General features: G+C 72.6%; 55 protein-coding genes (2 of these 55 running past the window's edge). 23 read left to right on the forward strand and 32 right to left on the reverse strand.

Translation table 11 applies throughout. The annotated features are described in order from the left end of the window. On the reverse strand, window positions 1-7 hold the beginning of the coding sequence (locus DVR05_RS17680) for a hypothetical protein (protein WP_116246984.1). The gene continues 554 nt to the left of window position 1, outside the view; 7 of the gene's 561 nt are visible here — the first part of the coding sequence; the start codon lies at window positions 5-7; its stop codon lies beyond the left edge, outside the window. Window positions 8-332: 325 nt separating this feature from the next. Between DVR05_RS17680 and DVR05_RS17685 the strand changes: the two genes are divergently transcribed. Then, complete coding sequence (locus DVR05_RS17685; RefSeq protein WP_116246985.1) at window positions 333-1,118, forward strand: hypothetical protein; 786 nt, start codon at window positions 333-335, stop codon at window positions 1,116-1,118. A gap of 99 nt (window positions 1,119-1,217) precedes the next feature. Here the strand turns inward: DVR05_RS17685 and DVR05_RS17690 are convergent, their stop codons facing one another. Both DVR05_RS17690 and DVR05_RS17695 read right to left on the reverse strand, forming a co-directional pair. Next, the gene (locus tag DVR05_RS17690) at window positions 1,218-1,823 is read right to left on the reverse strand and encodes a Uma2 family endonuclease (RefSeq protein WP_116246986.1); all 606 of its coding nucleotides are present in this window, start codon (window positions 1,821-1,823) and stop codon (window positions 1,218-1,220) included. Between the two features lie 199 nt (window positions 1,824-2,022). Continuing rightward, entirely contained in the window at window positions 2,023-2,499 is a 477-nt protein-coding gene (locus tag DVR05_RS17695) for a peroxiredoxin (protein ID WP_116246987.1), read from the reverse strand. A 167-nt stretch (window positions 2,500-2,666) separates the two neighbouring features. Between DVR05_RS17695 and DVR05_RS17700 the strand changes: the two genes are divergently transcribed. Beyond that, window positions 2,667-3,476, forward strand: a complete 810-nt coding sequence (locus tag DVR05_RS17700; protein WP_116246988.1) for an NAD(P)H-binding protein — start codon at window positions 2,667-2,669, stop codon at window positions 3,474-3,476. Between the two features lie 46 nt (window positions 3,477-3,522). Here the strand turns inward: DVR05_RS17700 and DVR05_RS17705 are convergent, their stop codons facing one another. Further along, entirely contained in the window at window positions 3,523-4,284 is a 762-nt protein-coding gene (locus DVR05_RS17705; protein ID WP_116246989.1) for a MerR family transcriptional regulator, read from the reverse strand. A gap of 138 nt (window positions 4,285-4,422) precedes the next feature. Between DVR05_RS17705 and DVR05_RS17710 the strand changes: the two genes are divergently transcribed. Further along, a complete protein-coding gene (locus DVR05_RS17710; protein WP_116246990.1) occupies window positions 4,423-5,232 on the forward strand; it encodes a thioesterase family protein in 810 nt (269 codons plus the stop codon). Window positions 5,233-5,255: 23 nt separating this feature from the next. Here the strand turns inward: DVR05_RS17710 and DVR05_RS17715 are convergent, their stop codons facing one another. The 4 genes from DVR05_RS17715 to DVR05_RS17730 all read right to left on the reverse strand — a co-directional run bounded on the left by DVR05_RS17715 (window position 5,256) and on the right by DVR05_RS17730 (window position 8,667). Then, on the reverse strand, window positions 5,256-6,002 hold the full coding sequence (locus DVR05_RS17715; RefSeq protein ID WP_232832196.1) for an SDR family oxidoreductase: 747 nt from the start codon (window positions 6,000-6,002) through the stop codon (window positions 5,256-5,258). A gap of 93 nt (window positions 6,003-6,095) precedes the next feature. Then, window positions 6,096-6,941: a metal ABC transporter permease gene (locus DVR05_RS17720; RefSeq protein WP_369974552.1), complete on the reverse strand. Its 846-nt coding sequence runs from the start codon at window positions 6,939-6,941 to the stop codon at window positions 6,096-6,098. Between the two features lie 20 nt (window positions 6,942-6,961). Continuing rightward, window positions 6,962-7,708, reverse strand: coding sequence for a metal ABC transporter ATP-binding protein (locus DVR05_RS17725; protein WP_116246993.1), 747 nt, complete (start codon window positions 7,706-7,708; stop codon window positions 6,962-6,964). Window positions 7,709-7,716: 8 nt separating this feature from the next. Beyond that, window positions 7,717-8,667, reverse strand: coding sequence for a metal ABC transporter substrate-binding protein (locus DVR05_RS17730; protein ID WP_116246994.1), 951 nt, complete (start codon window positions 8,665-8,667; stop codon window positions 7,717-7,719). Window positions 8,668-8,819: 152 nt separating this feature from the next. Here DVR05_RS17730 and DVR05_RS17735 point away from each other — a divergent pair, with 152 nt between their 5' ends. After that, a complete protein-coding gene (locus DVR05_RS17735) occupies window positions 8,820-9,782 on the forward strand; it encodes an exonuclease domain-containing protein (RefSeq protein WP_116246995.1) in 963 nt (320 codons plus the stop codon). 15 nt (window positions 9,783-9,797) lie between these two features. Here DVR05_RS17735 and DVR05_RS17740 read toward each other — a convergent pair whose 3' ends face one another. Beyond that, window positions 9,798-10,454: a TetR/AcrR family transcriptional regulator gene (locus DVR05_RS17740; RefSeq protein ID WP_232832197.1), complete on the reverse strand. Its 657-nt coding sequence runs from the start codon at window positions 10,452-10,454 to the stop codon at window positions 9,798-9,800. Window positions 10,455-10,565: 111 nt separating this feature from the next. On the opposite strand from DVR05_RS17740, the gene DVR05_RS17745 reads away from it, so the two are divergent. After that, on the forward strand, window positions 10,566-11,516 hold the full coding sequence (locus DVR05_RS17745) for a saccharopine dehydrogenase (protein ID WP_116246997.1): 951 nt from the start codon (window positions 10,566-10,568) through the stop codon (window positions 11,514-11,516). A gap of 45 nt (window positions 11,517-11,561) precedes the next feature. Here the strand turns inward: DVR05_RS17745 and DVR05_RS17750 are convergent, their stop codons facing one another. Further along, window positions 11,562-12,518, reverse strand: coding sequence for an NAD(P)/FAD-dependent oxidoreductase (locus tag DVR05_RS17750; protein ID WP_116246998.1), 957 nt, complete (start codon window positions 12,516-12,518; stop codon window positions 11,562-11,564). A gap of 221 nt (window positions 12,519-12,739) precedes the next feature. Then, window positions 12,740-13,876, reverse strand: coding sequence for a hypothetical protein (locus DVR05_RS17755; RefSeq protein WP_116246999.1), 1,137 nt, complete (start codon window positions 13,874-13,876; stop codon window positions 12,740-12,742). A gap of 272 nt (window positions 13,877-14,148) precedes the next feature. Here DVR05_RS17755 and DVR05_RS17760 point away from each other — a divergent pair, with 272 nt between their 5' ends. After that, window positions 14,149-15,021, forward strand: a complete 873-nt coding sequence (locus tag DVR05_RS17760) for an AraC family transcriptional regulator (protein WP_116247000.1) — start codon at window positions 14,149-14,151, stop codon at window positions 15,019-15,021. A 58-nt stretch (window positions 15,022-15,079) separates the two neighbouring features. Here the strand turns inward: DVR05_RS17760 and DVR05_RS17765 are convergent, their stop codons facing one another. Then, the gene (locus DVR05_RS17765) at window positions 15,080-16,381 is read right to left on the reverse strand and encodes an MFS transporter (RefSeq protein ID WP_116247001.1); all 1,302 of its coding nucleotides are present in this window, start codon (window positions 16,379-16,381) and stop codon (window positions 15,080-15,082) included. A 199-nt stretch (window positions 16,382-16,580) separates the two neighbouring features. On the opposite strand from DVR05_RS17765, the gene DVR05_RS17770 reads away from it, so the two are divergent. After that, a complete protein-coding gene (locus DVR05_RS17770) occupies window positions 16,581-17,939 on the forward strand; it encodes a dicarboxylate/amino acid:cation symporter (protein ID WP_116247002.1) in 1,359 nt (452 codons plus the stop codon). Between the two features lie 48 nt (window positions 17,940-17,987). On the opposite strand, the gene DVR05_RS17775 is transcribed toward DVR05_RS17770, so the two are convergent. Together DVR05_RS17775 and DVR05_RS17780 are read right to left on the reverse strand one after the other, a co-directional pair. Continuing rightward, complete coding sequence (locus tag DVR05_RS17775) at window positions 17,988-18,827, reverse strand: alpha/beta fold hydrolase (RefSeq protein ID WP_198659226.1); 840 nt, start codon at window positions 18,825-18,827, stop codon at window positions 17,988-17,990. Between the two features lie 22 nt (window positions 18,828-18,849). After that, entirely contained in the window at window positions 18,850-20,130 is a 1,281-nt protein-coding gene (locus DVR05_RS17780) for an MFS transporter (protein ID WP_116247004.1), read from the reverse strand. Between the two features lie 225 nt (window positions 20,131-20,355). On the opposite strand from DVR05_RS17780, the gene DVR05_RS17785 reads away from it, so the two are divergent. The 3 genes from DVR05_RS17785 (at window position 20,356) to DVR05_RS17795 (ending at window position 24,480) form a co-directional block, all read left to right on the forward strand. Continuing rightward, window positions 20,356-21,117 (forward strand): DUF998 domain-containing protein, encoded by a 762-nt coding sequence (locus DVR05_RS17785; protein WP_116247005.1) that lies wholly within the window; start codon window positions 20,356-20,358, stop codon window positions 21,115-21,117. 384 nt (window positions 21,118-21,501) lie between these two features. After that, window positions 21,502-23,124 carry an alkaline phosphatase gene (locus tag DVR05_RS17790; protein WP_198659227.1) on the forward strand — a complete coding sequence of 541 codons (1,623 nt, stop codon included), beginning with the start codon at window positions 21,502-21,504 and terminating at the stop codon, window positions 23,122-23,124. 180 nt (window positions 23,125-23,304) lie between these two features. Next, complete coding sequence (locus DVR05_RS17795; protein WP_116247006.1) at window positions 23,305-24,480, forward strand: NAD(P)/FAD-dependent oxidoreductase; 1,176 nt, start codon at window positions 23,305-23,307, stop codon at window positions 24,478-24,480. 287 nt (window positions 24,481-24,767) lie between these two features. Here the strand turns inward: DVR05_RS17795 and DVR05_RS17805 are convergent, their stop codons facing one another. Continuing rightward, window positions 24,768-24,950 (reverse strand): DUF397 domain-containing protein, encoded by a 183-nt coding sequence (locus DVR05_RS17805; protein WP_116247007.1) that lies wholly within the window; start codon window positions 24,948-24,950, stop codon window positions 24,768-24,770. Further along, window positions 24,947-25,756, reverse strand: a complete 810-nt coding sequence (locus DVR05_RS17810) for a helix-turn-helix transcriptional regulator (protein WP_116247008.1) — start codon at window positions 25,754-25,756, stop codon at window positions 24,947-24,949. Before DVR05_RS17810 ends, DVR05_RS17805 begins: the two co-directional genes overlap by 4 nt. A gap of 362 nt (window positions 25,757-26,118) precedes the next feature. Here DVR05_RS17810 and DVR05_RS17815 point away from each other — a divergent pair, with 362 nt between their 5' ends. Continuing rightward, window positions 26,119-26,580: an ATP-binding protein gene (locus tag DVR05_RS17815; protein ID WP_116247009.1), complete on the forward strand. Its 462-nt coding sequence runs from the start codon at window positions 26,119-26,121 to the stop codon at window positions 26,578-26,580. A gap of 41 nt (window positions 26,581-26,621) precedes the next feature. Here the strand turns inward: DVR05_RS17815 and DVR05_RS17820 are convergent, their stop codons facing one another. From DVR05_RS17820 to DVR05_RS17830, 3 genes are all read right to left on the reverse strand, one after another. Beyond that, entirely contained in the window at window positions 26,622-27,320 is a 699-nt protein-coding gene (locus DVR05_RS17820; protein WP_116247010.1) for a metal-dependent transcriptional regulator, read from the reverse strand. A 168-nt stretch (window positions 27,321-27,488) separates the two neighbouring features. Continuing rightward, a complete protein-coding gene (locus tag DVR05_RS17825) occupies window positions 27,489-28,910 on the reverse strand; it encodes a selenium-binding protein SBP56-related protein (RefSeq protein ID WP_116247011.1) in 1,422 nt (473 codons plus the stop codon). Between the two features lie 237 nt (window positions 28,911-29,147). Further along, complete coding sequence (locus DVR05_RS17830; RefSeq protein WP_116247012.1) at window positions 29,148-29,360, reverse strand: hypothetical protein; 213 nt, start codon at window positions 29,358-29,360, stop codon at window positions 29,148-29,150. A gap of 115 nt (window positions 29,361-29,475) precedes the next feature. On the opposite strand from DVR05_RS17830, the gene DVR05_RS17835 reads away from it, so the two are divergent. Further along, a complete protein-coding gene (locus DVR05_RS17835) occupies window positions 29,476-30,387 on the forward strand; it encodes a LysR family transcriptional regulator (protein ID WP_116247013.1) in 912 nt (303 codons plus the stop codon). 144 nt (window positions 30,388-30,531) lie between these two features. After that, a complete protein-coding gene (locus DVR05_RS17840) occupies window positions 30,532-32,331 on the forward strand; it encodes a bifunctional UDP-sugar hydrolase/5'-nucleotidase (protein WP_116247080.1) in 1,800 nt (599 codons plus the stop codon). A gap of 53 nt (window positions 32,332-32,384) precedes the next feature. On the opposite strand, the gene DVR05_RS17845 is transcribed toward DVR05_RS17840, so the two are convergent. After that, on the reverse strand, window positions 32,385-32,996 hold the full coding sequence (locus DVR05_RS17845) for a DUF4291 domain-containing protein (protein ID WP_116247014.1): 612 nt from the start codon (window positions 32,994-32,996) through the stop codon (window positions 32,385-32,387). 181 nt (window positions 32,997-33,177) lie between these two features. Between DVR05_RS17845 and DVR05_RS17850 the strand changes: the two genes are divergently transcribed. The 3 genes from DVR05_RS17850 (at window position 33,178) to DVR05_RS17860 (ending at window position 35,751) form a co-directional block, all read left to right on the forward strand. Next, on the forward strand, window positions 33,178-34,221 hold the full coding sequence (locus tag DVR05_RS17850; protein WP_198659228.1) for a hypothetical protein: 1,044 nt from the start codon (window positions 33,178-33,180) through the stop codon (window positions 34,219-34,221). A 35-nt stretch (window positions 34,222-34,256) separates the two neighbouring features. After that, on the forward strand, window positions 34,257-34,766 hold the full coding sequence (locus DVR05_RS17855) for a hypothetical protein (protein WP_116247015.1): 510 nt from the start codon (window positions 34,257-34,259) through the stop codon (window positions 34,764-34,766). 244 nt (window positions 34,767-35,010) lie between these two features. Beyond that, window positions 35,011-35,751 (forward strand): class I SAM-dependent methyltransferase, encoded by a 741-nt coding sequence (locus DVR05_RS17860; RefSeq protein ID WP_116247016.1) that lies wholly within the window; start codon window positions 35,011-35,013, stop codon window positions 35,749-35,751. Between the two features lie 24 nt (window positions 35,752-35,775). Here DVR05_RS17860 and pabB read toward each other — a convergent pair whose 3' ends face one another. From pabB to DVR05_RS17875, 3 genes are all read right to left on the reverse strand, one after another. Next, complete coding sequence (gene pabB / locus DVR05_RS17865; protein WP_116247017.1) at window positions 35,776-37,836, reverse strand: aminodeoxychorismate synthase component I; 2,061 nt, start codon at window positions 37,834-37,836, stop codon at window positions 35,776-35,778. Window positions 37,837-38,057: 221 nt separating this feature from the next. After that, window positions 38,058-38,558 (reverse strand): hypothetical protein, encoded by a 501-nt coding sequence (locus tag DVR05_RS17870; RefSeq protein ID WP_116247018.1) that lies wholly within the window; start codon window positions 38,556-38,558, stop codon window positions 38,058-38,060. Between the two features lie 74 nt (window positions 38,559-38,632). After that, window positions 38,633-39,364, reverse strand: coding sequence for a class I SAM-dependent methyltransferase (locus DVR05_RS17875; protein WP_116247019.1), 732 nt, complete (start codon window positions 39,362-39,364; stop codon window positions 38,633-38,635). A gap of 248 nt (window positions 39,365-39,612) precedes the next feature. Here DVR05_RS17875 and bioB point away from each other — a divergent pair, with 248 nt between their 5' ends. Further along, complete coding sequence (gene bioB, locus DVR05_RS17880) at window positions 39,613-40,674, forward strand: biotin synthase BioB (RefSeq protein ID WP_116247020.1); 1,062 nt, start codon at window positions 39,613-39,615, stop codon at window positions 40,672-40,674. 53 nt (window positions 40,675-40,727) lie between these two features. Here bioB and DVR05_RS17885 read toward each other — a convergent pair whose 3' ends face one another. Together DVR05_RS17885 and DVR05_RS17890 are read right to left on the reverse strand one after the other, a co-directional pair. Further along, window positions 40,728-41,897 carry a thiolase family protein gene (locus DVR05_RS17885; protein WP_116247021.1) on the reverse strand — a complete coding sequence of 390 codons (1,170 nt, stop codon included), beginning with the start codon at window positions 41,895-41,897 and terminating at the stop codon, window positions 40,728-40,730. 33 nt (window positions 41,898-41,930) lie between these two features. After that, complete coding sequence (locus DVR05_RS17890; protein ID WP_116247022.1) at window positions 41,931-42,704, reverse strand: acyl-CoA thioesterase II; 774 nt, start codon at window positions 42,702-42,704, stop codon at window positions 41,931-41,933. A 65-nt stretch (window positions 42,705-42,769) separates the two neighbouring features. Between DVR05_RS17890 and DVR05_RS17895 the strand changes: the two genes are divergently transcribed. Beyond that, entirely contained in the window at window positions 42,770-43,252 is a 483-nt protein-coding gene (locus DVR05_RS17895; RefSeq protein ID WP_116247023.1) for a helix-turn-helix domain-containing protein, read from the forward strand. Window positions 43,253-43,393: 141 nt separating this feature from the next. On the opposite strand, the gene DVR05_RS17900 is transcribed toward DVR05_RS17895, so the two are convergent. The 3 genes from DVR05_RS17900 to DVR05_RS17910 form a co-directional block, all read right to left on the reverse strand. Further along, window positions 43,394-43,684 carry a YiaA/YiaB family inner membrane protein gene (locus DVR05_RS17900; protein ID WP_116247024.1) on the reverse strand — a complete coding sequence of 97 codons (291 nt, stop codon included), beginning with the start codon at window positions 43,682-43,684 and terminating at the stop codon, window positions 43,394-43,396. An 84-nt stretch (window positions 43,685-43,768) separates the two neighbouring features. Further along, window positions 43,769-44,989 (reverse strand): cation:proton antiporter, encoded by a 1,221-nt coding sequence (locus DVR05_RS17905; protein ID WP_116247025.1) that lies wholly within the window; start codon window positions 44,987-44,989, stop codon window positions 43,769-43,771. Then, on the reverse strand, window positions 44,971-45,297 hold the full coding sequence (locus tag DVR05_RS17910; protein ID WP_116247026.1) for a zinc-binding dehydrogenase: 327 nt from the start codon (window positions 45,295-45,297) through the stop codon (window positions 44,971-44,973). The genes DVR05_RS17905 and DVR05_RS17910 overlap by 19 nt, the downstream gene beginning before the upstream one ends. Before the next feature lie 330 nt (window positions 45,298-45,627). Between DVR05_RS17910 and DVR05_RS17915 the strand changes: the two genes are divergently transcribed. After that, the gene (locus DVR05_RS17915) at window positions 45,628-46,323 is read left to right on the forward strand and encodes a type 1 glutamine amidotransferase domain-containing protein (RefSeq protein ID WP_116247027.1); all 696 of its coding nucleotides are present in this window, start codon (window positions 45,628-45,630) and stop codon (window positions 46,321-46,323) included. 306 nt (window positions 46,324-46,629) lie between these two features. Here DVR05_RS17915 and DVR05_RS17920 read toward each other — a convergent pair whose 3' ends face one another. Together DVR05_RS17920 and DVR05_RS17925 are read right to left on the reverse strand one after the other, a co-directional pair. Next, the gene (locus DVR05_RS17920) at window positions 46,630-47,484 is read right to left on the reverse strand and encodes a siderophore-interacting protein (RefSeq protein ID WP_232832199.1); all 855 of its coding nucleotides are present in this window, start codon (window positions 47,482-47,484) and stop codon (window positions 46,630-46,632) included. Between the two features lie 116 nt (window positions 47,485-47,600). Further along, entirely contained in the window at window positions 47,601-48,716 is a 1,116-nt protein-coding gene (locus DVR05_RS17925; protein WP_116247029.1) for an FAD-binding oxidoreductase, read from the reverse strand. A 133-nt stretch (window positions 48,717-48,849) separates the two neighbouring features. On the opposite strand from DVR05_RS17925, the gene ddaH reads away from it, so the two are divergent. After that, window positions 48,850-49,647, forward strand: coding sequence for a dimethylargininase (ddaH, locus tag DVR05_RS17930; RefSeq protein WP_116247081.1), 798 nt, complete (start codon window positions 48,850-48,852; stop codon window positions 49,645-49,647). Window positions 49,648-49,707: 60 nt separating this feature from the next. On the opposite strand, the gene DVR05_RS17935 is transcribed toward ddaH, so the two are convergent. Both DVR05_RS17935 and DVR05_RS17940 read right to left on the reverse strand, forming a co-directional pair. Next, window positions 49,708-50,553 (reverse strand): ABC transporter permease, encoded by an 846-nt coding sequence (locus DVR05_RS17935; RefSeq protein ID WP_116247030.1) that lies wholly within the window; start codon window positions 50,551-50,553, stop codon window positions 49,708-49,710. Next, window positions 50,550-51,554, reverse strand: coding sequence for an ATP-binding cassette domain-containing protein (locus DVR05_RS17940; RefSeq protein ID WP_369974550.1), 1,005 nt, complete (start codon window positions 51,552-51,554; stop codon window positions 50,550-50,552). The genes DVR05_RS17935 and DVR05_RS17940 overlap by 4 nt, the downstream gene beginning before the upstream one ends. 181 nt (window positions 51,555-51,735) lie before the next feature. Between DVR05_RS17940 and DVR05_RS26650 the strand changes: the two genes are divergently transcribed. The 3 genes from DVR05_RS26650 to DVR05_RS17950 form a co-directional block, all read left to right on the forward strand. After that, entirely contained in the window at window positions 51,736-51,897 is a 162-nt protein-coding gene (locus DVR05_RS26650) for a cinnamycin family lantibiotic (RefSeq protein ID WP_157982470.1), read from the forward strand. Between the two features lie 150 nt (window positions 51,898-52,047). After that, window positions 52,048-54,636 (forward strand): class IV lanthionine synthetase LanL, encoded by a 2,589-nt coding sequence (gene lanL, locus DVR05_RS17945; protein WP_116247031.1) that lies wholly within the window; start codon window positions 52,048-52,050, stop codon window positions 54,634-54,636. A 95-nt stretch (window positions 54,637-54,731) separates the two neighbouring features. Further along, a protein-coding gene (locus tag DVR05_RS17950; RefSeq protein ID WP_116247032.1) for a RidA family protein crosses the window boundary here: on the forward strand, window positions 54,732-54,885 show its beginning. The gene runs 248 nt beyond the window's last position; 154 of the gene's 402 nt are visible here — the first part of the coding sequence; its start codon is at window positions 54,732-54,734; the stop codon falls past the right edge of the window.

Below are 54,885 nucleotides of genomic sequence, written 5' to 3' on the forward strand. Positions count from 1 at the left end.
TGTCCATGCTCCGCACGGTAGTCACCCGCCGGGGTGCGGGCCAGGGGTTTTCCGAGGTGGCGCGAGCGGCCCCACGCCGCGGTGCGGTTCCCTCCGACGGAGGCGGGGCCGGATTGTCGTGGCGCGGACACGCGCCGGTCGTCGAACTGCCCGCATCCGGCCACGCTCGGGCCGAACTTGGGGGCGCGATCGGGGAACTGAGTATGAGGGGGCGTGTGCCCGGCCGAGGAGGGAGGATCCGCGTCCCGCGGACGGATCCGCTCGTGCGGTCGCCCGCGCCGGCCCCCGCCAGGCGAGACCGAACCGCGTCACGCGTGAGAAAGGAACCAGCCATGCCCTCCCCCCGCCCCCGGCCCTTCCTCGTCGCCCGGCCCGGAGTCGACCCGGACCAGGTGGCACAGGACCTCGCCAGCAGGGGGACACTCACCCCCGTGGTGGTGGGACTCGTCAGCGTCGTCCTGGCCGTGACCGGGATCCTCCTCTCCCGCTTCGACCAAGGCGCGATCAGTATGGTGCCGACCGTCGCCGCGCTCGCTCTTTCCACCGGCCTGGTCGTGCACAGACGCCGGACCCGCCGCGGATCCGGTCGGGATCATTCGACCGAGGGTGAGGACTACATCACTCCGGAGATGGTCGCGCCCGACGACGCTCCCCTGCTCAGGCGCCTGGCCATCGCCCTGTCGGTGACCGCGTCCCCGGACCACGACGACCCGATCGACGGGACCCGGGTCAGCGTGGTCACCCGGGAGACCGGGTGGCGGCTCGCGCAGGTGATCGAACGGATCGGCCGTGTCGAGGAGGAGTTGTCCGAGTTGGAGAGCCAGGGCGACCGCGCCCGTGCCCTGCGCGAACGTGGCAGGCAGCGGCTCCGGGAGCGCCGTGCCCAGGTGCGGGCGGGGGTCGCCGAGATCGAGGCGCTGGCCAGCGCCCTCGTCGAGGCCCGTGAGGAGCCACGGATCGCGCACGTCGGCCGTCTTCTCGACGAACTGGACATCGACACGGCCCGCGACGTCCAGACGCGGGAATCGATGGATTCGCTGGCGCAGGTCCGGTCGGCCGTGGCGGCCGTGGTGGAGCGGCACACCCAGATGGCCAAGGAGGCCGAGGAGATCGTGTGAGCGTCCTCGGCCCGGCGGATGGATCCGCCGGGTCCGTTCGGGCTCCGGCCGGGTCGGACACCGGTGGTCGGTTCGCCCCGGCCGGGAGGGCTCCCGGTGTCAGCGGGCGAACCGCTTGAGCGCGTCGGTGTCCAGGGCGATCCCGAGCCCCGGGATCCGTACCGTCTCGCCGAAGGGGTGTTCTGACCGGTCCATGTACCGGCCGTTCACGGGACGCGAGTGCACCACGACGGCGTTGGTGTCACGGTCCACCAACAGGTAGACGCCGATACCGGTCGCGGCGTAGGCGGCGGGCTTCTCCACGCGGTCGCGGGCGTGGGTGTCGGCGTCCCACGAGGTGACCTCGACGACGGCGAGGACCCCGTCGGGGTCGGCCCATTCACCTGCCTGTTCGAAATGGCCGATCGGAGCGAGAATCCCGTCCGGACGCGCGCGCCCGTTGCGGTAGGCGTCGACTTCGAGTCCCTGACTGGCAATGTTGAGGTCCAGGTCAGGGCGGTGGGCCATGAACTGGCGCAGCAGCCACATGAGAATCGACCCGTGTGCTCCGTCGGTCACCTTGTGGGCCCAGACCTTTCCGTTCAGGTATTCGAGAACGGTCCTTTCGTCGTCCTCATAGGCGATCTCCGCGAGCTGTTCGAACAACTCAAGACTCATCGGAAGCGACGGGGCCTCGGGCGGTGGAGGGTGTTCGGTAACGGTCATACGACCCCCTGGACGGCGTTTCCGCTGCGGTCCCGGGCAGTCTTGCACGTCCCGACGACGATCCGCGGGCGTTTGACGGACCGGCTGGTCTTCCGGGGCGGGGTCGGGCATGGGCGGGTTCCTCAACTGTCCGGGCGGCTCTGGTTCAAGGGTAGGTCCGATCCCTGTCCCGGGCCGGGACCCGCCCGGTTCGAGGTGGTCAGTCGGTCTGTTCGTCCCGCAGCCCCCGGACCACCTCCAGCGCCTCCTCGACGTGCTTGTCGATGACGGTCATCGAGTTGAAGACGTGGCGGACCGTGCCCTGACGGTCGATCACGTAGGTGACCCGGCCGGGGAGCAGACCGAGCACGCTCGGCACGCCGTAGCTCTTGCGGACCCGGCCGTCCTCGTCGCTGACCAGGGTGAACGGCAGTCGGTGCCGGTCGGCGAAGGCGGCGTGCCGCTCCGCGGAGTCGGAGCTGACCCCGATCACCTCGGCGCCCGCGTCGGTGAACACCTCGTGGCTGTCGCGGAAGGCGCACGCCTGGGCCGTGCACCCCGGAGTGTCGTCCTTGGGGTAGAAGTACAGCACCACCGTCCGCTCGCCGAGCCGGTCGTAGAGCCGCACCGGGTCACCGGACTGCGACGGAAGGGTGAAGTCGGGCGCCTTGTCTCCGACCTGGATGCGGTGTGCCATGGCGTGCGTCCTCGTCTCGCGTCGTGGGGGCGGGGCGTTCTCCGCTCCCCCTCCCCCAGGGTCGCACCACCGGCTCGCGGGGGAGCCGCCGGTCTCCAGTCCGGGGCGGATCCGTGTCCGGCGGCGCGTCGCCGGGGATTGTCGCCGCCCGGTGTTTGGGTGTCGGTATGAGTCACAGACCGATTCTGGTGTTGGGGGCCACGGGTTCCACCGGCCGTCGGGTGTCCGCTCTGCTGGGCGCGCGCGGCTACCCCGTGCGGGCGGCGTCGCGGCGCGGGCGGGTCCGGTTCGACTGGACCGATCCGGCCACGTGGGAGGGCGCGGTCGACGGGGCGGAGGCGGTGTATCTGATGGCGCCCGACGGGGTGCCGGTCGATCCGGGGTTCGTGGAGTTGGCCGTGCGCCGTGGTGTGCGTCGGGTGGTGCTGCTGTCGAGCCAGGCGATCGAGGAGATGGGCGACACACGGCTGCTGGACGCCGAACGCGCCGTGCGCGGGTGCGGCGCCGACTGGACGGTGCTGCGGTGCGACTGGTTCGACCAGAACTTCGACGAGGGGTTCCTGGTGGAGTCGGTGCGCGCCGGGCGGATCGTCCTGCCGCTGGGCGGGGTGCGGCAGGCGTTCGTGGACGCCGACGACATCGCGGCGGTGGCGGTGGCCGCGCTGACCGAGGAGGGCCACGCGGGGCGGGTGTACGAGGTAACCGGCCCCGAGGCGCTGTCCTTCGGCGAGGCGGCCGAGGTGATCGGCCGTGTGGCGGGCTACCCGGTGCGCTACGACTCCGACCCCGAGGCGTTCGTGCGCGACCAGGTGGCCGGGGGCCTTCCCCGGGAGGCCGCCGAGGCCGCCGTGGGGGCCTTCGCGGCTCTGGCGGCCCGGGGGGACGGTGTTCCCAGCGACGACGTGCTCCGGGTGACCGGCCGGGCGCCCACGCCCTTCTCCGACTACGCCGTGCGCGCGGCGCCCGCCTGGATGTGACCTCCCCCTGGGCGGTGGCCGGGCCACCGCCCAGGGTCCGCCCGGCTCAGGACTCCAGGCGGTCGGCGTTGGCGGCGAAGGCGTCGCGAAGGTAGGTCGACAGCCCGTCGGCGTGGGCGTCGATGGTGGCGGTGAAGCGGGTGTCGGTCACGTACAGCTCCCCCAGGCCCCGATGGATCTGCGGGGTGCAGTCGTAGAACCAGCGGGTGATGTGCCGGCGGTGCCGTTCGGCCAGATCCATGGCGGTGGCGCTGTCGGCGGGCACGCCCTCGGACATGGCCCGGGCCAGGGCGCGGTAGATTTTCTCGGCCTCGGCGTTGTGCCGCTCCCAGTCCTGTCTGGTGTAGCGGCCGACCCGGCGCTGGGACCGGGCCCAGGCGTCGGTGTGGCCCCAGCGCCGTTCGGCTTCGGCGGTGTGGGCGTCCACGTCGAAGTCGCCGAAGAGTTCGAGGCGTTCCTCGGCGGTCAGGTCCAGTCCCATGCTGTCTGCCTCCATCAGGCGTTCCAGCGCCCGGGCCACGGTGCGCAGGCGGTCGATGCGTTCGGTCACCAGTCGGTGTTGACGGGCCAGGTGGGCGCGGGTGTCGGTCGAGGGGTCGTCGAGCAGGGCCGCGATCTGGTCCAGGCCGAAGCCGAGCTCCCGGTAGGTGAGGATCTGCCGCAGGCGTTCGAGGTCGGCCTCGCTGTAACTCCGGTAGCCGGAGGGTGTGCGCTCGGCCGGGACGAGGAGGCCGATCCGGTCGTAGTGGTGCAGTGTGCGCACCGTCTGGCCGCTGATCCGGGCGACCTCGCCCACGCTGTGGCCCATGCGTCCCCCGCCCGTCGTCACTGGTGGTGCCGTGGTCATGACGCTAGGGCCTGACGTCGCGTCAGGGTCAAGGCGGCGGTGCGGGAAAGGGGTGCCTCGGGTGTCGACCACTAACCTACTCGCCGGTAACATAACCGCATGAGCCTTGACCACACCTCCGCCGGCTTCGAGTACGACCGGGACACCCGCGTCGACAAGACGGACGGCGGAACGTTCACAGCCACCGTCACCGACGGGTGGACGACCTTCACCACCCACCCCAACGGGGGCTACGTCCTCGGCATCGCCCTCAACGCCCTCGGCCAGACCCTGAGCCAGCCCGACCCCGTGGCCGTCTCCGCCTTCTTCCTGCGCCCCGCGGCCCCCGGCGAGGTGCTCGTGCGTACCGAGACCGTGCGCGAGGGCCGTCGCACCGCTACCGGCCAGGTCGTTCTGGAACAGGGCGGCAAGGAGGTCATGCGCGCCACGGCCACCTACGGCGACCTGTCCCCCAACGGCGGGCGCGAACTCCACCTGGAGGGCCCGCCCGACCTGCCCGACCCCGACCGGTGCCCCGTGCCCACCGAGTTCGACCGGCCCGACGGCGTCACCATCGCCCACCGCCTGGACTACCGCTACCCGGAGCGCCCGGGGTGGCTGGACGGTCGTACCGACGGCCGCCCCCACGACGAGTTCTGGCTGCGCTTCGCCGACGGTCGCGAGGCCGACACCCACTGCCTGCCCGCGATGGTGGACTTCGCCGTGCCCGCCGTACTGAACATCGGCGAGTTCGGCACCATCACCGTGGAGCTGACCGCGCACGTGCGCGCCCGCCCCGCCCCCGGGTGGCTCGCCTGCCGGGTCTTCACCAAGCACGTCTCCGGCGGCTACCACGAGGAGGACATGGAGATCTGGGACAGCCAGGGCACCCTGGTCGCCCAGGCCCGCCAACTGGCGATGCTGTTGTGATCCCTGCGCCCGGGGCCGCGCCCCTACCGGGAACCGCGCGGCCCCGGGCGCAGGGTGATCTCCCCGACCTGGGCGTCGCGTGGCAGGTCCAGCACGTCGGCGATCGTCGACGCCACCGTCTCGGGGCGGATGCAGGCAGCGGGGTCGTAGCCGTGACCGAACGCGGCCCTGGTGCGGCGCAGCAGGTCGGTGGCGGTGCCCGCCGGGTGGACGCTGGTCACCCGCACCCCGTGTTCGGCCTCCTCGGCCCGCAGGGCGTCGGCCAGTTCCGCCAGACCGGCCTTGCTCGCGGTGTAGGCGGACCAGGAGGGGACGCCGCGCACCCCCGGGGCGGCGTTGACGAACACCACGTGTCCGGCGCGGGCACGCAGGGCGGGCAGGAGCAGGCGGGTGAGCTCCGCCGCCGATACCAGGTTCACGGTCAGCGTCTCGTGCCACAGCGCGACCGGGGAGGCGGCCACGGTGGCCACGGGGGTGATCCCCGCGCAGTGCACCAGGGCGTCCGGCGCCCCGACCCCGGCCGCCGCCTCCGCCAGCGACTCCGGTTCCCGCAGGTCGACCGGGACGGGCACCACACCCGGGTGCTCTCCGGCCAGGGCCGCCAGGCGTTCGGGGTCACGCCCCAGCGCGAACACCGGGCGTCCGCGTGCGGCCAGGGTGCCGACCACGGCCGAGCCGATTCCGCCGGTCGCGCCCGTGACCACGACCCCGCCCGTCACCCCGCCGTGGTCGGCCCGTTCGACCGGTCCGGTTCCCATCGCCGCACTCATGGGGTGCATTCTCGCACCGCCCGATCCGCGTCACCCGTTCCGGTCGAACGACTGAGGTGTCCCCCGCGCGTCCCCCCGCGCGGGGGACACGCCTCACGCCCGGGTCCGGGCGCGCGCCCGCAGCGCCCGAGCCCCCCGTCCGCGCCAGAGCACGCCCTGGCGGGGCGAGAACAGGTAGGCCAGGCCGAAGGCGCATGCCTGTGCCAGCACGATCGACCCGCCCGTGGACACGTTGACGTGGAAGCTGGCGTACACGCCGACGAAGGCCGCAGCCACGGCCACCGACGCCGAGATCAGCAGCATGCGCTCGAACCGGTCGGTGAGCAGGTAGGCGGTGGCGCCCGGGATGATGACCATCGCCACCACCAGGATGATCCCCACCGCCTGGAGGGCGACCACGACGGTGACCGACAACAGCCCCAGCAGCAGTGTCTCCAGCAGGCGCGGGTTGATGCCGAGCGCGTGCGCGTGGACCGGGTCGAACGCGTACAGGGTCAGGTCCCGGTGCTTGTACCAGACCACGGCCAGCACGACCGCGGCCAGGACCACGACCTGCCAGATGTCGGCGTCGGAGACCCCCAGGACGTTGCCGAACAGGATGTGGCTCAGGTCGGTCTGGCTCGGCACCCGGGAGACGAGCACCAGCCCCAGGGCGAACATCGCGGTGAACACGACCCCGATGACCGCGTCCTCCTTCACCCGCGAGGTGCGGTTGACCACACCGATCAGGGCCACCGATCCGCCCCCGAACACCAGGGCGCCCACGGCGAAGGGCGCCCCGAACAGGTAGGACAGGACCACGCCGGGCAGGACGGCGTGGGAGACCGCGTCGCCCATGAGCGACCAGCCCACCAGGGTCATCCAGCACGAGAGCACGGCGCACGCCACCCCGGCCACGACGCTGACCAGCAGGGCGCGCTGGACGAACTCGAACTGCATGGGTTCGGTGAACCACTGGATCAGGGCGTCCACGCGGCGACTCCCTCCGTGGGGCGGACCCCGAAGGCCTCCATGAGGACCTCCGGGCGCAGGACCTCGTCCGGTGTTCCGTGGGCGAGCAGGCGGCGTTGCAGCAGGGCGGCCTCGTCGCACAGTTCGGGTACCTGGGCCAGGTCGTGGGTGGACACGAGCAGGGTGGTCCCCTCCTGGCGCAGGGAGCCCAGCAGTTCGACGATGGTGCCCTCGGAGCGCTTGTCCACCCCGGCGAAGGGTTCGTCGAGCAGCAGGACGTCGGCGCCCTGGGCGATGGCGCGGGCGACGAAGGCGCGTTTGCGCTGGCCGCCGGAGAGGGCGCCGATCTGGCGGTCGGCCAGGTCGGTCAGGTCGACGCGGTCCAGGGCGTGGTCGACGGCCTGCCGGTCGGTGGCGCGGGGGCGGCGGCGCGCACCCATGTGCCCGTAGCGGCCCATCATGACGACGTCGCGCACGCGCACGGGGAAGGCCCAGTCGACCTGTTCGGACTGGGGGACGTAGCCGACCAGTCCCTCCCTGCGCGCGGCCGAGCTGGCGCGGCCCAGGATCCGGACCTGGCCCCGGTCGGTGGGAACCAGGCCCAGGATGGTCTTGAACAGGGTGGACTTGCCCGAACCGTTGGTGCCGAGCAGGCCGCAGACCCGCCCGGGTCGCACGGTGAGGCTGACGTCCTCCAGGGCGAGGACGTCGCCGTAGCGGACGGTCGCCCCGGTGACCTCGATGGCGGGGATCATGGCTCTCCTCACCCGGCGCTCTCGGTGAGGCCCTCGACGATGGCCTCGGCGTCGTAGCGGATCAGGTCCAGGTAGGTGGGGACGGGGCCGCCCTCCTCCGACAGGGAGTCGACGTACAGGACGCGGCCCATCTCGGCGCCGGTCTCGCGGGCGACCGAGCGCTGGGTGCTGTCGTTGACGGTGCTCTCGCAGAACAGGGTGGGGACGTCGTTGGAGCGGACGAACTCGGTCACGGCGGCGGTCTGCTGGGGGGTGGCCTCGCCCTCGGAGTTGACCGACCACAGGTACATCTCGGTCAGTCCGGCGTCGCGTGCCAGGTAGGGGAAGGCTCCCTCGCAGGTGACCAGGGCGCGGCTGGACTCGGGGACCTCGGCCAGTTCGCTCTCCAGGAAGGCGCCGACCTCGGCGATCTCGGCCTTGTAGGACTCGGCCGCGGCGTCGTAGTCCGCCTCGCCCTCGGGGTCGAGTTCGACGAGGGCGTCGCGGATGTTGTCGACGTAGATCTGGGCGTTGTCGGGGGACATCCAGGCGTGCGGGTTGGGTTCGCCCTCGTAGTCGCCCGAGGCGATGGGGATGGGTTCGATGCCCTCGCTGATGGTCGCGGTGGGGGCGTCGATGCGGTCGGTGAACTGCTGGAACCAGGCCTCCAGACCCATGCCGTTCTCCAGGATGAGGTCGGCGTCCTGACCGCGGGCCAGGTCGTCGGGGGTGGGTTCGTAGACGTGGATGTCGACGCCGGGGCGGGTGATGGAGACGACCTCGACCCGGTCGGCGGCCACGTTGCGCGCCATGTCGGCGATGACGGTGAACGTGGTCAGGACGAGGGGGCGCCCGTCCTGGTCGGTGTCGCCGGAGGAGGGCGAACCGGCGGAGCAGGCGGTCAGGGCGAGGCCGGTCGTGGCCGCGGCGAGCACGATCGACCACGATCTTGAGGGGGAATCATCTCTAAAGTTCGGCACGCCTAACTTTTTATCACAGGGAAACCAAACTCCACCACGGGGGTGGATCACACCGGGGCGGAGCGCGACCGCTCCGATTCCGGACCCACCGGAGCGGTCGGACCGGTACCCTCCAAACGTTCGGACGGTGAGTGACGTGCGGGAGGTGCCCGGTGGCCGACACCTGGACCGCGATCGACTTCGAGACCGCCAACCAGGACCGGGGCAGCGTCTGCGCGGTCGGGCTCGTGCGGGTGGTCGACGGCGAGCCGGTGGAGCGCCACTCCACCCTGATCCGCCCGCCCGACCCCGTCGGCCACTTCTCCCACCACAACGTCGCCGTCCACGGCATCACCGCGACCGACGTCGCCGACGCCCCGGCCTGGGAGGCCGTCTGGCGGCGCATCCTCGACTTCGCCGACGGCGGCGCCCTGGTCGCGCACAACGCCCCCTTCGACATGGGGGTGGTGCGGCGCGCGTGCGCCCACACCGGTCTGGGGCACCCCGCGATCGACTACGCCTGCACGCTCGCGCTGTCCCGGCGCACCTGGCGCACCCTGGCCGACCACCGCCTGCCCACCGTGTGCGCGCACATCGGCCATCCGGTCACCCGCCACCACCGCGCCGACGCCGACGCCGAGGCCGCCGCCCGCGTCATGATCGCGGCGATGGCCGAGCACGGCACCACGTCCCTGGGCGAGTTGTCCCGCGCCGCGGGGCTGCGTCTGGGGCGGCTGGACGCCGTGACGGACCCGCCCCCACCCGTCACCGCCCCCGCCGCCTCCGCGCCCGTCCAGGACCGGTTCGACCGGTGGCGGCGGGCCGCCGAGACTACCCTGCCCGAGGCCGCGGCCGACGCCGACCCCTCCGGCCCCCTGTACGGGCGCACCGTGTGCGTGTCCGGCGACCTGTCGGCCATGGACAAGCCCGAGGCGTGGCGACGCATCGCCGAGGCGGGTGGCCACCCCGCCAAGAACGTCACCCGGAAGACCGACGTGCTGGTGGTGGGCGACCACGCCGGGACCGGCAAGACCGCCAAGCAGGCGCGGGCCGAGACCTACCGCGAGCGCGGTCAGCGCATCGACATCATCACCGAGGCCGACCTGCTGGCCCGGCTCGGCATGGCCGGGGCCTGAGGAGGGCCCGGCCCCTCACCGCGCCGACGCGCCGGGGGCGGGCGCCAGGTCGGTCACCTGCCGCAGGAGGGCCTCGGTGGCCCACGCGCGCCAACGGTCGACGCTCCAGCCGCACTGGACAGTGTGCAGCGTGAACACCTCGGGGCTGAGCAGTGCCAAGGCGGTGTCGGCGGCCTCCTGCGCGGTCAGCCCCGGGCGCAGCGCCCCGCGTTCGGCGAGGCGTTCGGCGAAGGCGCGCTGCACCGCCCTGCGCTGGCCGACGTTGGTCCGCCACAGTGCGCGAAGGTCGTCGTCGGAGTCGGCCGCGCCGCGCAGGACCTCGGCCAGCGGGGCCACCCGTTCCATGACCGCGGTGGCCCCGGCCACCTGGAGCCGGATCTGCTCGGCGGCGTCGGGTGCGGACAGCGCCTCGCGCGCCCAGGGGCGGTCCAGGGTGGCCACGGGTTCGGCGTCCCCGGCCACGGCCTGGTCCAGGGCCTCCTTCAGGACCGCCGCCTTGGTGCCGAAGGCGTTGTAGACGGTCTGGGCGGCCACCCCCGCCTCCTTGGCCACACTCTGGATGCTGGTGGCCGCGTAACCCCTCGTGGTGAACAGCCGGGTCGCGGCCTCGGCGACGCGGGCGCGGGTCGCGCGGGTCCGGGCGAGGCGCCCGTCGGTGCCGTGTGTGCTCATGGCCACCATCCTACGAGTTGACTGTAGTGGCGCTCCACTTATCTTATTAGATCATAACTACAGAAACTTTCGGCGTCGCCGAGGAGCGACACCGGGACGGAAGGGGCGGACATGCGGGTTCTGGTACTGGGTGGCTACGGAGCTGTGGGATCCCTGGTCATTGAACGGCTGCGCGCGTGGGGTCACACCTGTTGGAGCGCGGGCCGCGACCCCCGGCGCGCTGACCGCGTCGTGGACGCCGGCTCCCCGGAGACGGGCGGGTTCCGGGAGGCGGTGGAGGACGCGGACGTGGTGGTCAACACCTCCGGAGCCGAGGACCCGGCCCTGGTCGCCATCGCCGCCCAGCGGGGTGCGGCCTTCGTCGACGCCACCGCCACCCACACCTACGTGGCGGCCGTGGAACGGCTGTCCCCACGCGCACCGGTCCTGCTCAACGTCGGACTCGCGCCCGGCCTGACCAACCTGCTCGCCGCCGACCTGCACACCCGCGCTCCGGGCGGCGCTCCGATCGACCTGGCCGTCGTCCTGGGCGCCGGTGAGGAACACGGGGCGGCGGGCGCGGCGTGGGCGTTCGGCCTGCTGGGCCGTTCCTTCCCCGACCCGGCCACCCGCACACCGGTGCGCAACTACACGCGCCCGTCGGTGTTCACCCTGCCCGGCCAGGGTCGGCGGCGTCTGTACCGGGCCGACTTCAGCGACCAGCACGTCCTCACCCGCGACCTCGGCCGACCGGTGCGCACCCACTTCGGCGTGGACTCCGCGCCCCTGACCGTCGCCCTGGCCGCTCTCACCCGGCTGCCCGGCGCCCGCCGCCTGCCCACCGGATTCCACCTGCCCGGCTCGGAGACCTGGACGGTCCTCGCGCGCGCCGGGGAGCGCGTGCGCTGGGCGCGCGGGCACGGTCAGTCTCGGGCCACCGCCGCCCTGGCCGCCTGGGCCGTCACACTGACGGACGGCCTGGAGGCGGGGGTGCACCACCTGCACGGGGTGGCCGCGCTGGCGGATCTGCCCGAGGACCTGCCGCTGACCCTGGGCGAGACGGTCCGCCCGGGCGTCCGCTGACCCGGATCTCCCCCCGGAGTCGGGTGACCCGACCGGGCACGCGGCTCAGGCCGGGGAGTACCGTTCCGCGCGGGCGCTCGCGGCCCCGGCCGCGTCCTCGGCGACCAGGTCGGCGTTGACGTCGGTGGCGGCCGTGACCCCGGCCCCCTCGGCGGCGGCGACCATCGCCGCCAGGTCGCTGGTGTTGCCCGCCGCCCAGACCCCCGGGAGGCCGGTCCGTCCCATCGGCCCCGCGGCGACGAACGCCCCCGTCGGATGTTCGGTGAGCGTTCCGCCGAGCTGTTCGTACAGGTCCGAGCGGGCGCTGAAGCGGGGGGTGACGGTCACCGCGTCCACCGGGAACTCGTGCCCGTCAGCGAGGACGACCGCCCGCAGCACGCCGCGGTCGACGCGCAGCATCCGCACCGCGCCGTCCACGACCCTGATGTCCAGCGCGGCCAAATGCTCCCACGCCTCGTCGTCCGGGTCGGGCATGGTGTGGACGAAGAGGGTGACGTCCTGGCTGAGTTGCCGGAACATCAGGGCCTGGTGGACGCTGGTGGGACCGGTGCCCAGCACGCCGATCCGCTGTCCACGCACCTCCCAGCCGTGGCAGTAGGCGCAGTGCAGGACGCTTCGGCCCCACAGTTCCCGCACCCCCGGGACGGCGGGGAGTTCGTCGACGAGTCCCGTCGCGAGCAGGAGCCGCCGCGCCCGCACGGTCGGGCCCACGGCCAGGTCCACCTCGAAGACCCCGCCCCGGCGGCGCGCGGCCACGGCCCGGTCCTCGTGGACCCTCGCCCCGTACCGTTCGGCCTCCGCGCGGCCCGCGGCGAGCAGGTCGCGCGGGACGACGCCGTCCAGGCCCAGGACGTTGTGCGCATCCTCGGCCGGGGCGTTGCGCGGTTCACCGTCGTCCACGACGACCACCGACCGCAGCGACCGCGCCAGTGTGACGGCCGCGCTCAACCCCGCCGGGCCGCCTCCGATGACCGCCACGTCCACGTTCTGTTCCGTGTTCACTGTGACATCCCTCCCCGTTGTGTGGTCCGGCCCCGCTCGGGATGGTTTCGGCGGGGTCGGGTCGCGGCGGTCGGAGGACGGACTCGGGGGAACCGTCCGGCAGGAGGCGGTCCGGTGCGGGCGACGTCGTCCGCGTCCAGCCGGTCGGCGAGCGCCCACCCGCGCGCCACCGACGACTCCTGACGCCGGTGGCGCACCCGGGCGCGAGGCCGCTGCCCCGGTCAGCCGCGGCTCCCGTAGCGCAGGATGGCGCCGATGTCCGTGCTGGGCTCGCCGTTCTCGCGCAGTTCGGTGAACCCGGAGTCGGACATCACCGCCGACCGCAGCATCAGCGCGCTGGCCGGGGCCCGGAAGGCGGTGTTGGGGTCGTCCATGTCGTTGCTGTGCACCCCCACCAGGATCGGTTCGCTCGGCGAACCCCACAGCTGCGGTTCGCGGTCGCGGTCGGCCCCCACCAGAAGGGTGCGCACCCGCGCCTCCGACAGCATCGGCAGCGTGGGCTCGGTGCCCGCCACGGCCTGGTCGTGGGCGAGTTTGCGGTAGTACTCCGCGGCCACGTGCTCCTGACCCTGCTCGACGAACTCGCGCAGAGCCTCGGCGGCCGCCTCGTGCAGGCGCTCCTCGGCGTCGGGACCGCCGCGCCCGCCCGCGACCAGCAGGATCGGCGTGTCGAGCCTGCGCTCGGCCAGGTTGTCGCGCAGGTAGGCGATCGCCTCGGGGTCACCGCCGACGAAGATCACCTCCGCGTCGACCTCCGCGACCGCGTCCCGGACGTGCTCGGCGACCTTGGCGGTGTTCTCCCGCCACAGGTCCTGGGCGACCTGCTTGCCGGGGAAGCGCCCGTTGTAGCCGCCCAGGTTGCCGGGGCCTCCCCGGCTCATGACGTCGATGCCGTGCAGATCCTTGCCGGTCAGGTCGCGGTCCGCCGCGGGCCTGCGGGACGGGGTGGCGGGGTAGGCGGTCACGTGCGCGTTGACGCGGTCCAGCGCCACCAGGACGTAGGGCAGGTGGCGGCCCCGGTCGATGGCCACGGGCAGCACGTCGGGGATCGGCAGCCACGTGGCGCGGTCCTGCCTGGGGGGTTCGGTGAGCGTGTGCGTGGCCAGGAGCTGACCGTCGGAGGCGAACAGGGACTGGCCGTGCGTACCGAACGCCCGCGAGTCCCCCTCGCCGACGGCCTCCTCCAGGGCGTTGAGCGTGGCCTCGTCGGTGCCCAGGGAGGCCAGCTCCTCGCGCAGGTGGCGCCAGCGCAGCTCGATTTCCTTGTCGGCGTCCCTGGTGCTGCGGCTGGTGTCCAGGTGCACCGAGGCCACCGGAGTGTCGCTTTCGTACAGAGGACGCAGAAAACCAAGGTCCATGTGTCCGCGGAGCGTGTGTTCCCCGCCCCGCTCACCTCCTTCTCAGGGTCGGCCGTCAGGCCATCCTGGTTTCCATGGTGCGCGCCCGCGGGGGTCGGCACGTCGGACCAGACGCGCTTCTTGCCCAACGATGTCCTGGGCTTGCCCGAGCCAAGAGGCGCGGCGACGGGTCCGTGGAGCCCGAACGGACCTGACCGGAACCGACCCGGGACTGTCGGGTCCGAACGGTGCCGCCACTCCTAACGTTGGCGGTGGAAAAGGGAGGTGGGACCGTGTTGGAACGGCTGAACCGGGCTCTGGAGCGGATCGAGGACGACCTCGGCGGCGAGGTGGACGTGGCGGCGGTGGCGCGTGAGGCGCTCACCACCGAGCACCACTTCCGGCGGATGTTCTCGGCGCTGGCCGGAATGCCGTTGTCGGAGTACGTGCGGCGGCGCCGCCTGACGCTGGCCGGGGCCGAGGTGCTCGACGGGCGGCGCACCCTGCTGGAGGTCGCGGTACGCCACGGCTACGGGTCGGCGGAGGCGTTCACCCGGGCCTTCCGCGCCCTGCACGGGGTGAGTCCGGGCCAGGCCCGGCGCGCTGGAGCGGTCCTGCGCTCCCAACCCCGACTGATGTTTCGCCTGACCGTCGAAGGGAGCGAGGACATGCGTTATCGCGTCGTGGACAAGGAGGCGTTCCGCCTGGTGGGCCACAGGGCGCGCGTGCCGCTGGTGCACGAGGGGCCGAACCCGGCCATCGAGGGGTTCGTCCGGGGACTGGGCGCGAAGGAGCACGCCCGGCTCGCGCGGATGAGCGACCAGGAGCCCGAGGGGCTGCTCTCGGTGACCGACGACATCGACCCCGACCGCGGGGAGGGCAGCGAACTGGACTACTACCGGGCCGTCGCCACGACCGCCCCCGCCCCCGAGGGCATGGACACGCTGGAGGTGTCGGCCAGGACGTGGGCGGTCTTCCCGTTCGAGGCCGCCGCCGACGAGATGCCCGAGGCCGTGCAGCGGTTGTGGGCCGACGCCTACGCGCAGTGGTTCCCGTCGAACCCGGCCTACCGGACGGTCGCGGGACCCGAGATCCTGCGGGTGGAGTACGCCGCGGACGGCAGCGGGGCCGAGGGTGAGCTCTGGGTGCCGGTGGAGCGGGCCTGAGCACGCGGGGCGCCGTCCGGAGGGGACGGCGCCCCGCCGGTGGGCCCGCGTTCGGGGGTCAGTCCCCGGCCCCGGCCAGGGCGCGTTCGATGGCGGCGGTGGTCAGGTGGCGGGCCGCCACCACCACGAGCGCGAAGCTGAGCGCCCCCGACACCAGGAAGGGCGCTGACAGCGCCGCCGTGCGCCCCACCATCCCTTCGAGGGCCGCCGCGACGCCGCCGCCCAACGCCATCCCGATCGGGGCGGCGCCCCACCCCAGGGTGCGGTAGGCCGACAGCACACGGGAGAGCAGCCGGTCGGGGATGACGCGCTGACGCAGCGACAGGGTGAGCACGTTCCACCACACGACGGTGAACCCGACCATGACCCACAGCACCGCGAACAGCGCCACGTCGGGAAACACCGCGACGGCGGTGTAGGCCGCGCCCTGGACGGCCAGGGCCAGGGCGAGCGTGGCGCCGGGCGGCACGCGCGGGATCAGCCACGGTACGAACTGGGCTCCGACGATCATCCCGGCGGCCGTGGCGGTGAGCAGCAGCCCGTACCCGCGCGGCCCCAAGCCCAGTACGTCTTGGGCGAACAGCACCAGGATCGCGCTGTTCATCGTCCCCGCCAGGTTGGACAGCGCCAGAACCAGGGCCAGGGTGCGCAGGAGCCGGTGCCGCCACAGCCACACCACCCCCTCCACCAGCATCACGCGCATCGGGGGGTGCTCCTCCCCCTCCGCGACCCCGAACCGGCGCGGACCGCCGCGCAGGGTGAGCAGCACCAGCACGGCGCACGCCACGAGCGCGGCCTGCGCACCGAACGCCCACGCCACGGACACCGCGACCAGGAGCCCGGCCACCGGGGCGCCCACGAACCGGCTCGCGACCTCCCCGACGCTGAACAGGGTGCCGTTGGCGCGCTCCAGACGCTCACGCGGCACGACCGACGGCAGCAGCGCCTGGGCCGTGTTGTCGAACAGCACCTCGCACACCCCGACCAGCAGCGCCGCCGCCACCACGGCCCCCACCCCGGCCGTGTCCGTCGCCACCAGCACGGTCAGGGTGGCCAGGACCATCGCCTTGCCGCCGCCGGAGAGCGCCATCAGGCGCCGCCGGTCCACCCGGTCCCCCACGACCCCCGCGACCAGCGCCATGAGCAGCCACGGCAGCCGGGTGGCCGCACCGACCGCGGACACCACCAGGGGGTCGTCGGTCAGAGTGGAGGCGTACCAGGGCAGGGCGACCAGCGCGACGCCGTCGCCGAGGTTGCCCAGGGCGCTGGCGCACAACAGCCGCCAGTAGTCGCCGCCCAGCCGTTCACGTTCGGGGGCGGGGCGGACTCGGGACCGTTCCTCGTCGTCGGCCGCGGTCACGGGGGCCTTTCAGATCGGGGGTGGGAAGGCCCACTATGACACGGGGCGGGCCCGGTTGCCCCGGGTTCCGTCACCCGCGGAACGGACCAGGTCGGTTCGGTCGCGCGGTGTGACCGCGGAGACACGATCGTGACGTGTGTCCCGGGTCACGCTTCGGTATGAACCGACCACCCGTTCCCCCCACCGCATAAGGACGACGATGTCCACGACCACCCCCTCGGCGCCGCGTTCACCGTGGCGCCGCTACCTCGACATCCCCCTCATCTGGAAGATGGCCGTCGCCCTGGCCGGGGGCGTGGCCTTCGGCCTGGCCACCAACCTGCTGGGCTGGCAGGACTGGGCCCTGCCCGTCCTGGAGCCCCTCGGCGAACTCTTCCTGCGCCTGCTGAGGATGCTGATCCTCCCGCTGATCATCACCACCCTGATCGCGGGCGTGGCCGCGCTCTCCCCCCAGCGCCTGGGCCGTATCGGCCTCAAGGTCCTAGCGTTCTACCTGGTCACGTCGGCGCTGGCGATGACGGTCGGGGTGGCGCTGGCTCTGGCGGTCTCCCCCGGGGCCGGGCTCGACGTCCCCGAACGGGGGCAGGAGGAGCCCGAACCGACACCCGTGACCGAGGTCCTGCTCGACATCGTCCCCGCCGACCCGTTCCAGGCCCTGGCCGAGGGCAACGTCCTGGCCGTGATGTTCGGCGCTGTCGTGGCGGGGCTGGCCCTGGCCTTCATGCTCGGCAGCGCGGACGACCGCGTGCGGGAGTCGGGGGTTCTGCTCAAGCGCGTCGTGGACGGCGCGGTCGAGCTGGTCTTCAAGGTCGTGCGCGGCGTCCTGGAGTACGCACCGGTCGGCGTGTTCGCGCTGATCGCCGCCGTGCTGGCCGAGACCGGCACCGACGTGATCGTGCCCCTGCTGCGGCTCACGGCCGTCGTCTACGGGGCGATCCTCGTCCAGATCATCGCCTACGTCCTCATCCTGGCGCTGTTCCGGGCGCCGCTGGGACGATTCCTCGCGGCGGCCAAGGACCCGATGCTGACCGCCTTCGTCACCCGCTCCAGCAGCGGAACCCTCCCGGTCACCACCCAGGCGGCCCGGAGGATGGGGGTGCGCGAGGGCGTCTACGGGTTCAGCCTCCCGCTGGGCGCCACCATCAACATGGACGGCACCGCGATCTACGTGGGCGCGGCCACCGTCTTCGTCGCCGACATCGCCGGGGTCCAGCTCACCCTCGGACAACTGTTCACGGTCGTGCTGGTGGGTGTGCTGGCCTCGATCGGCACGGCCGGGGTCCCCGGGGCCGGACTGGTCATGCTGTCACTGGCGGTGAGTTCGGTGGGGCTGCCCCTGGCCCCGGTCGGCTGGGTCGCCGGGATCGACGCGATCCTGGACATGGGCCGCACGATGTGCAACGTCACCGGTGACCTGACCGCCACCAGGGTCGTGGCGGGGACGGAACGGGGGATGCTGGGCGACCCCGATCGCCCCGACGAGCCCCCGACTGGCGCCGACGGCGGATCGGTCCGCGACGGCTCGGGCGACCCCGGTGTCGCGCCCGGCCAGGGCTGACATCCGCGGGAGCGGCCCGCCGGGGCCCGGGAGCGGGTCGGACGCCGCTCACCCGCTCCGGCGGGCGCGCCTGTGCTCCAGGAACCGGCGCAGGACCTCGTTGAACCGGTCCGGTCGTTCCAGGTTGGGTAGGTGGGCGGCCCCCTCCACGATCTCCAGCACCGAGTCCGGCACGAGCACGTGCATGGCCTCGGCGATCTCGGGCGGGGTGAAGGGGTCCTCCCTGCCCGCCACCAGGAGCGTCGGACACGACACCCGTTTGAGCAGTGGCACGTGGTCGGGTCGCCGGGCCCGCCCCCGCAGGGCGGCCGCGGCCCCCTCCGGCGGGGTCGCGCGCATCATGGCGCGCACGTGCGCGGCGACCCCGGGCATCCCACGCACGTTGGCCGGGCTCATCATGCCCACGATCATCTCGTCGGCGTACCCGTCCATGCCCTCGGCCGACAGGCGCTCGGCCGTCCGCTGGCGTTCCCGCCGGCCCTGCTCGGTCTCGGCGTGCGGGGTGGTGGCCGCCAGGGTGAGTGTGTCGACCCCGTCGGGGAAGAGCCGGTACAGCTCCAGCGCGACCTGGGCCCCCATCGACAGCCCGACGATCCCCACCACGTCCAGTCCCAGGCGGTTGAGCAGGGCCGCCAGGTCGCGGGCGAACGTCTCCAGGGTCGTGGTCCCAGGGACGACCGAGCTGTTTCCGTACCCGCGCAGGTCGGGGGCGATGACCCGGTAGCCGCGCCCGGCCAGGGCCCGTACCTGCGGGTCCCACATCGTGCGGTCGAAGGGGTGGCCGTGGATCATCAGAAGGGGGTAGCCGGCTCCACGGTCGGTGTAGCTGACGTCGATCCCGCGCACGGAGGCAGTGCCCGGGCTGTCGCTGTTCGCGGTATTCGTCATCTGATATCCCACGGCCTCGATGCTATTGGCTCGCACACGAACTGTCTCGGTCCCGTCGCGCACCGGAGCGCGCCCACACCGCCGCGGCCAGCAGATAGGGGGCCGCGAACAGGGCGAAGGTCTGCGCGTGTCCGAGGAGGGCGAACACGCCCGCGTACACGGCGTAGGAGGTGAGGGTGAGGCCGTCGGTGCCCAGCCCGGCCAGGGAGGTCACCGTGGCGCGGCTGGGGCCGGTGATACCGTCCTGCAACCGTGCGTCGACGAGGACGTCCATGGCCTGGCAGGTGCCGAAACCCACTCCGATCAGAACCCACCCGACGGGGCCGCCCAGCAGCGCGCCCGTCCCGATCGCGATCCCGGCCGCCCCCAGCAGCCACGGCAGGGCGGGGGCGGGCAGGCGTGCGGCGGGACCGGCGGCCAGCCCGCCGACGCTGGCGCCGGTCCAGGCCACCAGGACGACGAACGGCACCGTCTCGACCGGGGTGCCGGACTCGATCGCCAGCAACGGCAGGTACTCGTCCAACACACCCCAGAACGTTCCGACCACGACCACGAGCACGATCGCCGCACGCACGGTGCGGCTGGCACGGGCCTCGGCCAGTCCGGCGCGCAACGCGGCGGTGTAGGCGGACACGGACGGCGCCTCGGCGGCCTCCGCGTCGTCCGCGCCGTCGTCGCGGGTACGCCTCCCGTCGGCCGGGGTCGTCACGGCGCCCGCACGGTGTTCGGGCAGGGCCAGCCCGGCGAGGGAGCACAGCACGCACGCGGCGACGCTCGCCGCGCCGACCGCCGGATAGCCGCCCGCGGACATGACGGGGATCGCCAGCAGCACGGCGCCGCCCGCGGCCACCACCCCCAGTGTGCGCCGCACGCCCATGACCGCGGCGTAGCGGTCCCCCGCGCCCCGGAGGGCGAGCTCGGTGTGCACCAGCGCCTCCAGGGCGCCGGAGGACAGGGCGCCGCCCGCCCCCCACAGGACGAAGCCCAGGGCGAAGGCCCAGTAGGAGGGCGCCACCAGCCACAGGGTGAAACCCACGGCGGACAGGAGCGGGGCGGCGGCCAGCAGGTAGCGTCGCGGGACCACGTCGGCCCAGGCGCCGGACGGCACGGCCACCAGGAGCCCGGTCGCGGACCAGACGAAGAACAGGGAGCTGATCTGGGCCACCGACAGGCCGTGCTCATGGAACAGCAGCGCGTACAGGGGGTAGAGGAGGATGAACTCCTCGGTGGCGGCGTAGGCGTACAGCGGCAGCGTCAGACGCGCCGTGCGGGCGTCGGGCGCACGGGAGGACAGGGTCGGCATGAAGGTCTTTCGGTCGCACGACAAAGGACACCGGGTGTGGGGTCCTCCCGGTGGTCCGCGTGCGTGTGCCGTCGACCGGCCCCTGTCGGGGGATCAATGTCGCTTGCGCATGGCACCACCCTATACCGGAGGCGCGGGGTGGGAGGAGACCGTCTTTCCCGTGCGGGCGCGATGCGGTAGGCAGGGACACGCGGATCACAGGGGCGGACGCGATCGGAGGCACGTATGGACGGCACACGGACCACGCGGGCGCTGCTGTGGGCGGGGGTGGTCTCCGGGCCGTCGTTCGTCGCCGGGTTCCTCGTGGTCGGTGCCGTGCACCTTCCCGACTACGACCCGGTCCGCCACCCGGTGAGCGGTCTGGTCCTGGGCGAGTACGGGTGGGCGCAGACGGTCAACTTCCTCGTCGCCGGGACCCTGGGCCTCGCCTACGCGGTGGGGCTGCGCCGCGCCCTCAGACCTCGTCCCGTGACGGCGCCGGAACGGGCCGCCGGACCGGAGCGCCGCCGGGTCGCGGGTTCGGTGTGGACGCCCCTGGCGGTGGGCGCCTACGGGATCGGGCTATTCGGTGCCGGTGTGTTCGTCACCGACCCGGTCAGCGGCTACCCTCCCGGCACGCCCGACCTGATCGTGTACACCCCCGTCGGCGTGCTCCACGACGTCTTCTCCACCCCCGTCTTCCTGGGCCTGCCCGTGGCCATGGTCGTCATGGCCCGCGCGATGGCCCGCTGGGGGCGTCCCGGTTGGGCCGTGTACTCGCTGCTCACCGCGGTGGTCTTCGTGGTGTGCTTCGTGCTGGCCAGCCTGGGTTTCGCCCAGACGGAGGGGTGGGCGCCCCTCGGCGGGCTGTTCCAGCGGCTGAGCCTGGTCAGCGGACTGACCTGGCTGTCCCTGCTCGGGCTGTACCTGTTGGGCGAGCGGCCGTTCACGGGCCGCCCGCCCACACCGCCTCCCGTCGCCGCCACCACCCGCGTCTTTGAGGACTGAGTGTCCACCGCCGAGCGCCCGGAGGTCGGATGACGGTCCGATCCCCGGGCAGGGGCCGTACCCGCGTTCGAGTCCAATACGGCGTGTAATCATCTAGATTCACACAGTAGCGATCTAGCATGTGGCGGAGCGGGCGGACCGACACCGAACGCCACCAGTGCGGGCACACGGCGTCCCACCAGGACGTCACGCCCGCGGTCGGGACGCACGGCGCACACCGTGACGACCCCCGTGTTCGCGCCACGACGGAGCGTCAGCAGTTCGTCACCACGGCGCCACCAACGTTCACCGTCCGCTGGTTGGGGTGTACCGCATCGCGTGGCCGGATAGTGAACGGCCCCCTTCGCCCCCCGGCGGCGAGCCGTCCCACATCCAGGAGCCCGCATGCCCGACACCCCCGCCCCGTACTCGTTCCCCTCCCCGCTCCCGGACACCGCCCTCCTGGCGTCCTCGACCTCCCCGTACACGACGACCCGCCGTCAGGTCCTGGTCGGCGGAGCGGTCGGACTGGGCGCCGCGGCCCTGGGGACCCTCGGCGGCGCCGAGGCCCGAGCCGACTCCACCCCCCGCTCGCCCCGGATCTCCGAGCCGTTCACCCTGGGAGTGGCCTCCGGCGACCCCCTGCCCGACAGCGTCGTGCTCTGGACCCGGCTGGCGCCCCGACCGCTGGCCGAGGACGGCCGGGGCGGCATGCCCGACTGGCGTGTCCCCGTCCAGTGGCAGGTCTCCGAGGACGAGCGGTTCCGGCGGATCAGCGCCGCCGGAACCGCGCTGGCCGAACCCGACCAGGCCCACGCCGTGCACGTGGAGGTCCAGGGGCTGCGCCCCGGAGCCCAGTACTTCTACCGCTTCCGCTGCGGCCGCGAGATCAGCCCCGTGGGCCGGACCAGGACCGCCCCGGCGCCGGGCGCCCGGGTGGACCGGTTCGCGTTCGCCTTCGCCAGCTGCCAGAGCTACACCAACGGCTACTACACCGCCCAGGCCCACCTGGCCGAGGAGGACCTGGACCTGGCCGCGTTCCTGGGCGACTACATCTACGAGACCGGTGACCAGGGCGAGATCGGGCGCGGCCACCATCCGCCCCGGGAGGTCCGGACCCTGGCCGAGTACCGGATACGGCACGCCCAGTACAAGAGCGACGGCGACCTGCAGGCCGCGCACGCCGCCTTCCCCTGGGCCGTGGTCTTCGACGACCACGAGCTGGAGAACAACTGGGCCGACGACACCTCCTACGGCGAGGACGTTCCCCCCGAACGGTTCCTCCTGCGGCGCCAGGCGGCCTTCCGGGCCTACTACGAACACATGCCCCTGCGCCGGTCCCAGCGCCCGACCGGCCCCGACCTGCGGCTGTACCGCAGACTCCACTTCGGCGACCTGGTGGACGTGCACCTGCTGGACACGCGCCAGTACCGGGACGTCCAGGTCCCCGACGCCGACCGCGACGACCCGAACCGCACCCTGCTCGGAGCCCGGCAGCGCCAGTGGCTCCTGGACGGCCTCACGGACTCCCGGGCACGCTGGAACGTTCTGGCCCAACAGGTGTTCTTCTCCCAGCGCGACTTCGCCGACGGCGCCGCGGTCAACGTCAGCAACGACGCCTGGGACAACTACCGGGTCGAGCGCGACCGGGTGCGCGACCACCTGGCCACGATCGCCAACCCCGTGGTGATCACCGGTGATGTGCACGCCAACTACGTCGCCGACGTCAAGGCCGACTTCGACGACCCGGACTCCGCCACCGTCGCCACCGAGCTGGTCGGGACCTCCTTCACCAGCGGGCGGGACGGGCAGGACCAGCGGCCCACCGACGCCGTCCAGCTCCGGGAGAACCCGCACATCCACTTCATCAACCGCAACCGGGGCTACGTGCGCAACACCGTCACCCCCACCGAGTGGACGGCCGACTACCGGGTGGTGGACTACGTCTCCGCACCCGGCGCCCCCATCACCGACCGCGCCCGCTTCGTCATCGACGCCGGCACCCCCGGCGTGCGCCCGCGAGGCTGAGGCGCTCGGCCGCTCGGCGTCGGATGCCGTCGCGCGGTGGCGGGCGCACGGCGGCCGCGGTCCGGCGCCGACCCCGCGACCGAGGCGGAGGGGTGTTCCCCACCCCGGTGTCCGCGCTCCCCGAAACCAGCGATACGACTATGTGTAGTACTACGCAATGTCGAGAATTTGGGGTCGGGTATGCGCGTGCTCATCGTCGGGGCTGGAATCGCCGGAACGGCGGCGGCCAGGGGGCTCCTGGCCGCGGGGCACGAGGTGACCGTCCTTGAGAGGGCACCGGCCCTGCGTGACACCGGCTGCGCGATCATCCTGTGGCCCAACGGCACCGCGGTCCTCGACGACCTCGGCGTCCGCCTGGACGGGGCGGGCGAACGCATCGAGGCCCTCGCCGTCCACAGCTCCCGCGGACGCCCGGTGATGTCCGTGGACACCGTGCGGCTGGAGGAGCGGTTCGGCGCCCCGACAGTGGGGATCACCCGCCCGACGCTGCTCTCCCGCCTCGTCGAGGACCTGCCCGCAGAGATCTTCCGCTTCGGCGCCCGCTGCGCCCACGTCCACGACGACGGCCGGACCGTGCGGGTGGCGACCGAGGACGGCACCGAGTACTCCGCCGACCTGCTCGTCGGCGCCGACGGCGTCAACTCCCGGGTGCGCGCGGCGCTCTTCGGGTCCGGGCGGAGCCCGGCCGCGCGGCCGACCGGTGTGGCCACCTGGCAGGGCCTCGTCGACGCCCCGTTCGACCTCGGCTCCCGGGCCCTGATGTTCCTCGGCCGGGAGGGCGGGGTCGGGATCAACCCCGCCGGGGAGGGAAAGGTCAACTGGCTCATCGACTTCCGGCTGCGCCGGGAGGACGGCCAGGCCGCCCCGGAGGAGGCGCTCACCCTCCTGCGCCACCGGTACCGGGCGTGGGCGCCGCCCGTCACCCGGCTCCTGGGCGCGCTCACGGCCAAGGACCTCGAACTCTTCCCGCACCGGCTCCACCCCGTGCCGCTGCGGTGGTCGAGCGGCAGGTGCGCCCTCATCGGCGACGCGGTGCACACGATGCCCCCCATCCTGGCCCAGGGCGCCGGACAGGGGCTGGAGGACGTCGCGGCGCTGCTGCGCGCCCTCGACGGGGTCGGCGCCGACGGCGACCCGGCCGCGGCCCTGAGCGCCTACGGTCGCGGTCGCGACCGTCAGGCCGTGAGGGCCGCCAGGTCGGCCACCCAGGGCATCGCGACCTCCGGGCCGCGGACCCTCCTCCAGAGCGAGGCGGCTCTGCGCGCGGCCGTTCTGATGCCCCGCGACACGGCGACCCGGATGTTCGCGAGGATGATCGGCGGGGTCAGCACCCGGCTGTCCGCGTCCCGGCCCTGAGGGGCCGGAACGTCCCGCCGGAAGGACCACCACACCCGCCCCGGCAGCAGCACGAGGGGCGCGGGCGTCACCGCCGCCCGCGAAACGGTAGGCGCGCACGACACCGAAGTCCGTGCGCGCGTGGAGGGTCCGTTCCGGCTCGGGCAGGTCGGCGGGAGCCTCGGCGTACACCTCGACGAAGCGGCCGCGGCCGCGAGCAGTTGGTGGAGCCGCTCGACACCGCGCTGGGTGCGCAAGGGGCTCGGCGCCGGCCGTGGTCGGTCCGACGGGCGCCGAGCCCGGATCGCCTACTCGGCCACGCGTACCGAGGTCACGAGCGCGGCCCACTCGCGGGGGACGAAGCCGAGGTGTCCCAGCTCCCGGTGCCGGGTGTCGCGGACCAGGACGCGCGCCCCCTCTTTGACCTCGACGCACTCGCTCCGTGCGCCGCTGTAGCTGGACTTGTGCCACTCGCCGGTCCGGTTGGTCACTCCAAGCCTCCTATGGCCCTCATCATCACTTCACGCGACGCCACCGGGGGTAGCGCCCACGTCTGCAGTTCCCCGTACACGGAGCTCAGGCGAACGACCACGTCACCGCCGAGGAGTTCGCCGCCGGACGCGTGCTCGACCTGGACCAGGGTGGGGCGGTCCCGGAACTCCAGCAGCCGGAACGCACCGGCAGCGCCACCGTAGTACGGGGTGTTCGCGGGCAGGACAAGGACTCTCGCGGTTCCGTCGGCGTCCAGCGCCAGGAGATGCTCCAACTGCTTCCTCATGACGCCGGGGGATCCGACGCGCGCGTGGACGACCGCCTCGCTGACCACGGCCAACAGGCGGGGGTTGCTCATCTCGCGGAGCGTGTCGAGCCGGCTGACCCGAAGGCGCACGAGTCGTTCGATCTCCTCCTCGGAGTCGAGCGGTCCTCCGTCCCGGAAGATCTGCCAGGCGTACTCCGGCGTCTGGAGCATGCCAGGAATCAGGCCCGGGTTCCACATCTTGATCCCCGAGCACTGCTCCTCGGCGGTCACGATCTTGCGGTGCCAGTCGGGATCGTCCTCCGCGCGCTTCGCCTCCGTCCAGCGGCGCAGGAGGTCGCCGTTCGTACCGAACAGGGCCTCCGCCTCGTTCAGAAAGTCCTGTTTTGGCGCCCGAAAGGCGTTTTCATATTTACTGATGGTTGACGCGCCGTACCCCGTCGCCTTGGCGGCCTGATCGAGTGTGAGCCCCTGTCGTTCACGGAGGCGGCGGAGTTCCTTGCCGAAGGTGACCCATGCTGTCATCACGTTCTCGGGCATGCGGAGAACTTTACAGCAAAGCTCTACTTCCCTGTACTGCTTTCATCAGATGCCCTTCGTTTTCTGGAAAGTCATTGAAGAAGCAGTTGTCGGCCGGGACGATGTAATACCAGCTGGTGGGTGCGGCAGGGAACCATCCTGTCGCATTCCCCCGGTTTTGGGAACCCGTCCCAACCGTCTTGGGTCGGACGCGTGCCGCCGAGGGAACCGCAGGCGATCCGGTTCCGGGGGTGGTGGCGCGGTTCGCCCTTCGTCGGGAGAGGTCAGTCCGGAACAAAAACGACAAATCAGAGAAGCCCCGGCGCCGATTCGACCGACCCGGGGCGTGGTCTCACTTCCGGCGAAACAGAAAGGAAAGACAAATGAACTGTACCGCCCCGGTTCCCGAACCGCCACGGTTGCCCAGGCGCCTGCGCGGAACCCCGACCACCTCCCGGCTCATGGTCGGCTCCGACCCCGGCGACGTCGCCGTCGCCCGACGCTGGGCCGCCCAGGTGACCCACGCCGGAGTCCGCCTGGCGCGGGACGTCACGACGGTGGTGTCCGAGCTCGTCACCAACTCCCACCGGCACACCGCCTCCGGCCTGCCCGGCGGCACCACGCTCATCGAGATCGAACGTCTGCGCTTCCAGCTGGTGGTCCGCGTCACCGACGACGGCCCCCGCCCGGGGGAACCGCACCCGTCCTTCCCCCGGATGCGCGACCCCGAACCGCTGGCGGTCGGCGGCTACGGCCTGCGCATCGTCGACACCCTCGCCCTGTACTGGGACTGGGAGGGCGACGCCGGAGGACCGCTCACCGTCCGCGCTCTCCTCGAACATTGATCCCGGCGCCCTCCAGCGGGGTCTGCGTCCCTCGGCGTCCGCTACTTGGTGTCCGGGGAGATCCACAGCGCTTCGGCGGCCACCAGGCCCAGGGCCTGCGCCCGCTCGGGCACCCCCTCGCCGGGGCGCACGGTGATCTGGATCGACCCGGCGAAGGGCTGGCGCTCGACCACCTCCACGGTCATCCCGATGCCGATGTCGATGTCGGCCAGGTAGCGCAGCAGGTCGGGATCGTTGTCGTTGACCCGGACGATGACCCCCCGGGTGCCCTCCTCGGCGTCGGACAGCAGTACCGACTCACGTTCGACGATGTTCCCCTCCCGGGTGGGGATCGGGTCACCGTGCGGATCCACGACCGGGTCGCCCAGGTGGGCGGCGATCCGGTCGACGAACTTGTCCGACACCACGTGTTCGAGGATCTCGGCCTCGTCGTGCACCTCGTCCCACGAGTAGCCGAGCTCGGCCACCAGGTAGGTCTCCAGCAACCGGTGCCGCCGCAGCACCGACAGCGCCGCCCTGGTCCCGGCCTCGGTGAGGCTGACCGCCCCGTACCTTTGGTGCTCGACGAAGCCGAGTTCGTTGAGCTTGCGCAGCATTCCGGACACGGACGAGTTGGACACCGACAGGCGCTCGGCCATCCCGGAGATCGTCACCGGTCCGGTGCCGCGCTCCTGGAGGTCGTAGATGACCTTCACGTAGTCCTCGGCCGACGTGGACGGCCTGGTCGGTGTGTTACCCATGTTCGTAACCGTATCGCGGTCGCTGGTCAGGTGCCCACGTCCACGCTGCGCGCCTGTGGACAACCCCGAACACGGCCGGGTGCCGCCGCCCGGTCCCCCGGGCGTCGACCGTTCCCGACCCGGTGCCCCCTCACCGGGGAGCCGGCCGGCGGGCGGGACCCGATCCCGTCACCGGTAGCAGTACGAGTCCGAGGAGGCGTCTCCACCGGCCAGGCGTGTCTGGTGGACGCGCCGCCCCGCGAAGTCCCCGTCGTGCGGGAAGAAGTTCTGGTCGACCCGGAGCCCTCCCCTGTCGGTGTCAGCGTCGAGTTTGACCATCCAGGGGTCGATGCCGTCGGGGTGGAACTGGTCGTCCCAGGAGCCGTAGAGGGAGTTCGTCAGGTAGACGCGCCTCCCGTCCCGACTGACCTCGACCATCTGGGCACCTCCCGTCAGCGGGGTCTCCGGCGCCGACGGGTGCGCGCCGCCGTCGACGATCCCGCCCAACCGGACCGAGTCGGTGCGCCGGGGCTCGAAGGGATCCGTGACGTCGTACTGGATCAACTCCCCCGTCCCCCACGCCGAGACGTACAACCACCGGTCGTCGACCGACAGGTCGATGTCGGTGACCAGCGGAGGAACCGCGCCGAACGGCCGTAGCACCGGGGGAAGCCGTTCGGGGTCGGCCGGCTCGGCGGGAACCGTGATCACCTTCCGGACCGAGAAGGCGTCACCGTCGCGGTGCCACAGCCACACCGAGGCCGACAGGTCCACGAGGCTGACGACGACCGAGGCGAATCCCCAGTCCGCCTCCGGATCGTGGGCGGGACGCAGCTCCAGCACCATCTGGTGCTCATCCCCCAGGTCCACGCGCTGCCGGTGCCGGCCGGACGCCAGGTCCCAGAAGTGCAGCGCGTGACCGTACGCGCGCCCGAGCAGGAGCTGCGGATCGAGGCCGTCCTCGACCATCGAGGGGGTGCCCCACTCGCTGGTCACCGCGACGCCGTGGCGCAGATGCCACCAGACGTCGTACGCCAGGCGCTGCGGGCCCCGTCGGGTCTCCCAGGCGCGCAGCACCTCGAAGGTGGTGTGGTCGAGCAGGGCGACCCCGCCGGGTCCGTCGTTGCCGTCCGCGCCGCCCAGGCAGGACAGGAAGACCCCGTCCGGCCCGCAGTGGAGGGTGTGCGGACGGGAGTAACCGGCCCTCTCGGCGAGTTCGGCCGGTTCCACGATCTTGACCAGGCGGGGGTGGGTGGGGTCGGGCCGGGTGTCGAGGACGTACAGCCGTGAGGAGCGCAGCCCGGGGATCAACAGGTACCGGCGCTCGGCGTGCTGGTGCCCCGCGTGAGCCAGCGCGCTGGAGCAGGCGTTCCAGCCGAAGTGGTGCAGTTCGTCACCGAGGTTGGGCATCTCCGTGACGCTGAGTACCTGACCGTAGGACGTCGAGGCCGGGTCGGTGCACACCGTGAACAGGGCGTCGGGACGGTGCGCGGCGCGGTCGAATCCGACGAGGTAGGCGAGCTCCTCTGGGGGCGCCGCGATGGCGTCCGCCGGAGAGCGGTAGATCGTCGGATCGGCGGAACGGCTCTCCGCGTGTGGCGGGGAGGTCATGGGAACCCTCCTCTGCCTCGTTCGCGCGACATCGGTGCGGAGCCCGAGGCTTCCCGGGTCTTCCACCATTGTCCGGCGGTTCCACCGCCTCAGGCAACCGTTCCGGGCCCGGTGCCGTACTCGCCTCTCCGCCGTCGGCCGTCTCCGGCCAGGCCCCGCACCCGAACTCGGGGGACGGACGCCTCAACGGGGGCGTGGCCGTGCCGACGCACGCGGCCTCAACGCCCGCCCACGCCGTCAGGTCGGGCACCGCGACCCGGCCGCGTCCGGGTCCGGGTCCGGTCGCCCCCGGGAGACGACCCGCGCCCCGCCCGGGCCGACCTCGCGGATCTGCGCCGAGCCGCAGGCGCACCGGACCCACACGGTCATCCCCGCGGCCGTGGCGTGCCGGGACAGCACGCTGAACGGCTGGGAGTCGGGCCACCCGCAGTGGGGGCAGTGCGTCGTCATCGGACACCTCGCGTTCCTCGGGTCGACGTTGCGGTCGGTCCGCCTCCAGCATCGACGCGCCCGAGTATCAATGTCCAGGTTGAGTTTTTTCACGCGACCTTGAAGAATTCCCTACATGATCGATCTTCGGCGACTGCGTATCCTGCGGGCCGTGTCCCACTACGGAACGGTCACCGCGGCCGCACGGGCGCTGCACTTCACGCCCTCGGCAGCCTCCCAGCAGATCCGGCAACTCGGACGCGAACTCGACGTCACCCTCCTCGAACCCCACGGCCGAGGCGTGCGCCTGACCCCGGCCGCCCGCACCCTGCTCGAACACGCGGACGCCATCGAGGCGCGCTGGGAACTCGCCGAAACCGATCTGCGCGACCGGTCCGACGCACCCGCCGGGCCACTGAACGCGGCGGCCTTCCCCGTCGCCCTGGCCCGGCTGCTCGCCCCGATGGCCGCCGCCCTGGGCGCCGCCCACCCCCGCCTGGACATACGCCTCACCGAGGCCGAACCGGCGGAGTGCCTGGACCTGCTCTTCCGGGGAGAGGCCGACCTCGCCGTCATCGAGGCCGCCCCCGACATCCCGCCGGTCACCGACACCCGGTTCGACCAGTCACCCCTCATGGACGACGTCCTCGACCTGCTCGTACCCAACGACCACCCGCTGGCCACCCGCACGACGATGCCCCTGGCCGAGGCCGCCGGAGAGGACTGGGTCCTGCCCGCGCCCGGGACGACCTGCCACGCGCACGCGATGTCGGCGTGCGGAGCGGCGGGTTTCACCCCCAACGGCACCCACCGGGTCCTGGACTGGGGCGCGGTCGCCAGCGTCGTCGCCCAGGGGCTGGGGGTCGCGCTCATCCCCCGGCTCGCCGAGTTCTCCCCGCACCTGCCGGTCACCCGACTGCGCCTGGAGGGGACACCCGCCCCGGCCCGCAAACTGATCACCTGCACCCGTGAGGGCGGGCGCGACCGCCCGGCCGTCGCCGCCGCGCTCGCCGAACTGGAGCGCATCGCCCCGACGGTCGCCGCCTGACCCCGAGCCCGCCGCCCCGCCGGCCTCGGCACCCCCAGGGCGTGGAACGTGCACCGTCCGTTCACACGCGCCCACTTCCACCGCACCACCGCGATCCCTAACCTGGATGACTTCGTGACCCCCACACCCCGGAGGTGGACGCACATGGCCGAGGACCCCCGCATGTCCCGACGCGGCGCCATCGGCGCGCTCAGCGCCGCGAGCGCGCTGGCGGTGGCCGGATGGCCCGACACGGCCGCCGCCTCCTCGGCCAGGGACGCCCTCATCACCGTGATGGGCACCTCCGACCTGCACGGATACTGCCTCAACTGGGACTACTTCAAAGACGCGGAGTACACCAACGCCGCCGGCGACCACATCGGCATCGCCAAGGCCGCCAGCCTCATCGAGCGGATCCGCGCCGAGCGAGGCCGCGGCAACACCCTGCTGTTCGACTCCGGGGACACCATCCAGGGCTCCTCCCTGGCCACCTACTACAACACCGTCGAACCGTTCACCGAGACCGGTGAGATCCACCCGATGGCGCGCGCGATGAACGCCGTCGGATACGACGCGGTGGTCCTGGGCAACCACGAGTTCAACTACGGCATCGACCACCTGAACGCCTGGATCGAACAGATGGACGCCCCGGTACTGGGCGCCAACGCCGTCCACCACGGCACCGACGACCCGGCCTACCGGCCCTACGTCCTCAGGCGCATGCACGTGGAGACCACCGACAAGCCGGGCAGACAGCCGCTGGTGGTCGGTGTGCTCGGGCTGACCAACCCCGGCTCCATCCTGTGGGACAGGCGCCACGTCGAGGGCAAGCTGGAGTTCCGCGACCTGGTGGAGAGCGCCGCCCACTGGGTGCCGGTCATGCGGGCGCACGGCGCAGACGTCGTCATCGTCAGCGCCCACTCCGGGGACAGCGGCACCTCCTCCTACGGTGACGACCTGCCGGTGGAGAACGCCTCCGCGATGGTCGCCGAGCAGGTCCCCGGCATCGACGCGATCCTGTTCGGGCACGCCCACCGGGACGTGCCCGAACGGTTCGTGACCAACCGGGTCACCGGCGAGCGGGTGCTCATGTCGATGCCGTCGTACTGGGGACGCCGACTGTCGGTCATGGACCTGGCTCTGCGCCGCGAACGGGGACGCTGGCGGGTGGTGTCTAAGAGCGCGGTGGCCCTGAACGCCAACACGGTCGAGGAGGACCCCCGGGTCGTGGCGGCCGTACAGGACCAGCACGCCACCGCGGTGTCCTACGTCAACCAGGTGATCGCCACCTCGGTGGAGGAGCTGAGCGCGGCCGAGGCGTGCTGGCGCGACACCGCGATCGTGGACTACATCCAGCACGTGCAGACCGAGACGGTCCGCGCGGCCCTTCGGGGCACCCCCGAGGGCGAGCTGCCGGTCATCTCGATCGCGGCGCCGTTCAACCGGTCGGCGGTCTTCCCCGCCGGGGACGTCTCGATCCGTGACATGGCGGGTCTGTACATCTACGACAACACGCTGCTGGCCAGCGAGCTGACCGGAGCCCAGGTACGGGACTACCTGGAGCACGCGGCGCGGTACTTCGCCCGGGTCGCCCCGGGCGAGCGGGTCGATCCGGAGGCCATCACCAACGCGGGCGGCACCCCGGACTACAACTTCGACCAGATCGCGGGACTGGTCTACGACATCGACATCTCCCGCCCGGAGGGCGAGCGGATCACCTCGCTCACCCTGGACGGCCGGGAGGTGGCCGACGACCAGCGGTTCGTGATGGCCGTGAACAACTACCGGCAGTCCGGCGGAGGGAACTTCCCCCACATCGCCGACGCGCCGGTGGTCTACAACCGGCAGGTGGAGGTGCGCCAGGCGCTGATCGACCACGCCACGGCGCGCGGGACCATCGACCCGGCGGAGTTCCACACCGTCAACTGGCGTCTGGTGCGTGAGGGCGAGCCGGTCTTCGAGTGATCCCCGGGGCGGCCGGGGCGCGCCCACCCCGCGCCCCGGCCGCCCCGGACCGGTCAGGCCGTCGGGCGCACGGTCGGGACCAGGTGGTCCAGGGTCCCGTCGGGCACCGGGTAGGGGCGCTCCTCGGGCAGCCGCGCCGCGGCCTCCTCCACGTCGCCCGCGCGCACCAGGGCGTGGATCCGGTGGGTGAGCGGCGTGACGTCGGTGACGCCCACGATCCACTCGTCGGCGTAGCGGTGGGAGGCCAGCCCCGACAGCCCCAACTGGAGGGAGCGGTGGTCGAGCGGGCGCAGACGCAGGTCGCGCTCGGGGTCCCACTGCACCCGCGCGGGGCTCGTCCGGAGCCGCGCGCGCCAGGCGTCGCGGTCGGGGTGGACCCGGGGGTCGAAGTGCGACAGGCAGGCGTTGCGCAGCGCCCACTCGAAGCCCGCGCGGGTGATCTCCACGGCCAGGACGGTCTCCTGGTTCTCCTTGCGACCCCATCCGCACCGATAGGCCATCCACAGGTACGAGGGTTTGATCCAGGTCATCCGTCCGCGTCTCCACGTCGACGGGAAACGGCCCTCCCGTGCGGCGGGTCCGCCGATGGCGGGCGCGTATGCCTGGTACACGGTGACCGTCTCGTCGGTGAACCGGGCACGGATCTGGTGTCGGGGGATCTGCATGGCGGAAAGCCTGGCGTCCTCCCTGGTCGGAGGGCAAACCGTTTTCGCTGTACCACGCCGCCTCCGTGGCCGCTGTCGGCCACACGGGTGGTGGCCGACAGCGGTGACTGGTAGATGTTGGGTCACCTTCGCGACGCCCCTCACGGGCGATGCTCGGCCTGTCCTCGCCCCCAGGAGCGTCATGGACACGAACCCGCGGTCTGCGGGGACGGTCTCCGACCAGAACCGTAACCCCGCCCTGGGCCTCGTGCTGACCTGCCTGGGCTGGGCACTGCGTATTCTGGGCATGATGGTGGCCTCTAGCGGATACACGCTGGTCAGGCCCTTGGTGACCGAACCGGGCGAGGCCGTGGCGGCCCTGCCCTCATGGTTGCGCCTGGTGATCCTGCTCGTGGTCCTGGTGTTCGGGGGGCTGCTCTTCGGCTGGTCCTATCCCCTCCTCGTGCGGGGAGCCCGGCACCGCGCCAGGACCATCACCTCCTTCGAGCAGCTCGCGGGGGTGCGCTACGTGCTCTACCTGCGGTCCTTCGCCCTCGACACCCAGATGGCCCGGCCCACCCCCCAAGCTCCCGGATTCCTGATGGGTTCCCCCTTCGAGGTCCCAGGACGGACACAGGAGGAGTTCCTGATCCGCCAGGTCTCCCACCTGGGCCGGGTCATCGCGGTCGGACAACCAGGGGAGCGCCTGCCCCTGCTCGGAGCCCAACGCGGCTACCTCCCCCTCGACGACTGGCAGGACACGGTGAGCGCGCTGATCCAGGGCGCCCACGTGGTGGTGATGTCGGCGGCCCAGGGGCCGGGGACGGTCTGGGAGTTCACCGAGACGCTGCGGACGCTCTCCCCCATCCGGCTGGTGCTGTTGGTCAACTGCACGACCGAGGAGTACGACACGTTCCGCGCCGCCGTCGCCGAGGAGTACGCCGCCAGGTCGGACCGGGAGGCGGGTCCCTTCCGGGAGGGGGCGTGGCCACCGCTCCCCCGACTGCCGGACCTGCCGCCACCGCGCACGCGCACGCGGAGAAGCTGGGACCTTCCGCTCAGGGCGAGCATCGTCTTCGACCACGCCTGGCGGGCGACGCTCATCCCCTTCGAACCGGTCGTGCCACGCGTACGTCTGATCTGGACCGTGCGCCGACTGGTCCGCCGCGAACTGAAACCGGTACTGGGTCCCCTGTCCCGTCTGCCCCCGCCCGCGCCGCCCTCTCGGGGGCGGACGTACCGCTGACGCGAACCGCCCCCCGTGGAAGGACATCCGCTCCGATGGACGATCTCGATCGCAGGCTCTGGAACGACGACATCGGTCCGACGGCGTACGCGAACCTGGGGGAGAAGTACCAGAACGCGGTACTCGACCAGTACAAGACCTACGTCGAGATGGCCGACCGGATCAGTGCCCGGCGCAGCCTGACCAACACCTTCTTTCTGACGTTGAACTCCGCGGTGGTCACCGCCCTGGCGACACTGGCCGGACCCGCCTGGCACGACGTCGCGGCACCGCTCCTCGCCGCCGGGCTGGTCATCCTGCTGACGCAGTGCCTGACCTGGTTCTTCACGGTGCGCTCCTACCGGCAGCTCAACTCCGCCAAGTACACCGTGATCGGCGCGTTGGAGAAGAGGCTCCCGGCCCTGACCTACTCGGAGGGGGAATGGCTCGCCCTGGGCGAGGGCCGAGACTGGCGGAGGTACCTACCGCTGACTCAGGTGGAACAGAGCGTACCGCTCATCTTCGCCGCCAGTTACGTCCTCGGCTTCCTCGCCCTGCTGCTGTGACAGCAGACCAGATACGCGGCTCCTCGTGGGCGTCCGGGCGGCCGGGGGCGAACACCGCCCTCATCTGCGCGAACCCGACCCCCGCTCGTACACCGAGCCAGAACGGCGTCCACATCTTCGTGGCTTACGCCACTACGGCGGCTCTCCCGGTGTGCGCAAGACTGCCCGGCACAGGCTGCGGCGCGTCCTGAGGGCGGGGACCGACGCCACAGGGACATCACCAAGCACAGGGGAGGACAACCCGGTGAGCGTGCAGCAGTACGACGAGATCGGTGAGGCGTTCGAGGGCTTCAAGGCCCTGCCGTTGGCGCACTACGCGGAGGTGCCCAGCTTCCTGGCCCTGGTCGGGGACGTGCGCGGAAAGTCGGTCCTGGACCTGGCCTCCGGCACCGGCTTCTACAGCAGGGAGTTCAGGCGGCGCGGCGCCACGCGGGTGCTCGGGGTCGACATCTCCACCGAGATGGTCGCCGTCGCACGGGAGCTGGAGGAGCGCGATCCGCTGGGCGTGCGCTACGAGGTGGGCGACGTGTCCGAGCTGCGCCCCCTCGACCGCCGCTTCGACGTCGCCCTGGCGGTCCAGCTGCTCAACTACGCCGAGGACGTCGCCGCCATGGAGCGGATGTGCCGCAACGTGCACCGGAGCCTGGTGCCCGGAGGCGAGTTCTTCGTGCTCGCCCAGAGACCCGACTACCGCTTCGACGGGCCGCCCCTGGACAAGTACGGTTTCCGCACCGAACTGACCGGTGAGCAGGCCGAGGCCGGACCACGGGTAAGGACCACGGCGCTGCTCGACCCGCCGGTCACGTTCGGCGCCACCTGCCCGCGCCGGGAGGTCTACGAACGGTGCCTGCGGGCGGCCGGGTTCGACGAGCTGACCTGGGTGCCGTTGGAGGTGTCCGACGCCGGGGTGGCCGAGTACGGCGCGGACTTCTGGGCGGACCTGCTCGACAACCCGCCGCTGGAGATGCTGCGCTGCCGCGCCTGACCGACGACCGGACGCCTTCGGAGGTCAGCGCGCACGTGCGGGCACGGCGGCCTTGAGCAGCATCTCCTCGTACTCGTCGGCGGGGTCGGAGTCCAGCACGATCGCGCCCCCCGCGCCGATCGTCAGCTCCCCGCCGGCACGCACGGCGGTGCGGATGACGACGCTCAGGTCGGCGGTCCCCGAGTGCGACAGGTAGCCCAACGCCCCGGAGTACACACCCCGCGCCGACGACTCCAACCGGTCGATGATCTCCATCGTCCGCAGCTTGGGCGCACCGGTCATCGACCCGCCGGGGAAGCAGGCCCGGACGGCGTCCAGGGTGGTCACGTCCGGCCGCAGCCGCCCCCGCACGGTGGAGACCAGCTGGTGGACGGTGGCGTAGGACTCCGTGTACATGAACGCGGGCACCTCCACACTGCCGACCTCGCACACCCGGCCCAGGTCGTTGCGGAGCAGGTCCACGATCATGAGGTTCTCGGCGCGTGTCTTGGCGCCCGTGCGCAGCTCCTCGGCGGCGCGGCGGTCGGTGTCGGGGTCGGGGTGGCGGGGGGCGGTGCCCTTGATGGGACGGCTCTCCGCCACCCGGTCGGCGTCCACCCTCAGGAAGCGTTCGGGTGAGGCGCTCAGGACGCTCACCGGCCCCAGGCGCAGCAGGGCCGCGTAGGGGGCCGGACTGGCGGCGCGCAGCCGCCGGTACAGGTCGAGGTCGTCGGAGGCGTCGTCGGGGAGCCGCACCCGGTTGGTCAGGCAGATCTCGTAGCTCTCCCCCTCGGTGAGGTGGCCCAGGCACTCCTTGACGTCGGTGACGTAGTCCTCGCGGGGGCGCTCCAGGTGGGCGCCCAGGTCCACGGCCGGTCCGGCGGGCGGGGGCGGAGGCACGGGGGGCAGGGCGCAGAGCGTCCTGAGGGTGTGTTCGGCCCAGGCGTGGGCGTCGTCGGCGTCGTCGTGCACGACGTAGGTGCGGTCCTCGGCGTGGTCGACGGCGACGAAGCGGTCGCAGCGCATCCACACCGCGTCGGGGGTGGGCGAGGTGTGGGTGTTGGCGGCGCCGCAGTCGGCCTTGAGCTCGTAGCCGAAGTAGCCCACGTGCCCGCCGGTGAAGTCGAACGGCAGATCGGTGGGGGCGGTGGGGCGGGTGCGCCGGTCGAGGACGTCGAAGATCGTGCCGGGTTCGCGCCGCTCGGAGCCGTCGGCGTCGCGGACGCGGACCTCGCCGTCGTCGACGCGGTAGGTGAGGATCTCGCCGGTGGCGGCGCCGAGGAAGGAGAAGCGGGCGGTCCCCTCGGGGCGGGAGCTGTCCAGCCAGAACGCGTACTCGGCGGCGCCGTACAGGTGGGCGAAGGCGGCCTCGGTGTCCACCGCGTGGTCGAGGACGTGTACGCGGGGTGCGTGCGGTTCGGGCATGGCGGGTCTTCGAAGCCGTCCGGTGACGGCGGACGCGGCGCCGTCCAGGGTCGGGGCGGTCCCAGGGGTGGTGCGCCCTCGTCCGGCGGTTCCTGTCCGCACGAGGGGGCGGGCCAGCCGCAGGAAGTTGGCGACCAGGTCGGCTCCGGCGTCGCTGGCGATCGACTCGGGGTGGAACTGCACGCCCCAGCGTGGGAGTTCCCGGTGTTCCAGGCCCATGACCACGCCGTCCTCGGCCCAGGCGGTGGCGGTCAGCGGTGCGGTGAACGGCTCGGGAACGGCCAGGGAGTGGTAGCGCACGGCGGTCAGGTCCTGGGGCAGCCCCTGGAAGAGGCCGCGGCCGGTGTGCCGGACCCGGGTGAGGTGGCCGTGGCGCGGGACGGGGGCGGCGGTGACGTCGGCTCCTGCCAGGTGGGCGATGGCCTGGTGGCCCAGGCACACGCCCAGGACCGGCAGGTGGGTGCGGGCCAGCAGTTCGGGCACCCGGCCCAGGTCACGGGGGTTGTGCGGGCGTCCGGGGCCCGGGGAGACCACCACGGCGTCGAAGGCGGCGGGGTCCAGTTCGTCCCAGCGGACGTCGTCGTTCGTGAGCACCTCGGGGGACTCGCCCAGCACCCGCGCCAGCAGTTGGTGGAGGTTGTAGGTATAGGAGTCGTGGTTGTCGATCAACAGCAGGCGCATCAGGGAAGTCCGAGGTAGAGGGGCCGCAGGCTCGGGGTTCGTCCGGCCTGACCGAGGTCCGCCCGGGACCTTGGCTCCGGCGTGCGCTCCCGAGGGCGTGTGGGACCGGACCCGATCGCGCCCACCCCGGCCGGATGGGTGACCGAGCCGATGACCAGCGTATCCGCTGTGTCCCCTGTGCGCGTATCGTCCCTCCTGCCGGTTGTGGTGACGGTACGCGCTCACCTGGCCCGGTCTCCCCGCCACCCGGGCGCCACCCACTCCGCCAGCGCCTCGAAGTCCCTCGCCGTGAGTCCTCTGGCCGGGTCCACCCCGTACAGCAGCGCGGGTCCGGCGTGCCACAGGTCGACCCAGTCCCGGTCGGCGTCGGTGATCTCGTCGTCCACCCAGGCGAACGGCCGGCCGTCAGCGTACTCCACGACGCCGGGGGTCTTGGCGTGCACCGGCCCGGGTGCGCCGTGGTCGGGGAACTCGCACACGGGAAGTCCCGGGAGCCCGATACGGGGGGCGATGTGGACGTTGGCGTCGTGCCCCCACGTGGTGGCCCACACCAGGTCGTAGGGCAGCGCGGCCAGGGCCGCTCCGTGTCCGTGGTTGAGCAGCACCTGGAAGCCGTTCGCCCGCCACCTGCGGTAACCGTGGCGGTAGGCGGCCCGGTGGCTGCCCGCGTAGGGGTTGAGGGGGCCGTCGACGTCGATGAACAGCAGGGGTCGCTGGTCCATGTGGGTTCTCGTCCGTTCCTCGCGGGGGTGGGTGCCTCGTGCGCCGGACCGGGCGCGCCCGCCGGGGCGCCGGGTCAGGCCGGGCCGTAGACGCTGACGTGGAGGGGACTCGATGCGTCGAACCGCTCCCCGTTCCACCCTCCCGACCTCTCGACCAGGCGCAGACCGGCCAGTCGGGCCATGAGATCCATCTCCGACGGCCAGATCAGGCGGCAGGAGATGGGCTCCAGCCTGATGCCGTCGGCGCCGAGGCTCACGTGGTTCTCGTCGAGGATCTGCGTGACGTGGTCGTACTGGTTCACGTCGAGGGTCACCGCTCCCGCGGTGAGGCGTTCGACGTTGACGAACCGCTCACCCCGGATCCACGCCCAGGGCGGTGCGGCCTCGACCACGAACACCCCGCCCTCGTCCAGGTGGCGGGCGGCGTTCCGGAAGCACGCGATCTGACCCTCCTGGGTCAGGATGTTGTAGACGGTGTTGTAGACCAGGTAGACCAGCGGATAGGTCCTGCCGGTGGTCTCGGCGGCCATGTCACCGACGATCACGTCCAGGTCCGCGCCCCCCGGCTTCTCACGCAGCCTGGACACCATGTGCGGGGAGAGTTCGATGCCGTCGACCCGCACACCGTGTTCGGCGAGTGGGAGCGCGACACGGCCGGTCCCGATCGCGAACTCCAGGGCCCTTCCGTGTCGTGCGTACCCGGCCAGGAAGGAGGCCGCGGCCTCCTCGTCGCCACGGAGGTGGTCGTCGTAGCGTCGCGCGGTGTCCGGTCCGAAACTGGTCTCGGGGTGGAAGCCTTCCATCATGGGCCGCCAGTCTTCCGACCGACGCCGGAGGCGACAACCCGTTTTCCCGGCGGCCGTGCGCGGAGCCGTCCCGCGCCGCGGCTGGTGCCGATGCCGTCCCGGCGGTACCCTGACCAGCCTCCCCCGCGGGGTGTCCCTTCCGGAAAGGGGCGGGGCCGGGAAACAGCCGACGTGTACAAGACTTCGGCCGTGATTTTGGCGGGTTCGACGGATGCGCTCCGCGCGAGGAACACTCCAGGATCGTCACCGTGACGACTTTCCACTCTCTGGCCGACAAGGCCCTCCGACGTGAGACGCCCACCCGCGACGAGCTTCGCCAGGTCCTGAGCAGCTCCGACGACGACCTGATGGATCTGGTCGCCGCCGCGTTCCGGGTCCGGCTGCGCTACTTCGGCCGCCGGGTCAAGCTCAACTACCTCGTGAACATGAAGAGTGGACTGTGCCCGGAGGACTGCTTCTACTGTTCACAGCGGCTCGGCTCCGAGGCCGACACCCTCAAGTACACCTGGCTCAAACCCGACCAGACCCGTGAGGCGGTCTCCGCCGGGGTCGAGGCCGGAGCCAGCCGGGTGTGCCTGGTCGCCAGCGGGCGCGGCCCCACCGACCGCGACGTCGACCGCCTGGCCCCCACCATCTCCGACATCAAGTCCGAGTTCCCCGGGGTCGAGGTGTGCGCCTGCCTGGGCCTGCTCTCCGACGGCCAGGCCGACCGCCTGCGTGAGGCGGGCGTGGACGCCTACAACCACAACCTCAACACCTCCGAGGAGCGCTACGCCGACATCTGCACCACCCACGAGTTCTCCGACCGGGTGGAGACCGTGGAACAGGCCAAGCACGCGGGCCTGTCACCCTGCTCGGGACTGATCGCGGGAATGAAGGAGAGCGACGACGACCTCATCGACGCCCTCCTGGCCCTGCGCGACCTGGAGCCGGACTCGGTGCCGATCAACTTCCTCATGCCCTTCGAGGGAACCCCCCTGGAGGGCACCTGGGAGCTGACCCCCCAACGCTGTCTGCGCATCGTGGCCGCCGCCCGCTTCGTCTTCCCCGACGTGGAGGTGCGCCTGGCCGGTGGCCGCGAGATCCACCTGCGCTCCCTCCAGCCGCTGGCCCTGCACATCGCCAACTCGATCTTCCTTGGCGACTACCTGACCAGTGAGGGCCAGGCGGGCAGGGCCGACCGGGAGATGATCGAGGACGCCGGGTTCGAGGTGCAGGGCGCCGGGGAGCCGACCCTGCCCAAGGAGCGGCACGACCTGCTCAGGGCGCGCCAGCGCGGCGCCGGAACCGCTCTTCCGCCCAACGCCTGACGGAGGCGGCGCCGCAGGGCCGACCGCCCGGTCGGCCCTGGAAGGTGTCCGGGTCAGATCCGTTCGACGACGGTCGCGTTGGACAGTCCTCCCGCCTCGCACATGGCCTGGAGCCCGTACCGGCCGCCGTGCTCGTGCAGGGCGTGCACGAGCGTGGTCATCAGTCTGGCGCCACTGGCCCCGAGCGGGTGCCCGATCGCGATGGCGCCGCCGTTGACGTTGACCCGGTCCGGGTCGGCGCCGGTCTCCTCGGCCCAGGCCAGGACGACGGACGCGAACGCCTCGTTGATCTCGAACAGGTCGATGTCGTCCATGGACAGCCCGGCGCGGTCCAGAACCTTGCGGGTCGCGGGGATGACCGCGGTGAGCATGTGGAGGGGGTCGTCCGCGGCCACGGCGAAGCTGTGCAGCCGGGCCAGGGGCGTCAGGCCCAGGGCGGCGGCGGTGTCGGCGCCCATGATGAGCACGGCGGCGCTGCCGTCGCTGAGCGGGCTGGCGTTGCCCGCGGTGACGTTCCAGGTGATCTGCGGGAAGCGGGCGGCCGTGGCGTCGTCGCGGTAGGCGGGGCGCAGGGCGGCGAGCGTCTGCGGGGTGCCGCCCTCGCGGATGCCCTCGTCGGTGGTGAGCCCGTTGACGGGGACGAGTTGGGTGTCGAACGCGCCGCGCCGGGTGGCGTCGGCGGCGCGGGCGTGGCTGGTGAGCGCGAACTCGTCCATCCGCTGCCGGGAGACGCCCCAGCGCGCGGCGATGAGTTCGGCGGCGATGCCCTGTCCGACCAGGCCCTCGGGGTAGCGCTCGGCGAAGCCCTCCCCCAACGGGTCGGCGGATCCGGCCAGGTTGGCGCCCATGGGGACGCGGCCCATCGACTCGACCCCGGCGGCGACGGCGATGTCGTAGGCGCCGGCGATGACGCCCTGGGCGGCGAAGTGGACGGCCTGTTGGCTGCTGCCGCACTGGCGGTCGACGGTGGTGGCGGGCACGGATTCGGGGAACCCGGCGGCCAGGAGCGCGCGGCGGGTCATGTTGGCGGCCTGTTCGCCGTGCTGGGTGACCACGCCGCCGATGACGTCGTCCACCAGGGCGGGGTCCAGGCCGGTGCGTTCGATGAGGGCGCGGAGGCTGTGGGCGAGCAGGTCCACGGCGTTGACCTCGTGTAGGGCGCCGGTGGGTTTGCCCTTGCCGACGGGGGTTCTGACTGCGTCGACGATGACGGCTTCTCGCATGGCGGTGTCCTTGGCGTCGGGGTGGGGTGTGGGTCAGGTCCGGATGAGGCGGCGCAGTTGGCGCCCCTGGGCGGCGAGGTGGCCGTCTCGGGTGTGCAGGGCGGTCTCGTCGACGCACAGGTCCTCGGACGCCCAGACGGTGCGGTGACGGATGAGGTACCAGGGTCCGTCGGGTCGGCAGGGTGCCAGATGCACGGACAGTTCGAGGGTGGGCACGGGGGCGGGTCGGTCCCAGAGGGCGAACAGACCCGGCGGCATGGCGTCGATGAGGATCAGGCGGGTGGCGTTCTCGTCCAGGTGGCCGATGTCGGCGGCCTCGGGCGCCAGCCGCACCCATGCCTCGTAGGAGGGTTCGGTTCCGGAGGTGAGCGGGAGGGCGCCGCTGAGGGGGCGGATGTCGAGGTGGCGGCCGAAGTGCACGATGTCCTCGGGCGGGGTGAAGCGGTCCAGGGAGTCGGGGTCGGGCCGGTTGGTCGGGGGCGGGGCGTGGTGCGGCCAGACCGCCGGCGGGGAGTCCGGCCCGTGGGTCTGGCGGATGAGCGCGGTGGCCAGGCCGTCGATGGTGGCGGACGAGGCGGCCGAGCGGCCGCCGCGCAGCGTGTGGACGCGGATGTCGAAGGTTCCGGGTGGGACGGGGTCCAGGAGGTGGACGGTGACGGAGCGGGGTGTGGCTCCGCAGACGTCGGCGGCGGCCTGTTGCATGTGGGCGGCGACCAGACCCCCGTGGGTTCCGCCGAATCCGGCCCAGTCCGGGGTGAACACGGCGCGTCGGGTGGCCCCACCGACATCCTGACTATGGATTTCCATAGTCAGGAAGCTAGGATGCTGGGTATGGAAATGTCAAGTCAGCTGGTCCGCCTAGGCTCTGGGGTATGACGATCAAGCTGGACCACGTCCTGGCCGACCCGCGCACCTGGCGTCCCACCGAGTGCGCCATCGCCGGTGCCCTGGAAGTCCTCGGCCCCCGCTCCTCCCTGCTGATCATGCGCGAGGCGCTGCTGTTCGGCGTACGCCGCTTCGATCTGTTCGTCACCCGGGTCGGCGTCACCGAGGCGGTCGCCGCCGCCCGGCTCAAACACCTGACCGAGGCCGGGCTGCTCGTCCGCCAGCCCTACAAGGAGCCCGGCAGCCGCACCCGGTACGAGTACGTGCCCACCCAGAAGGGGCGCGACCTGACACCCGTCGTCCTCGCACTGATGGAGTGGGGGTCCAAGTACCTCAAACCGGACGGCGCGCCCCTGTCGGTGGTCGACGACGCCTCCCGCGAACCCGTGCGCGTGGGCTACCTGGCACCGGACGGCACCGAGCGGAGGGAGGAGGACCTGCGCATCCAGCCGAGTCGGCGCGACCGGTGACGAACCCCCCGGCCGCGTGATGGAACCGGCACGGAACACAGGGGCGCGCCAGCGGGGCGCCGGAGCCGCTCTTCCACCCCACGCCTGACCCGCTGACGCGTCCGGTTGCGGCGCCACCACGAGGACCCAGCGCCGAACCCGCTACTGGTGCTGGTGGAGCGGCTCCTGACCGTTCCAGACCGGCATCTGCTGGTACTGCTGGGCCATCTCCTCCGCGATCGCGTCCTCCTGACGGTCGCGCACGCACTTGGCCAGGGTGAAGGTCGAGGTGATCACGAACAGCAGGCTCATCCCGAGGAAGGCGCGCATCCACAGGTCGACGGGCAGGTAGGCGATGCCCGCGCCCGCTCCCAGGGAGGAGACGGCGAAGGCGATGATCGACTGGAGGTAGAACTGCGAGGTGGACCGGGGGCGCGTGTTGGGGGTGCTCATGCGTCCATCCTGGCCCGTCCGCGCCCGGACCGCCTGAGTAGGACTACTCATCCGGCCGCGCCGCGCCGCGACGCACGGGCACGGCTACCCGTCCGTCGCGGCGGCCTCCTCCGTCCGGGCCCGCACCCGCGCGCGCCCGACCAGCGCCAGGCCGATCTGCGGAAAGATCAGGACCGAGAGCATGCCCGCGCCGATCAGCGCGGCCGCGTGCGCCGAGTTCATCTCACCGGCGCGCGTCCCGATGGTGGTCAGCACCACGAGCAGGGGCAGCGCCGTGGCGGAGAACAGCGCCAACGCCACACCCTCATGCCCACTCAACCCCCTGCGGCACAGAAGCCACACCGGAACCCCCCTGACCAGGAGGAACAGGACCAGGAACATCGGCACGGTCGCGACCGCGCCCCAGTCCGACACCAGCGCCGCCAGATCGAACCGCACCCCGGTCACCACGAAGAACACCGGGATGAACACGCCGTAGGACACGGCCGTCATCCGCGCCTCGACCTCCTCGACCTCCCCGGGGTGGTTGTTGAACAGCATCACCCGGACGATGATCCCCGCCGCGAAGGACCCCAGGACGCTGTCCAGCCCCAGAACCGTGGACACCCACAGCATGAACACCACCACCAGCAGGCACAACCGGACCGCGAGCTGGGTGCTGGTGCCCAGGGTCACCCGGACCAGCCGCTGCATCCGCGCGGAGGTCCCCCGGGTCATCCGCCAGGCGGCCAGCGCGGCCACGGCGAAGAAGGCCAACAGCAGAAGCGATCCGGTCAGCGGCCGGTAGCCGCTCAGCAGCAGGGAGATCACCACGATGGGCGCGAACTCCCCCACCGTCCCCGAGGCCAGCACGCGCGCGCCGAACGCCGAGCCGATCACCCCGGAGTCGCGCAGGATCGGCAGGACCGTCCCCAGCGCCGTGGTGGTCAGGGCCAATCCGACGATCAGCGCCGTCTGCGACCAGCCGAGCAGCAGCCAGGCCGCGCCCAGCCCCAGTCCGAGCGCGCACGCCCAGGCCGCCCCTGCCCGGCGCAGCGTCCCCCCGCCCACCCGGGACACGTCGATCTCGTAACCGGCCATGAACATCAACAGGGCCAGCCCCATACCGGAGGCCGCCGTGATGACGTCGGTCTCCTCGACCAGCCCGAACCCCGACGGGCCGATGAGAATGCCCAACGCGATCTCCAGCACGACCCCGGGAAGCACCACCCAGCGGCCGAGCACGTCGACCACCAGGGGTGCCACCACCGCGGCGGTCACGATGACCAGCAGCGGCGTCAGGCTCGTCACGGTCTCGGCCTCCACCGGCTTCCGCCTCTCCCCAGCAGGTTCTCCCACCAGGTCATCCTGGCGAACGCACCGGCCGAACCGGTGGAGCCGCGCCCGCGCCCCACACCACCGGCACGATCCTGCCCGTGGTCCGGTTCGTCTCCCCGAAGGCCGTGGGCCTGGGCGGCCTGTTCGAGCCGGAAGGTCATGTCGACGCGGGCGCGCAGCCCCTCGGACTCGACCAGGTCCGCGATCGCCCGCATCCCGGTGTGGTCGGCCTCGACCAGCATGGTCTCCACGCGCCCGCCCGCCCGGGCGAGGCCGGAGAGCGGGTCGAGCACCACGTCGACGTCCTCGGCGAAGTCCGCTCGGTGAGGACCTCGGGGCCTCCGCGGGTGTCCCGGCTGATCGCGCGCATGGTGGACGGTGCGCCGGTTTCGTTGCGGGTCATGTTCCCGGCAGCACGCTCCGAGCTGCGTCCTACCCCCGGAAAGCCATAGGAAAATTGATGCCAGACATTCGTTTTTCCATTGGACGCCTATGGGATAGGTGTCTAGTTTCGACTCGTCGCCGCCCTGACGTCCCGCATCCACGTGCCGTGGACCACGGGTCGTCGGGGTGCGCCAGCACACACCGCGGGCCGTGACGGCCCACCCCACCGGAGGGAACGCACCATGTCGAAGATCCTTTTCGTGATGACCGGCGCCGACCACTGGACGCTGGCCGACGGGACCAAGCACCCCACCGGGTTCTGGGCCGAGGAGGCCGTGGTCCCCTACGAGGCGTTCAGGGCCGCGGGCCACGAGATCACCGTCGCCACCCCCGGCGGGGTCGTCCCGCCCGTGGACCAGGGCAGCCTGGCGCCCGAGGCCAACGGCGGCCAGGAGGGCGCCGACCGGATGAGGTCCTCCCTGGCGGCGATGGCCGAACTCCGGCGCCCGGTCAGGCTGGAGGAGGCGGACCCCGCCGACCACGACGCGGTCTACTACCCCGGCGGCCACGGACCGATGGAGGACCTGGCGGTCAACGACGACTCCGGGGCACTGCTCATCCGCGCCCTGGAGAGCGGGATGCCACTCGGCGTGGTCTGCCACGCCCCCGCCGCGCTCCTGGCGGCGACCAGGGCCGACGGCACCAACGCCTTCGCCGGTTACCGGGTGGCGGCCTTCACCAACGCCGAGGAGGCCCAGGCCGGGTTCGCCGACAGGGCCGCGTGGCTGCTCCAGGACCGTCTCACCGAGGCCGGTGTTCTGGTGCGGGAGGGCGAGCCCTGGGCGCCCAAGGTGGTCGTGGACCGCAACCTGGTCACCGGCCAGAACCCGGCGTCCTCGGCCCCGCTGGCCGCCGAACTGCTCAGGAGGCTGGACTGAGGACGAAGCCTTCCGGCTCCTGACCAGGTGCCTCCCCCGAGAGACGCTCGGTCGGGAGGCGCCGCGTCGCCGACGACGGTCGCGTCGACATCGCTCACGCGCCCCTCCCCTCCCGCCGGACGCCCGCGAACCGGGCACTCACGGCATCGCCAGGGTCTGCGCACTCGGGAGCGGGTGGACCATGACCGTGATCAGGTGTGTCGGAGAGCGGGGTGAGGGTGCGCCACAGCGCGAGGGGCCGACTCCCCCGGCGGAGGATCCGACCCCTCGCGGGCCGCGGGGCGCGCCGCGCCCGCGGCTCCCGACCTACCGTCCCCGGGCCGACTCCAGCTTCTCCCGGGCCTCGGCCATGTCCTCGGCCGTGGGGGCGTCGTCCTGGGTCAGGGAGCGCCGCCAGTACCCGGCGAAGTCGATGTCCCGTTTGGGTACACCGCGCTCGTCCACCAGATGGCGGCGCAGGGAGCGGACCATGCCCGCCTCGCCCGCGAGCCAGGCCCCCATCCGCCCCGACGGCAGGTCGGCGGCGCGCACCGCGGCCACCAGACGTTCGCCGTGCGCGGCGTCCCCGCGGTGGATCCACCGCAGGTCCAGGTCGGCGCGCGTGGACAGGGGGAGTTCTTCGGCGGCGTCGCGGACCTCGACCAGGACCACGGCGCGCCGCCCCTCGGGCAGGCTCTCCAGCAGGCTGCCCACCGCGGGCAGGGCGGTCTCGTCACCGGCCAGGAGCAGCCAGTCGGGGGTGGTGGTGTCGAAGGGGGAGGCGAACTCCGCGGAGGGGCCGAACATACCCAGGACCGCGCCGGGGCGGACCCGACGCGCCCAGCGGGTGGCGGGACCGGAGTCGCCGTGCACGACGAAGTCGATGTCGACGGTGCCGCGCTCGGGATCGTGCCCGCGCAGGGTGAAACCGCGCATCCAGGGGCGTTCGTCGTCGGGCAGGGCGGTGTAGGACCGGTACCAGGACGTCAGGTCCCCGTCGGGGCGCGGCAGCCGGGGCACCTCCTGCCCCTGACGGGGGAAGTAGAGCTTGACCTGCCGGTCGGGCCCGCCCAGGGACGGGCCGGTCAGGTCGTCGCCGGTGAAGGTCACCCGCACCATGTGCGGCGCGAGGGGGCGCGCCGCGACGACACGGAGGTAGCGGACCGGCATTCTCTCGCTCACCAAAACTCCTCAGAATATCGGCTTGCCCAGATGTTCTCAAGGCCGAAAATCAAGTTCTAGCAAGCGATTTCGCGAAAATGTCAAACGGAAATCAGCACCAATTTCCGTGACATGGGTCACTCACCTTGCGGGCGGTCGGGGCGGAACTCCGCCAGATCCAGCCCCGGGTCCTGCCCCAACGCCAGCCGGGCCGCGACCCAGCCCTGGTACGGGCCGAACGTCAACCCCTCCGGCCCCAGCCCCGTCGCCACCACGACCCCCGGCAGCCGCCCGATCGGCCCCAGCAGCTGACGGCCGTCGTGCGTGCCCGGCCGGAACCCCACCCTGGTCTCCACGACCGTGGCCTCGGCCAACCCCGGCAACACCTCCACCGCCGTGGACAGGTTGCGCAGCAGCCCCCCGGCCGTCACCCGCCGGTCGAACCCGACCTCGGGCTCGACCGTGCCACCCGTGACCACCCGGTCGGGGCCGAACGCGCACACGAAGAACTCGCGCTCACCGAACCGCACCACCGGCCAGGACCGCGTGTCACGGCCCGGCAGCGCGAAGTGCGTCATCTGGCCGCGCACCGGGAACACCGGCAGATCCACCCCCGCCACCGCCAGCAGACGCGCCGACCACGCCCCGGCGGCGACCACCACCACGTCGGCCGCCAACTCGTCGCCGCCCACGCTCACCCCGGTCACCCGGTGACCGTTCCACGACAGGTGCGCCTCGCCCTTGAAGTACCGCAGCCCCCGCTCCTCGGCGGCGTCGAACAACGCCTGACGCGCCCGACGCCCGTCGAGGCGGGCCATGCCCTCGATACGCACACCCCCGTACCCCTCGGGCACCAGGGGGAACAGACGGGTCGCCTCGCCCGGCGCCAACCGCTCCACCCGCCCCATCGTGGCGAACTCCGGCCGCTCGGCCAGGGTCCGCATCAGGTCGTACCCGGCGTCGTCCCCCTCCCGGTCCACCGACACGCCGCCGACCACCTCGTACCCGGTCACGTGCCCGTCCTCGGCCAGCTCGGCCATCAGCTCCGGGTAGTGCGCGGCGGCGCGCGCCTTGAACTCCCACAGGGGCGCGGAGTCCCAGGGGAAGGGCCAGGGGAAGACCACCCCGGTCCCCGCCGAGGTCGCCTGCCCCGTGTGCGCGGCGTCCACCAGCGCGGTGGACACACCCTTCCTGGCCAGGTGGAAGGCCGCGCTCATCCCCACGATCCCGCCACCGACAACGATCACGTCCATGTGCTCACCCTGCCGCGCACGGGGCCCGCGGACAAGACGGACGACCCGCGTGCCGCGCCCGGGGTCCGGGACGGTCGCGCGGTACGTTGAGCTCTCCCGCACCCCGACCCCGAACCTCCGGGAGGTCACGCACGTGGACGGATTCACCAGCCCGGGGATGGTCCTCACCCGCAGGCCCAGCCCGCAGATGGAGCGGGGCATCCTCACCCACCTCCCCCGCTCCCCCGTGGACCCCGTGCTGGCCATGCGCCAGTTCGTCGTCTACCAGGAGGCGCTGGCCTCGGCCGGATGGCGGGTGGTCGAGGTCGACCCGGCCCCGGACCACCCGGACTCGGTGTTCATCGAGGACACCGTGGTCGTCTGCGCGGACCTGGCGGTGCTGACGCGCCCGGGCGCCGAGGAGCGCCGGGGCGAGGTGGAGGGCGTGGAGGCGGCGCTCCGCTCCCTGGGCCTGCGGGTGGCCCGGGTGGAGGCCCCGGGCACCCTGGACGGCGGGGACGTGCTCCAGGTGGGTGAGACCGTCTACGTCGGGGTGGGCGGGCGCACCGACACCGAGGGGGCCGACCAGCTGGCGCGGTTGCTCAAGCCACTCGGCCGCGAGGTCAGGCGGGTCGGGCTCGGAGCGGCCTTGCACCTGAAGTCGGCGGTGACCGCGCTTCCCGACGGGTCGCTGATCGGGCTGCCCGATCTGGTGGACACCTCGGCACTGCCCCCGGTCCGGCGCGCCCCCGAGGAACCGGGGGCGCACGTGCTGCCGTTGGGCGGACGCGACGTCCTGGTCAGCGCGGCCGCACCCGGCACCATCCACGAACTGACCGCCGAGCACTGGCGGGTGCTTCCGGTGGACGTCTCGGAGTTCGAGAAGATGGAGGGCTGCGTCACCTGCCTGAGCGTCCTGATCCCCGACCGGGACCAGACCCGCGGGGTGTAGGCCGCCTCGTCGAGCACGCGCCCGCCCCGCACCGGCACCCGCCTCCGACCGCCGCGCCCCTCACTGGTCGGGACGGGAGAACCGGCGCGCCGCCACCACCAGGCACAACACCGCGAAACCCGCCAGGACCGCCAGCTCCACCGAAACCGGCACCCGCGACCCCCACACCCGCAACCCCTCGAACAGCCCCACCGGCGCCTCACCCGGCAACCGCGCGGCCAGCACGTGGCGCGCCGCGTCCACCGCGTACGTCAACGGATTGAGCGCGGTGAGCGCGTCCAGCCACGACGGCAGACCGCTGAGCGGGAAGAACGCCCCCGACAGGAACACCAGCGGCCCCAACAGCAACCCGGTGACCGCCTGGAAGGTCTGCGGGCTGGGCAGCGACACCGCCAGCAGCGCCCCCAGCGACGTCATCGCGAACGCCGCGAGCGCCAACACGGCCACGAACGACGCCAACAGCACCGGGTCGTAGGGCACCTCCGCGGCGCCCGCGAAGACCAGCAGCACCGCTCCGTGGCAGGTGGCCGTGACCGTACCCGCCAGCACCTTGCCGAGCAGCAGCGACTCACGACGCACCGGCGCCACCAGCATCTCCCGCAAAAACCCGAACTCGCGGTCCCACAGGATCGAGGCGCCCGAGGCGAACGCGGGTGCCTGGATCGCCATCACCAGCACCCCCGGGAACAGGAACGTCACATATCCGATCCCCGACCCCCCGTCGGGCACCACCGCGCCCAGGCCGATGCCGAGCGAGACCAGGATCAGCAGCGGCTGGAGCAGACTGATCACCAGCCGCAGGCGCTCACGGCCGAAGGTGATCATCTCCCGCTGCCACACGGCCCCCACCGCACGCGCCTCCCCGGCCAGGCGCGTGCCGACCTCCCGCGGCGACGCGTGGATCATCGCGCCCTCCCCTCGCCGTCCGCGGAAGCCAGGCTGCGCCCCGTGTAGTGCAGGAACACGTCGTCCAGGCTCGGCCTGGACACGGTCGCGGAGGTGACCGCCCCCTCCAGGGCGGTCACGATCCGGGGCAGCATGGCCGCCCCGTCCTCGACCCGCACCACCACCTGTCCGTCGACCACGGCCGGGCGCACCCCCAGACCGTCGGCCAGGGTGCGCGCGTCGCGTTCGGGGGCCGCGGTGCGCACCCGGACGCTGTCCCGGCCGATCCTGGCGCGCAGCTCCTCGGGCGACCCCAGGGCCACGACACGGCCGTGGTCGAGGATGGCCAACCGGTCGCAGTGGTCGGCCTCGGCCAGGTGGTGCGTGGTCAACAGGACGGTGGCGCCCGACTCGCGGCGCATGCGGTGCACGTGGTGCCACACCTCGGCGCGGCTGTGCGGATCCAGGCCCACCGTCGGCTCGTCCAGGAACAGCACCCGGGGGCCGTGCAGCAGGCCGCGCGCGATCTCCAGGCGGCGCTTCATCCCACCCGAGAGGGTGCCCACCCGGCTGCGGCGCCGGTCGGCCAGTTCGGTGAGCGCGAGCATGGCGGTGACCCGCGCCCGCGCGCGGCGACGCGGCACCCCGTACAGGACGGCGTGGATCCGCAGGTTCTCCTCGACGGTGAGCTTGTCGTCCAGGGTGGTCTCCTGGAAGACCACCCCGATGGAGCGGCGGACGGCGGCCGGCCGGGTGCGCACGTCGTGCCCGGCCACCCACAGTCCACCGGCCGTGGGCCGGGTCAGCGCGCACAGCATGGAGATCGTGGTCGACTTCCCGGCACCGTTGGGGCCCAGCAGACCGAAGATCTCCCCGGGGTGCACGAGAAGGTCGAGCCCACGCACGGCCTCCACTCCGGGAAAGGTCTTGACGAGCCCCTCGGCCCGGATGGCGGGCACCTGCGGGGGGGATTCGGGCGTGGCGGCCTGGCGCATTGCGGCCATCACTCCCATCGAGGGCATGGGGGGAGTTTCGGGTTCCAATTCACTCCTCATGGGGCCAAACCGGACGCGACCTGGCGGCCAGGTGGGGTGATCCGGTGACCGAACCGTTTTCCGCGCGTCACAGAGGGGATTGAAGTCTTCGGCAAAGCTACACGAGGTAGCTTGCCTCTCACAATCAGTAGCTGAACGGGAGGAACCCATGTCAGCGCAGGACCTGCCCCGCGACGCCGGAACGCTCGACACCACCCCCCTCGTCTCCCTCGGAGCCGAGACCGAGCTCATCGCCGACCAGCTCAACCTCGACTGCATCCGCACCTGCATCAGCGGCTGGACCATCCGCTGCGACGGAGCCACCTTCTGAACACCCGCCCGATCCACGACACCGCGGACCTGAGCCGACCCCGGCGATGACCGCGCACGTCCCCGCCCCACCCCCGGGGCGACTCCGACAGAGGGGTGGCCTCCCCACCCGGCGGCCACTCCTCCCCCGACACCGACAGGGAGACCGACGGTGCGCGAGCACGACGGCACCCGAATCCGCACCCCCGCCCTGGAGGAGCGCGTCCGCCGGGCCGGGCGCGTGATCACCGACTACACGACCTGGACCGACGTCACCCTCCCCGGCCTCGACCTCCCACCCCAAGGGTGGAAGATCCACATCTCCGCCCGCCCCACGACCCTGGTCGAGACCCTCGACCGCACCCTCCCCCTCCTGCTGCGCACCCCCTGCCGGTTCAAGTTCGCGCGCACCACCGAGATCCTGCGCGAACTCAACTCCCACCACTCCCGCCCCGGCGCCGTGGGCAAGGCCATCACCGTCTACCCCCCACGCGAACACGTCACCGACCTGGCCGAGAAACTGGCCGCCGAACTCGTCGGCCTGACGGGCCCCCGCGTCCACAGCGACCGCCGACTCCGCCCCGACGCCCCCGTCTACTACCGCTACGCCCCCTTCGAGGCCACCTGCGCCACCGACGACAACGGCGACCTCCACCTGGTCGTCCACGACGACCAGGGACGCCCCCAACCCGGCGGAGCCGACGGCCGCTACCACGCCCCCACCTGGACCCCCGACCCCTTCACCGGCCGCCTGCCCGCCCCCGAGACCGAACCCCCCTCCCCCCTCCTGCTCGGCGGCCGCTTCCTGGTCCCCGGCGCCATCACCCACACCGCCGCGGGCGGCGTCTACCGCGCCACCGACACCGCCACCGGGCAGGCGGTCGTGATCAAGGAACGCCGCGCCCACACCGACGAGAACCCCACCGGAACCCGCGACGCCCGCCACCGGCTGCGCGCCGAAGCCGCCGTCCTACGCCGCCTGGAGGGCATCGACGGCATCCCCCGCGTCGTGGACCACTTCCGCCACGGCGCCGACGAGTTCCTCGCCACCACCGACCTCGGTCCCCGGGACCTGCGCACCGACGTGGCCACCCACGGCACCTACACCACCGCCGACCGCGACCCCAACCGTCTGGCCGCCCGTCTCACCCGCCTGGTCGACGCCGTGCACGCCCGCGGCGTCCTCATCCGCGACCTGGCCCCCAAGAACGTCGTCATCACCGACCAGGGCCACCCCTGCCTGGTCGACTTCGAGATCAGCCACACCGTCGACGCCCCCGACCCCGACCCGCCCCGGGGCTGGACACCCGGCTACTCCTCCCCGGAACAGGAACGCGGCCAGCCCGCCCGCACCGAGGACGACCTCCACTCCCTGGGCGCCACCCTCCTCTACGCCGTCACCGGCATCGACCCGCCCTCCCGCGCCAGGCGGGGCATACCCGACGACGGCCGGGCCCGCACCCTCCTCGCCGCCCTGGGCGACCGCACCCCCGCCGTGGCCGGGCTGATCCCCGACCTGATGTCACCCGACCCCGACCGGCGCGTCCAGGCCATGCACCGGCTCCGCGTCGGCCAGGTCACCGCGCCCCCGAGCCCCGACCCCCGTTACGCCCTCACCCCCGCCCGCGTGGACGCGCTCCTCACCGCGGCGCTGGAACAGACCCACGAGGCCGCCCGCACCCTGCTCACCGGCCGCGACCGCTCCCCGGCGGGCACCCCCAGCCCCACCAACCAGTACCAGGGGGCGGCCGGGATCGGCATGGAACTCCTCCACCACCACGACCCCCGCTCCCGCTCCCTGGCCCACGCCCTCGCCCACTGGACCTCGGGCTTCTCGGCCCTGCGCCCCACCCCGCCCGGACTGCAACTCGGCGCCTGCGGCACGGCCGTGTTCCTGGCCACGGCCGCCCGCGAACTCGGCGACCCCACCCTCACCGAAGCGGTCCGGCCCCTGGCCCGCACCGTCCCCGAGACCGTCCCCGCCACCGACCACACCGCCGGACTGGCGGGGATCGTCCTGGCACAGCTGCACCTGTGGCGCCTGACCGGGGACCGGACCCGCCTCGACCTGGCCCGGCGCGGCGCCCGGGCCCTCGTCGACACCGGATCGGCCGCCGCCGTCAGCGCCCGCCCACCCGACCCGGACGACCACGACGCCACCGCCACCCACCTGGGCCTGGCCCACGGACTGGCGGGCGTGACCCTGGCCCTGCTGTGCCTGGACGCGGCCGCGGGCGACCCCGACGCCCGCGCCGAGGCAACCGCCGGTCTGGAGACCCTCGCCCACCTCCTGCCGCCCCTGCTGGAACAGGCCGACCACGCCACCGCCCGCCCCATGACCCTGTCGTCGTGCCAGGGGCTGGCCGGTATCGGCACCGTCCTGCTCCGCGGCGGCGCCCACACCGGCCGCCCCCACCTGACCGACCTCGCGGCACTGGCCGCACGCCGCTGCTACACACACGCCCCCCGGGTCGCCGTCACCGGCCAGTGCTGCGGCCTGGCGGGCATCGGCGAGTTCCTCCTGGACACCGCCGCGCACACCGGGGACACCGCCCACCGCGACGCCGCCGTGGACGTGGCGGGACTGGCCCTGGTGCGGTCGGACGGCGGCCCCGACTCCCCCCTCTTCCTCGACCACACCCGCGAACCGGGCGGCGGCTGGGCCAGCGGCGCCGCCGGGGTCCTGGCCTTCCTGCGCAGGTTGGCCCGGGGCGGACCGCGCGACTGGCTGGGCGACCTGCCCCACGCCCCCGACAGGTGACCTTCACGCCACCTCCACCACACTCCGCCCCACCGGGAACCAGGCCGCCACCGCACCCGTTGCCGGGGCAGTCAACGACGATACGGAGGTGGACTTTGAGCGCGGTCACCCTGATCCGCAACGGGACCCTGACCCAGCACGTGGACTACGCCTACGCGGCCACGGCGCCCAACACCGGCGGCACCGTGGTGTGGACCGCCGGCGCCTGCCCCCTGGACGAGGACGGCGCCACCGTCGCCGTGGGCGACT

The organism is Nocardiopsis sp. FIRDI 009 (genome assembly GCF_003386285.1).
In the GTDB taxonomy this organism is placed as follows: Bacteria; Actinomycetota; Actinomycetes; order Streptosporangiales; family Streptosporangiaceae; genus Nocardiopsis.

Excerpts from the sequence above, each read along its gene's own strand:
- DVR05_RS17685 (WP_116246985.1), top strand. The coding sequence starts at position 333 with ATGCCCTCCCCCCGCCCCCGGCCCTTCCTCGTCGCCCGGCCCGGAGTC.
- DVR05_RS17690 (WP_116246986.1), bottom strand. The coding sequence starts at position 1,823 with ATGACCGTTACCGAACACCCTCCACCGCCCGAGGCCCCGTCGCTTCCG.
- DVR05_RS17695 (WP_116246987.1), bottom strand. The coding sequence starts at position 2,499 with ATGGCACACCGCATCCAGGTCGGAGACAAGGCGCCCGACTTCACCCTT.
- DVR05_RS17700 (WP_116246988.1), top strand. The coding sequence starts at position 2,667 with ATGAGTCACAGACCGATTCTGGTGTTGGGGGCCACGGGTTCCACCGGC.
- DVR05_RS17705 (WP_116246989.1), bottom strand. The coding sequence starts at position 4,284 with ATGGGCCACAGCGTGGGCGAGGTCGCCCGGATCAGCGGCCAGACGGTG.
- DVR05_RS17710 (WP_116246990.1), top strand. The coding sequence starts at position 4,423 with ATGAGCCTTGACCACACCTCCGCCGGCTTCGAGTACGACCGGGACACC.
- DVR05_RS17715 (WP_232832196.1), bottom strand. The coding sequence starts at position 6,002 with ATGAGTGCGGCGATGGGAACCGGACCGGTCGAACGGGCCGACCACGGC.
- DVR05_RS17720 (WP_369974552.1), bottom strand. The coding sequence starts at position 6,941 with ATGCAGTTCGAGTTCGTCCAGCGCGCCCTGCTGGTCAGCGTCGTGGCC.
- DVR05_RS17725 (WP_116246993.1), bottom strand. The coding sequence starts at position 7,708 with ATGATCCCCGCCATCGAGGTCACCGGGGCGACCGTCCGCTACGGCGAC.
- DVR05_RS17740 (WP_232832197.1), bottom strand. The coding sequence starts at position 10,454 with ATGAGCACACACGGCACCGACGGGCGCCTCGCCCGGACCCGCGCGACC.
- DVR05_RS17745 (WP_116246997.1), top strand. The coding sequence starts at position 10,566 with ATGCGGGTTCTGGTACTGGGTGGCTACGGAGCTGTGGGATCCCTGGTC.
- DVR05_RS17755 (WP_116246999.1), bottom strand. The coding sequence starts at position 13,876 with ATGGACCTTGGTTTTCTGCGTCCTCTGTACGAAAGCGACACTCCGGTG.
- DVR05_RS17770 (WP_116247002.1), top strand. The coding sequence starts at position 16,581 with ATGTCCACGACCACCCCCTCGGCGCCGCGTTCACCGTGGCGCCGCTAC.
- DVR05_RS17775 (WP_198659226.1), bottom strand. The coding sequence starts at position 18,827 with ATGACGAATACCGCGAACAGCGACAGCCCGGGCACTGCCTCCGTGCGC.
- DVR05_RS17780 (WP_116247004.1), bottom strand. The coding sequence starts at position 20,130 with ATGCCGACCCTGTCCTCCCGTGCGCCCGACGCCCGCACGGCGCGTCTG.
- DVR05_RS17785 (WP_116247005.1), top strand. The coding sequence starts at position 20,356 with ATGGACGGCACACGGACCACGCGGGCGCTGCTGTGGGCGGGGGTGGTC.
- DVR05_RS17790 (WP_198659227.1), top strand. The coding sequence starts at position 21,502 with ATGCCCGACACCCCCGCCCCGTACTCGTTCCCCTCCCCGCTCCCGGAC.
- DVR05_RS17795 (WP_116247006.1), top strand. The coding sequence starts at position 23,305 with ATGCGCGTGCTCATCGTCGGGGCTGGAATCGCCGGAACGGCGGCGGCC.
- DVR05_RS17810 (WP_116247008.1), bottom strand. The coding sequence starts at position 25,756 with ATGCCCGAGAACGTGATGACAGCATGGGTCACCTTCGGCAAGGAACTC.
- DVR05_RS17815 (WP_116247009.1), top strand. The coding sequence starts at position 26,119 with ATGAACTGTACCGCCCCGGTTCCCGAACCGCCACGGTTGCCCAGGCGC.
- DVR05_RS17820 (WP_116247010.1), bottom strand. The coding sequence starts at position 27,320 with ATGGGTAACACACCGACCAGGCCGTCCACGTCGGCCGAGGACTACGTG.
- DVR05_RS17825 (WP_116247011.1), bottom strand. The coding sequence starts at position 28,910 with ATGACCTCCCCGCCACACGCGGAGAGCCGTTCCGCCGATCCGACGATC.
- DVR05_RS17830 (WP_116247012.1), bottom strand. The coding sequence starts at position 29,360 with ATGACGACGCACTGCCCCCACTGCGGGTGGCCCGACTCCCAGCCGTTC.
- DVR05_RS17835 (WP_116247013.1), top strand. The coding sequence starts at position 29,476 with ATGATCGATCTTCGGCGACTGCGTATCCTGCGGGCCGTGTCCCACTAC.
- DVR05_RS17840 (WP_116247080.1), top strand. The coding sequence starts at position 30,532 with ATGGCCGAGGACCCCCGCATGTCCCGACGCGGCGCCATCGGCGCGCTC.
- DVR05_RS17845 (WP_116247014.1), bottom strand. The coding sequence starts at position 32,996 with ATGCAGATCCCCCGACACCAGATCCGTGCCCGGTTCACCGACGAGACG.
- DVR05_RS17850 (WP_198659228.1), top strand. The coding sequence starts at position 33,178 with ATGGACACGAACCCGCGGTCTGCGGGGACGGTCTCCGACCAGAACCGT.
- DVR05_RS17855 (WP_116247015.1), top strand. The coding sequence starts at position 34,257 with ATGGACGATCTCGATCGCAGGCTCTGGAACGACGACATCGGTCCGACG.
- pabB (WP_116247017.1), bottom strand. The coding sequence starts at position 37,836 with ATGCGCCTGCTGTTGATCGACAACCACGACTCCTATACCTACAACCTC.
- DVR05_RS17870 (WP_116247018.1), bottom strand. The coding sequence starts at position 38,558 with ATGGACCAGCGACCCCTGCTGTTCATCGACGTCGACGGCCCCCTCAAC.
- DVR05_RS17875 (WP_116247019.1), bottom strand. The coding sequence starts at position 39,364 with ATGATGGAAGGCTTCCACCCCGAGACCAGTTTCGGACCGGACACCGCG.
- DVR05_RS17885 (WP_116247021.1), bottom strand. The coding sequence starts at position 41,897 with ATGCGAGAAGCCGTCATCGTCGACGCAGTCAGAACCCCCGTCGGCAAG.
- DVR05_RS17890 (WP_116247022.1), bottom strand. The coding sequence starts at position 42,704 with ATGGAAATCCATAGTCAGGATGTCGGTGGGGCCACCCGACGCGCCGTG.
- DVR05_RS17895 (WP_116247023.1), top strand. The coding sequence starts at position 42,770 with ATGACGATCAAGCTGGACCACGTCCTGGCCGACCCGCGCACCTGGCGT.
- DVR05_RS17900 (WP_116247024.1), bottom strand. The coding sequence starts at position 43,684 with ATGAGCACCCCCAACACGCGCCCCCGGTCCACCTCGCAGTTCTACCTC.
- DVR05_RS17915 (WP_116247027.1), top strand. The coding sequence starts at position 45,628 with ATGTCGAAGATCCTTTTCGTGATGACCGGCGCCGACCACTGGACGCTG.
- DVR05_RS17925 (WP_116247029.1), bottom strand. The coding sequence starts at position 48,716 with ATGGACGTGATCGTTGTCGGTGGCGGGATCGTGGGGATGAGCGCGGCC.
- DVR05_RS17935 (WP_116247030.1), bottom strand. The coding sequence starts at position 50,553 with ATGATCCACGCGTCGCCGCGGGAGGTCGGCACGCGCCTGGCCGGGGAG.
- DVR05_RS17940 (WP_369974550.1), bottom strand. The coding sequence starts at position 51,554 with ATGCCCTCGATGGGAGTGATGGCCGCAATGCGCCAGGCCGCCACGCCC.
- DVR05_RS26650 (WP_157982470.1), top strand. The coding sequence starts at position 51,736 with ATGTCAGCGCAGGACCTGCCCCGCGACGCCGGAACGCTCGACACCACC.